Consider the following 57,671-nt stretch of genomic DNA (forward strand, 5'->3'; position numbering starts at 1 on the left):
CCAGTAGTGAAATATTCGCCATGATCGCCATGACTTTGATGGCATCACGCTCTTCAAAAGTTTCCTGAACAGCAGCATAACCCACGGCTGAAATAACCGACAAGCCAAAACCTTGTAAAAAACGCAACGTTAAAAAGCTTTCGATATTATGTGTGAGCAATATCGCTAAACAGCATAAGCTAAAGAACGCTACACCACCCAATAGGACTTTTTTACGACCTAATCGGTCTGACAATGGCCCTAATATTGCAGCGACACACGCACCTCCCAATAAGTAAAATGACATCGACGAGGGTGCCCATGCACTACTCACACCAAACTCTTGGGTAATCGCAAGCATGGCGGGTTGGACTAAGTCGTTGCCGATATAGACAGAAAATTCAAATAAAACCAGTGCCAAGGGAAACATTAAGGTGGCACGACTTAATTTTGTGGTTTGTACGTTTTGCATTGTTATCTACATATCAAATGTGTGCTGTCGAGCTTGAAATGACAAATAGGGAGAGACACTTCAGCCCAATGACGAGCACTGTAATATTAATTTTAAAAATGAATTTGCGGCATATCCGCCATATGTGCGTCGTATTCACAAGACGCTAGATAGAGATAAAATGAACTTCAAAGAACCGATCTGTCGGTTTGAGTCCGACTATTTTAACAGTGTTTGCTGGCGTTGTATTGGTCTTTTTAAACTACCGCTTTTATGGTTTTTCATTGTCTGCTTTTTGGATAAAGCGACCTTGTTTTAGGTCCTCATAGGCTTGCATGACTTCTGCAAAATGATTCATCACAAAATAACCTCGCCCATAGATGGGTTCATTTAAAGGCTGCGCCGATAAATACAATATGTGGCTATCTTCGACTGCCGTCAATTCGACATTTTCACCTTGGCTCGACATGACTGCCATATGCTGTGCAATTAACGGTTCATCTGTTTCAGTAAATTTCAGCTTGCCCGAGCGTAAATATACCAGCGTGGTATGCCCTTCTTGTGCAGGTAGTATGATGCTTTGATTGGCACTGACAAAGACATCAAATACTTGCATAGGCGTATGTGTTTCTGCAGGGCCGTCGGCTGTTAAATAATGCCCTGCAATGACCCGTACATAACCTGCATTATCTGCTAAATCCACTACAGGAATACTGGCTTTGGCTAAGCTCTGATAGCGTGCAGGATTCATTTTATCTTTGGCAGGCAGGTTGACCCAAAGTTGCAAGATTTCAAATGCGCCGCCCCGCTGTGCAAAGGCTTGGCTAAAAACTTCTTCGTGTTGTATGCCTGAAGCAGCAGTCATCCACTGCACATCGCCCTCACCAATAACACCGCCTCCACCAGTCGTATCATGATGTTCAAGTTCGCCTTTAAACACTAATGTGACGGTTTCAAAGCCTCGATGTGGATGTTCCAATACGCCTTTTTTCAGTTGGGTTGGTTTCAGCACTCCAGGCCCTAAATGGTCGAGCAATAAAAATGGCGAGACCGTATTTCCCAATTCATAATGGGAAAATACTGATGTGACCGGAGCAAAGTCACCAATGGGTGAACCTGAGTCATTGACGTGGATGAAGGCTAGGGTTTTCATCATAAATTTGAAATCTGATCATGATTTGAATTCGGTTTTATATTATTAAAAACTATACGAACTCACGAGAAAATTTTTAGGATTGAATATTCTATGTTTAGGATGAAAATTAAGATACGCGGAAACTCATCCGCAACTGTCCGAGTCAGGACACATTCAATATGTAAAGTTTCTGCGACCTACACAATTGAAGATGGTATTTGACGAGTTTTGCGGATGAAAGATGGTTTTGCTACTTTTGCCGAAACAAAAGTAGATACGAGCTCCAATCATCGAATTTAAAATGAAAGGACCCCGTCATGCTGAATATTTAATAAGAAATTTAGACCTTAACTTTTTATAATTTAAGGACACTTCGCCGATTGGAAAGTCTTGGTATTTTTACCACGTTGGCACTGATATTCCTTCTGCGTATTTACACGCTGCCAGTCACCATCCACCAATCTAAAACTATAAATGGTACGAACCGATTTCACCGAATCATCCATTAAACCCGTTTCAGTCACTTTCACCTGCCCCGCATTTGGCGACTCAACACGGTTAAAGTACTGACGAATTTCCACAGTCGACAGCTCTTTACGCAAATCAGGACGTTCTTTTAATACCTGATCGAGTGGCGTAGCAGAAGAACCGACTTTAGACACAATTTTCTGCGTTGTCGCACAACCCGCCAACATCCCCACACACAATGCAGACACAGCAATTAAACGATACATAGAACCAACTCAAATTTATTATTCAGACCTATCATGCCGAACATTTGTCCAAAACACTATTTAAGCAATGTAAAAGAAGTACCCCATTCCAAAAATCAATGTGTAGTCTCTCATCCATGCACGGCAAAAAAGGCGTTTTATAGCCATAAAAAAACGCATCCGAAGATGCGTTCTAGTACGTCTTTAAAAAATTAAAGATCGAACAATTTACCTGGGTTCATAATTGCATTTGGATCGAATACTTTTTTCAATGCTTTCATATATTCGATTTCTTCAGCTGAACGTGTGTAATCGAGATAAGGCTTTTTAGTCATACCCACGCCATGTTCTGCTGAAATTGAACCGTCATATTTTTTCACAGTCTCAAATACATATTTATTCACCACTTGGCATTTTGCAAAGAATTCATCTTTACTTAAATCCGCAGGTTTCAAAATATTTAAGTGCAAGTTACCGTCACCAATATGACCGAACCAGCAAATTTCAAAGTCTGGGTAATTCGCTTCCACAATTGCATCAATTTCTTTAATAAATGCAGGCACATGTGTAATCAGAACTGAGATGTCATTTTTGTATGGAGTGAACGGTGCGATTGACTCTGAAATGTCTTCACGTAAACGCCATAAGCTATGTACTTGGTCTAAGCTTTGGCTCATCACGCCATCCAGTACCCAGCCTTGTTCCATGCAATGTTCAAAGATTTCCATTGCCGCATCCATGATCGGTTCAAATGGTGCTTCAAACTCAAGTAAAACATAGAACGGACATGGTGTTTCAAATGGACGTTGTACATGACCATTGTCCAATACTTTTTGCATTGCAAGCTCACCAAAGAACTCAAATGCAGTCAGGTCGATTTTCTTTTGGAAGGCATGTAGAACAGGCATAATCGCATCAAAATCAGGCACACCGAGAACCAACACTTGTAAGTCATGGGGTTGACGTTCAAGTTTGATTTCAGCTTCAGTCACTAAACCTAGCGTACCTTCACCACCAATAAATAAGTGTTGAAGTGCATAACCAGTCGCATTTTTGATCATGCCTTTGTTCAAGCGCAGGATGTCACCTTTACCAGTAACCACAGTCATGCCCAACACCCAGTTACGAGTCATGCCGTATTTAATCACTTTAATACCACCCGCATTGGTACCAATGTTGCCGCCAATTTGAGATGAACCTGAAGATGCAAAATCAACTGGATAGTACATGCCTTGTTCTTCAGCATAGTTCTGAAGTTGTTCAGTCACTACACCTGCTTGTACGCGAACCATACGGTCAGCTGGAAAGAATTCCAAGATTTGGTTCATCTTGTCCATGCTTACCACGATTTCACCGTTAGCAGCCACAGCACCCGCAGACAAACCTGTACGACCGCCACTTGGTGTGATCGCTACATTAAATTGGTTCGCAAGTTTTACAATTTGTTGAACTTGTTCTGTGCTTGAAGGGAAAACGACGACCGACGGGTTTGGATCGAAGTGCTTAGTATGGTCACGACCCCAATTTTGGAGACTATCCGCATCGGTTTTAATTCGGCTTTCGCCAACAATAGCGGTCAATTGGGTCAATAACTCTGGGGTTAAAGCGACTGGAGCATTCATCGTTTTCAGACCTTGCAAGAAGTAAACAAGTTTTTTTAAAGGTCCAGACTTCATTCAGTCAAAACTGCGGTAACGCATATTTCAAGGGAAAAAGCCTGAAACAGAGCGCATCAAAATGTCAGGGAATTGGTCATGATGATTTTGAGCGGCACCATTATAAGCTATAACTGGGCTTTTTTTGACAAAACCCAAAGAAAAACGTGATTTCAAAATGTCACGAGGAATATGACCAAGTTAATTAGACCAAATCTAAAAAAATTGACTCATCATTCGCCAAAATAGCCATGACGTCGGTCATAAAGGAAATGTATATCAGGCGACTTCCTATGCTATTATATGCGCACTAAATTTGGCCTTTGTAGCGGAGCCGTAATGAGCCAACATCTTTCTTTACCTAAAGATAAAATTCGTTTCTTGTTGTTAGAAGGCGTTCACCAAAACGCAATCGACACTCTAAATGCTGCTGGATACACCAACATTGACTACCGTAAAACTGCGCTTGAGGGTGAAGCGTTGAAAGAAGCGGTTAAAGATGCTCACTTCATTGGTATTCGTTCACGTACTCAATTAACTGAAGAAGTTTTTGAAGCGGCGAACAAACTGATTGCTGTGGGTTGTTTCTGTATCGGTACAAACCAAGTGAACTTAAATGCTGCAATGATTCGCGGTATTCCAGTATTTAACGCACCATACTCAAATACGCGTTCAGTTGCTGAACTAGTACTTGCTGAAGCGATTCTATTACTTCGTGGTGTTCCTGCAAAATCTGCTTCAACTCACCGTGGTGGTTGGAACAAGTCTGCAGTTGGTTCATTTGAAACTCGTGGTAAAACTTTAGGTATTGTTGGTTACGGTTCGATTGGCTCGCAACTTTCTGTACTTGCTGAAAGTTTAGGTATGCACGTAATTTATTACGATGCTGTAACTAAACTTCCAATGGGTAATGCACGTCAAGTCGGTTCTATGGGTGAACTTCTTGCCAATGCAGACGTCGTATCTCTACACGTTCCAGACGTTCCATCAACTCGCAACTTCTTCGGCAAAGATCAATTTGCTCAAATGAAAGAAGGCGCAATCTTCCTCAATGCTGCACGTGGTACATGTGTAATCATTGAAGATCTTGCTGATGCGATCAAATCTGGTCATATTGCTGGTGCTGCGGTTGACGTATTCCCTAAAGAACCTAAAGCAAACGGTGAAGAATTCGTTTCTCCACTTCGTGGCTTAGACAACGTGATTTTGACTCCTCACGTGGGTGGTTCAACCATGGAAGCGCAAGCGAACATCGGTCTAGAAGTGGCTGAAAAATTCGTTGCTTACTCTGATAAAGGTATGACTTTATCTGCAGTGAACTTCCCAGAAATCGCGTTACCGTTGACTGAAGGTAAACACCGTTTACTTCACATCCACAAAAACGTGCCGGGCGTTCTTTCAAAAATCAACAACTTGTTTGCTGAACACGGTATCAACATTTCTGGTCAGTCTTTAATGACTAAAGGTGATGTGGGTTATCTTGTGATGGACGTTGATGCAACTGCATCTAAAGAAGCTTTGGATACTCTTCACGAAGTTGAAGGTACCATCCGCGTTCGCGTATTGTTCTAATTTAATTAGACACTGAAGCCACAGCCTTCGGGCTGTGGTTTTTTTATTGTAGTAGACTTTTAAAATCTGGCTTTTGCCAATCTCCCGCTATTCGAGTCATCGAAACAAATTTAGTCTATGCCAAATTTTAAAATTACCCCTGCTCTACAAGCACCACTGATCTTGCTTATTGCAATGATCAGTATGCAAAGCAGTGGTTCGTTCGCTAAGTACCTGTTTGGTCAGTTTCCCATCCTGACCGTGTCCGCGATGCGTTTACTGCTCGGTGCATTAATCTTGGCGATCATTTTTAAAGTTTGGCAGATCAATTTTAAACAACTCAAATGGTCGTCTATCCTCAGCTATGGCTGTGCCTTAGCAGGGATGAATGTATTATTTTACTTGTCGATTGATCGCCTGCCTCTCGGCATTGCCGTGTCTTTTGAATTTATAGGTCCGCTCAGTGTCGCACTATTTGCTGCACGCCGAAAATTTGATTTTATTTGGGTCGGACTGGCTATTTTAGGCCTTATCCTACTTTTTCCTTTTGACCAAGCTGCACAACGGCTTGACCCAATTGGGATCTTACTTGCCCTCGGGGCAGGTGCGTGTTGGGCACTCTATATCGTGGCTGGTCAAAAACCGTCAGGGGTCTCAGGCAATCATACCGTTTGCTTAGGCATGTTCGTCGGCATGTGTGTTTTGATGCCCATCGCACTCTTTGCAGGTATGCCGGCACAGGCGTTTGAGCCAAGTAGTCTACTGTATTTTATTGCACTTGCGACCCTAGCCAGTGCTTTACCTTTTACTCTAGAAATGATTGCGCTCCGCAATTTAACGGCGCTCAGTTTCGGAACGCTCATGAGCCTAGAACCTGCGATTGCAGCACTCTCTGGTTTTGTTTTCTTAAATGAACAATTGCTGTGGACCCAGTGGTTAGCCCTTGCTGTCATCATCTGTGCATCGATTGGGTGTACCTATACCACGCAAAAAGCCAAAGTCATTTAAATTCAAAATCCATCATGATTTGGTCAAATGTTAAAATTCACTCAATTGTTAGCATTAACCGCTATACTGTACTGACTCAAAAATAGGGCTCAACACCGCCCAACAACTGTGTGCCGCATGCCAAATTCACAACTTCTCGCTGTTGTTTTCATGGTGCTCTCCATGATTTCCTATCAGATCAGTGCATCATTCGCCAAACAATTATTTTTGGTGCTTGATCCACTCAGTGTGACCATTTTACGACTCTGTTTTGCTTCAATTATTATTTGTTTAATGTTTCGTTCATGGCACATTTTAAAACGGCTGTCTTTTTTAAAATGGCGGGATCTGCTCTGCTATAGCGCGGCACTCTGTTTGATGAATGTGTTGTTCTATATGTCACTGGGTAAATTGCCACAAGGCATTGCCGTGGGTTTAGAGTTTATTGGCCCTTTGGGTCTGGCATTGTTATCCATTAAAAACAGCAGTGATTATATTTGGGTCTTTTTAGCAATCTTAGGCATTACCTTGATGGTGCCTTGGGGACAAGCTCATGATGGTAATTTCTCAATACTTGGGGCAGCCTGTGCCTTAGCAGCGGGACTCTGTTGGGCATTCTATATTTTCTTTGGACAAAAAGTGGTACATCAAAATATTGGTATGCATGCGCTAACGATTGCCATCACACTGTCCGCACTGACCTTGCTCCCGATTGGACTATATAACAATGCACCCGCCCTACTCGATACCCAATATTGGCCGAAAGCCTTATTGATTGCGATTTTAGCCACGGCCATACCTTATGCACTGGATTTAAAAGCGTTGAAAATCCTCAGTAAACTTAGTTATGGGACTTTATCGAGTTTGTCGCCTGCATTAGCTGCCATTACAGGTATGGTTCTGCTTGGCGAAAATATTGGGACGTGGCAATGGGTGGCCTTAGTCTGCATTATGTTGGCGTCCGTCGGGGTGACTTTACGTTCCTCTCGCAATACTCCGAGCAGCGTATCAGACTAATTTTTTATATTTATAGTTGAAACAAAAAGACGGCCTCTGCCGTCTTTTTTTTGATTTTGCATTCGTCTTCAGGCTTCACTTGCGTTTAGCCCGTCAAACTGTCTTTATCTGCTTTCTTGTATTTCTTATATTCCGCCAAATATTGTTTGGCTAAACTTTCCTTTTGTTTTTCATCTAAGATTTTACCCGCTTGCTGAAAAAAGCCATGTTCTTCTTCCTGCAAATGATGATGTACCGTTTCAGATAACTTTTTCGCAATTGCCAACCAACCTGGATTACTAAATTCAGTTTCCGTCAGTTGCTCTAATAATTCATCCATCTCATGATGTTCCGCCAATGCATGACGGGTGATGTTTAGGCCTGAATCAGTCATCATTAACGGGATGTAAAAATAACGATCTTCGCCAACAGCATGAGCAAATAACTCATTTTTGAGCAGCTCAAATAAATCTCGACGCTCAGGTGTATCCCCTGATGTTTGAATGAGTTTTTCAGCAAGTTCACGTTGCTTTTCATGACTTTGGCGTAAAGCTTCAAATATATTCATTGTAGTGATGACCTCTGATGCTTAGCTAATTGTGTATTATGAAATTTAATTATTATCCACAACTCAAACGAGTCGCTTATTTTCATACTAATCATTTCAGCGACAGAATTCAGCAACGCACTGTTAAGATTTGTTTTAAGCTTGTCCCGTAAAGGTTTGATAACACAACCGTACAATCAAAATACTCACCAAAATCAAAAATAGAATTCGAATAAAGCCACTACCGTATTTAATTGCCGCACGTACACCAACGATCGAGCCTAAAATATTTGCTACAGCCATCATTAAGCCTATCGCAAATAACACATGGCCAGTGGGCGCAAAAAAACTCAGTGCTGCAAGGTTGGTGGTTAAGTTGGCGACTTTTGACAAAGCAGAGGCATGTAAAAAGTCTGCTTGTAGATAACGAATAAAAAAGAAAATAAAGAAACTGCCAGTGCCAGGTCCAAAGATGCCGTCATAAAAGCCAATCACCAGACTACCAATAGCGGCAAAACCGAGGATTTTAGGAGTCAGTTCTTGGCGTACATGCACCTGACCAAATTGTTTTTTGGCAAAGGTATAAATCGCAATCACGATCAACATGACCAAAACGAAAGGACGTAAGACTTCTTTTGGAATCATTGATACACAGGCTGCTCCCACAAAGGAGGCAACAAATGCACAGCTTGCAATGACCGCAAGTAATTTCCAACGGAGTTTGACTTGGCGTAAAAAAGAATAGGACGCCGAAGCCGTACCAAAGATCGAAGACAACTTATTGGTGCCAAATACGGTCGCTGGAGATAAGTGCGGCATGGCATTCATAATGGCAGGAATTTGAATCAGTCCGCCACCGCCAACAGCTGCATCAATTGCACCAGCAAAAAATGCAAAAAATAGCAGGCTTAAGATGATTTCAATTTCCATAATTTGGCTTCAGTGGCTGTTAATAACTATTCAAGATTTAATACACGTTTTGGTACTAAGCGCTTACGATCAGTAATTTCCGCTAGACCTAAGCAACGTTCCCCATCAAATACCAAAACCTGCGCTTCCGCAGCATGCTCAATATTACTTTCCATTCCACGACTAAAATATTCAGCTCGACCTTCCGGCGCTTGCACTTTGCAAAAATGATCGACAGGTGAATACACCGGCAGCAATAATGCTTCACGCTCAGCTTCGGTCAGACTCTCTAAATATTCAATGGTAAAGCTTGGGTTAAGATCAAAATGACCCGTTTGAATACGGTGTAGATAGGTTAAATGTCCGTAAGTACCCAATGCTTTGGCAATATCTTCGCCTAATACACGAATATACGTGCCTTTAGAACAGGTGATGTCGAGTGTAATACTATTCTCATTAAATGATAATAACTCGATGGCATAAATCGAAATTGGACGTGCTTCACGCTCTATTTCTATACCTTTACGCGCCAACTCGTACAGCGGGCGACCTTCTTTTTTCAGCGCAGAATACATCGGTGGAATTTGTTGAATATCCCCTACAAATTGCGCCAAGACATTTTGAATATTTTCTTCAGTCAATGTTGGAACAGCTTGCTCTAATAGTATTTCACCTTCCACATCACCCGTCGTGGTACTGTGTCCTAAAAAGACGGTGGTTTTATAACGTTTAGTCGAATCCAATAAAAAATGCGAAAACTTTGTTGCTTCACCTAAGCAAATTGGTAATAAACCTGAGGCTAATGGATCTAGCGCACCTGTATGTCCTGCTTTTTGTGCTCGATACAACCAACGCACTTTTTGTAATGCAGCATTCGAGCTAATGCCCAAAGGCTTATTTAATAAAAATACACCATGTACAGGACGACGCTGAATCTTAGGAGAAGCTTTTTTCATGACTAAAATAGGGCAAAAAGAGAACTGCGCCATGGTATCAATCCATGCTAAGCGTTTACAACTTTTCTATGTTTTTATCTGCATTTTATGTCATATTGAGTTCGCATTTAGAACTCTAGAACAATTAAAAACGGAATAAAGGTGCATTGGGATATGCAAAAAAATAAACTTTGGCTCATCATAGCCTTGGTCGTTATCGCAGTTGCTGCATTTATATTTTGGCTGGCGCCAAAAGCATCACAAAATGATCCTTCAGATCAATCGATTCAACAACAAAATACGCCTTTAGCTCAGGGCGAAACCGCTACGGCTCAAGCAACAAGCGGTTCTTCGCTGCTCAGTCCAAGTCAACAAGACACGGAAGTTAACTGTCAAATCAGTATGGATGGTTCAAACCGTTTGATCGTGAATGAACAAACACGGAATTGCTTTGAATATTTCATTACTCAGTATGGTGAAAAGTCGATAGATCAAATTAAAAAGGATTTTAAAGCCTACATTGCACAAGGTCATAAAGAACCTGCGCTGTCCCAAATTTATGATTTGTGGGATCGTTATATGAAATATCGTGAACAGTTAGGTCATTTACAGCCACCAAGCGACGATAAAGAATCACCACAATACTATCGCTCGATCTACAGCAGCACCCAGAATTTAAGAAAACAGTTCTTTTCTGATTATGAAATTGAAGGTTTATTTGGCAAGGAAAATACTTATCACGAATACACGCTGAAACGGATGGAAGTAGTAAATGACAAAAAACTGTCTGAATCAGAAAAAGCCAAAAAACTGAAAGCCCTGTTTGATGAACTCCCAGAAGATTGGAAAGAAAATCTGGAACAAATCAATAAACTTGAAGATTTACGTAAGCTCACAGCAGACATTAAAGCCCGTGGTGGTTCAAGCGAAGAAATCCATCAAATGCGGTTAAATTTAGTGGGTCCAGAAGCTACTCAGCGCCTTGAAAATCTAGACAGCCAGCGCAGCTCTTGGAAATCTAGCGTAAATCAGTACCTCACAGAGCGTGACAGCATTATGAAAAGCAATATGAGTGACAGTGCTAAACAACAAGCGGTGCAGCAACTCCGTAATCAACATTTTAAATCGAAGGAAGATCAGCTCCGCGTCAGTACCTTTGAATCTGTGCATGATCAAGGTGGAAAATTACCTTTCGCAGAATAACTGCAAACAACAATTTAAAAACAACTTCAATTTCAGGATGAAATGATGAAAAAACCACAAGCTCTTTTATGCGCAATCATCGCTGCATCAGCAGTGATCGCCAGCACACAATCCCAAGCGGCGGCAGGACTCCAACATGTCACCGCCAACAGCTCGGCAAACTATGCCAAGACCAAATATCCGATTGTGTTTACCCATGGTATGTTCGGGTTTACTCGCATTGGTTTTGACAGCTTTGGCATGGATTATTTTTATCAAATATTGCCAGATTTAGCTCGTAATGGGGCCAATACCTTTGCTGCCCAAGTTTCTCCGCTAGAGTCGACAGAAGTCCGTGGTGAGCAATTGCTCTCTCAAGTCGAAGAAGTTCTTGCTCTGACCGGCCAACCCAAAGTGAACCTCATTGGTCATTCACATGGTGGACCGACAACTCGCTACATTGCAGCGATCAAACCTGAATATGTGGCTTCGGTGACTGGGGTTGCAGGCACTTATCGTGGCTCTCTAGTCGCAGATAAAATCCAAGCGAATAAAACTATTAACTCAGTCTTTGGGGTCCTTGGCGATCAACTCTTAGCACCGATTATTACTTGGGCTGAAGGCAACTCGAGTCTACCCAACAGTGTTGATGCATCACTTACCGCGATCAGTGAAAAAGGTTCTGCTGAATTTAATGCAAAATTTCCAACCGCAGCACTGGCTGCGAACTGTAATCAGTCGGGTGCCAAAGTCGACAATGGCGTGTATTACTACTCATGGACAGGTACAGCACAAACCACGAATGTATTAGATGTACTAGATACAGTGATTAGTCAGCTAGCCCCTTTGGCCTATGGAAATCGTGACAATGACGGTTTGGTTGGACGCTGTAGCACCCACATCGGACAAGTAATCCGTGATGACTACAATCACAACCACTTAGATGAAGTGAATATGATCTTTGGCCTACGCAGCCTATTTTCACCTGACCCAGTTGCGCTCTACCGCCAACATGCCAATCGTTTAAAATTACAGGGACTTTAACTCAAAAGTTAGTTCCCTTTCAGCACTGAACAGGACGTCTTTGGACGTCCTTTTTTGTTTACAATTTTTTTATTTGTACGCATTAAACAATTTAATTCAATAAGTTCTTAAATGATAACAACTAAAATAAACGATAAAAATAAAAAACGAATGTATATAAATATACTTGTCACCTCAACGCCGTCCATGTCCTAAAATGACATGGAATTTCAAACCGAGGATGAAAAAATGACAAGGCATCTTTGTCTATTCAAACTCTCTAAAATCAAAGATATGGCTTGGCCAATCACAAAGATGTTGCTTAAAAACAGAGAGTATTTTCATTATTAAAAAGTAATAAAAACAACATCAGATCAAGGAACATTTATGCGATCTTTAGTAAACACGGCCAAGATGGCCTCTGTAGCTGCAGGCTTAGCGATGAGTATATCGGCAAGCACTCAAGCTGCGCCTAGCGTCCTCCAGGTGAAGGAAACGGCAAAATCTGACTACGCAAAAACCAAATATCCAATTTTAATGGTGCATGGTTGGCTCGGTTGGTCACGTATCGGTACCGACACCATTGGACTGGATTATTGGTACCAAATCTTGCCAGATATGGCACGAAATGGCTCAACCGTATTCGCAGCGCAATTATCTCCTGCAAATACCACAGCACATCGTGGCGAGCAGTTAATTGCACAAGTTGAAGATGTTTTGGCTATTACAGGGAAACCAAAACTTAACTTAATTGGTCACTCTCATGGTGGTCCAACTGTATTGTATGTTGCTCAAACAAAACCACAGTACATTGCGTCTATTACAGGTGTTGCAGGTACCTATCACGGCTCTAAAGTAGCGGATGATATTCAAGGCAACTCACTTTCTCGTACTGCTTTCAATATTTTAGGTGATTATATTGTCGGCCCACTGATTGCTTTAGGTCAGGCAAAACCTGAGCTTGAAATTAATTTCGATGCTTCAATGAAATCATTATCACAAACAGGTTCTGCTGCATTTAACAGTACGGTTGCAAAATCTGCTGTAGCTGACGGTGTTTTGGCATCTTCAGAAAATTGCAGTAAGAACTTAAAGCAAGTCGACAGCAAAGGCATTCAGTACTATTCATGGACTGGTGTTGCGCAAACCACAAATCTACTTGATATCGATACGATCCTGATGCAACTCGGGCCATTGTCTTATGGCAATAAAGACAATGATGGTATGGTTGCACGTTGTAGTGCTTATATCGGTAAAGTCATTAATGACAGTTACAAACTTAACCATACCGATTTAGCCAATATGATGTTCGGCTTAACAGGTCTATTTGCACAAGATCCTGTGGCGCTGTACCGTCAACATGCAAACCGTTTAAAACTGCAAGGACTTTAATTCTTATCGTTGAAATTTAAATGCAATAAGGGGGCTTCGGCCCTCTTATTTACTTTTATAGATCTGAAAATTCATGATCGTTTATTTTGTTACATTTAGCGTCACAGTTAATCTCTTTCAATTTGCAACAGGTGGTCTTTATTGCTTTATTAGAAATGACAATAAATATTGTCATAAAACAATAATACATTGAGGATCGCTCATGAAATACGGATCATTTTTAGCAGGTTTAATTGCAGCTACGTTCATCAGTAATGTATCTGCATCGCAAGCAACCCAAGTCACTGCCAAAGCTAGTTCCAGCTATGCAAAGACCAAATATCCAATCGTATTCAACCATGGTATGGGTGGTTTTATTACCGTTGGTACGGACTCATTTGGACTCGACTATTGGTATCAAATCCTTCCTGATCTTGCCCGAAATGGTGCAAATGTTTGGGCAACTCGCGTATCGCCTTTTAACTCTACCGAAGTGCGTGGCGAACAGCTTCTACAACAAGTTCTTGAAATCCAAGCACTCACAGGTGCGGATAAAGTGAATTTAATTGGACATAGTCATGGTGGGCCAACGATTCGTTATGTTGCCGGTGTTCGCCCAGATGTCGTGGCTTCATTAACCAGTGTTGCAGGACCTCATCAAGGCTCCCCTGTTGCAGACTTAATTTTAAAAGCTGAAGGCACCGCTGTCGAAGCACCCTTGGTTGGAGCTGTGAATTTTGTCTCTAAAGCCATCGTTTGGGCGCAAGGTCTAGATCCAAAGACTTACCCTCATGATGCATTGGCAGGTGGTTCAAGTTTAACGCTAGCGGGTTCTGCAAAGTACAATGCCGCATTCCCTCTGGGCTTGCCTAAATCCAATTGTGCTGATGGCAATAGCGTTGAGAAAGGCATTTATAACTATTCATTTACAGGTGTGGGCCAAATCACCAATATTTTAGATTTAGACTCAGCACTAAAAGTGACCGCATTACTGATCGATGGCGGAAAAGACAATGATGGCCTCGTATCACGCTGTAGTGCCAAATTTGGTAAAACCATTCGTGATAACTACAACTGGAACCATTTAGATGAAGTCAACCAAGTGCTTGGTCTCAAAGCGTTGTTCGCACCAGATCCTGTCGACGTTTATCGTCAACATGCCAATCGTTTAAAACTTCAAGGTTTATAATTTAGTAAAGCTATACATTAAACCCTGTAAATTCAGGGTTTAATGATATTTTTATTAATCAATTTACAAAATATCTTTCATTCTGTCGATTAGTTCTCACATTTTGCTTTCCTTTTTTTATAATCCTTAATGACAATAAAAATTGTCAAATAGACGAGTTTGTCTATTTCCAAACTGAACTAAATCACAGTTTGAATACCAAAACAAAAAGAAAGGAATGAAAAATGAAAGGAAAATTGCTCTGCGCCACGCTCCTTGCAAGTATGGCAGTGACCCAAACGCATGCTGCATTGGGTATACAACAAGCGACCACTAAAAAAGTCATCGACAATTATGCTGAAACCCAATACCCCCTAGTGTTTGTACACGGGATGTTTGGTTTTAATCGCTTAGGCGGTGCCGTTTTTGGTCTAGATTATTGGTATCAAGTTCTTCCCGATTTGGCAAGCCATAAAGCTACGGCCTTTGCTACACAAATCTCCCCGTTGGAATCCATTGAAGTTCGTGGAGAACAACTGTTAGACCAAGTTGAACAAGTAGTTGCCATTACTGGCAAACCCAAAGTGAATTTAATTGGTCACTCACATGGTGGCCCTACGGCTCGATATATTGCTGGCGTACGACCTGATTTGGTTGCCTCTGTCAGTACAGTCGCAGGCACCAATGACGGTTCACCTGTGGCAGATTTAGTACAGAGTGTGCCGATTTTAAATGGCGTATTAGCGACAGTTATGGATGCCTTAATGACCCCAGTGATTAACTTCGCACAGCAGTCGAATCTACCGTCAAATTTTAAAGCATCGATCTATAGTATGTCTCAACCGGGAGTCAAAGCCTTTAATGCAAAATTCTCACTGGGTATGCCTGCAACCAAATGTGCTGATGGCCCAAGTGTAGCCAATGGCATTAGCTTCTATTCATGGACAGGTATTTCCAACACCACCAACCTACTTGATCCAGACACGATCTTTACCGCAATGGGGCCAATTGCATTTAGCGGACAACCGAACGACGGCTTAGTGAGCCAATGCAGCAGTAAATTGGGTAAAACCATCCGTGATAATTATAAGTGGAACCATTTCGATGAAGTCAATCAAGTATTAGGCTTGAAAGGCTTATTTGCACCAGACCCTGTTTCAGTCTACCGTCAACATGCCAATCGTTTGAAACTTCAAGGGTTATAATTTTCTTTCTTGCATAAAAAAATGCGCCTAAAGGCGCATTTTTTTACAGCGTTGTAAAACAAATTATTTTGCTTTACGAGCTGGTAATTTTTCACGAATACGTGCAGCTTTACCAGACAATTCACGTAGGTAGTAAAGTTTAGCACGACGAACGTCACCACGACGTTTCACTTCGATACCAGCAACGATTGGTGAGTGAGTTTGGAATACACGCTCAACACCGAAACCGCTAGAAATTTTACGTACTGTGAACGCAGAGTTCAAACCACGGTTTTTCTTAGCAATTACAACACCTTCAAATGCCTGAAGACGTTCACGCTCACCTTCTTTTACTTTAACTTGAACAACTACTGTGTCACCAGGAGCAAAAGCAGGGATGTCTTGTTTCAACTGTGCATTTTCAACAGCTTGTACTAAAGGATGTTTACCGCTCATGGGGTATCTCCAATTATGCGAGTTAGAAGAGGTCTAATCATCGCTGGGGCTAGAGGCTAAAGCGCATAGACCCGATTGACTTTCCCTTTATGCTTGACCGCTTCAATGCATAAAGAGCCTAATATAAGATTTAAAAAATTTAAACCTGGGAATCTTTTAGCCATTTCTTTTGCTGCTTGGTCAATTCAACTTTTTCAACCAACTCAGGTCGGCGTTCTAAAGTGCGTTGATATCGCTGCAAAAACCGCCATTTCTCAATATTGGCATGATGTCCCGATTTTAATACTTCAGGAACATCTAAACCTTCAAAATGGTCTGGCTTGGTATATTGTGGGCAATCTAAAAGACCATCCACAAATGAGTCTTGCACATGTGATTGCTCATCAGACATTGCACCCGGAAGTCTCCGAATCACACTATCCAATAAAACCATCGCAGGGAGTTCACCACCAGATAAAACGTAATCGCCTATTGACCATTCCTGATCAACATATTGTTGGATCAAACGCTCATCAACTCCTTCATAACGACCACACAATACAATCAATCCATCATATTTGACGAAATCTTGTACTGCAGGTTCATTTAAGGTCTTTCCTTGCGGCGACATATACACCACAGGGACATGAACAGCACCCGCTTGCTTGGCAAGCTCTTTGGCACGATGAATTGCTTTCGCTAATGGCTCAGCCATCATCACCATACCAGGACCACCACCAAATGGACGTTCATCCACTCTTTTGTAGTTGCCCTCAGCAAATTCGCGTGGATTGATACAATGAACTTGCACAATGTCACGTTTTGCTGCGCGCCCGCTAATACCGTAGGCTGTAATCGCTTCAAACATTTCAGGAAAAAGCGTAATGACTGCAAAAAACATCGCAGACTCCTCTATTTTCCTGCTGCGTCAATCCTTAAAGGATTAATAATCTACGCCCCAATTTACGTAGATACGACCAGCTTCGAGATCAACACGCTGTACTACATCTTTATGCCATGGAATCATTCGCTCTTCGCTATCGACACTGTCAGCAGTAGCGCGAACTACCATCACGTCGTTAGCACCTGTTTCAAACAATTCGTGGATTTGACCGAGGTTGACTTCTTGTTCATCTTCTCCAAGACCTAACACTGTTAAGCCCTTCAAATCTGACCAGTAATACTCGTCCACGCCTGCTTGAGGCAGTTGCGATTTAGAAATCCAGATATTTGCGCCAACCAAGTTATCTGCTGCGGTACGATCACTCACACCTTTTAGCGAAACAACCAAGCCTTTGCCATGTGGTTTCCAACGTTTTACATCTACTGTTTGCCAACCTGCTTTGGTCTCAATGTACCAAGGGAGGTAGTCAAAAATATTGCTCATAGGTTCTGTATTGGAATAGACCCAGAGCCACCCATTTAATCCATATGCTGAACGTAGCTGTCCAATCTGAATACGATCTTCGGGAACATTCTGTGTTGGTGTCATGGGTAACCTACTACTAATTAAGCAGTAGCTGCAGCTTTCTTAGCTTCAGCAGCTAAAGAAGCAACACGTTCTGAAGGTTGAGCACCTTGTGAAACCCAGTGAGCAAAACGGTCAGCATCTAAACGAAGTTTTTCTGCTTTACCTTGAGCTGTAGGGTTGAAGAAACCGATACGTTCGATGAAACGACCGTCACGTGCATTACGGCTATCAGTCACAATGATTTGATAGAACGGACGTTTTTTAGCACCACCGCGTGCAAGACGAATAACAACCATGATAGAACCTTATAGTTTTTACGGATTATCCCTGTACCGACCATCGATACATTTCAAACCCCTTTCATAGAGGGCAATATTTTACGTGAAATTTGCCCTGAATGAAAGATCAAAAAGTGTTTATCCACAATTTTGAATTTGAGGTTATTTGCCGTCCCAGTTTGAGGTGGCAGATGGAGTACATGCTGTACCAGAATTATCTGTACCTTGGGTCCAACAACGCTCACCTTTAAAATTCAAACCAATATGGCCATCACGATATTGTGTTGCAGTCGAAATTGGTGTTGCAATCAAGACCCATCTTTCAGAACCTAAAGGTGTCGTATCTTTTACACTCCCATCTGTATCAATCCATTTTAAAGCTACTGTATAAAGAGGAGTCCCTTGTTCCGGATAGGCTGCTTTAATCCCAAAATCATTAGCAACTGCACCTTTTACCTTAAAATTTGCAATTTTATAACGCTGTATCTGGGAAGCAATCTGCAGCATACTTGCCTGCATATCCGTTCTTTTTGTTTTACGCACGTGTTGTTGATAGGAGGGATAAGCAATTGCAGCCAGAATGCCAATAATAGCAACAACTATCATTAACTCAATCAAAGTGAAGCCTGTCTGTCGGTTTCTAATCACCATTCTTCACCCCCTGTACCACAGCTGCTATAGGTAATATTTGCCTTTGCTTTATTTTTACACTTTAATCCTGTACTGGTTTGCAAGAAAGAGACATTCGTTCCATCTGCATGAATTGCTTTAATTACCCATTGCTGGCCATTAGCCTTGTATTCAGTACCATCTTTATCATCTAGTTTAAAAGCAGTATCGGTTCCATCTTTGATTTCAATAGTGTAATTTCTTATGGTTTGTGGCGTTAAATTAAATCCTTGATAACTGAAATTCCGAGACTTCCACTTAGACAATTCACTGGCTAATCTTTGAATTTCTTGTTGCACTTGGGATGCCTCTGCACGCCGAACATAATTCTGATAACTCGGGATAGCAATTGCAGCAAAAATTGCCACAATTACTACCACGACCATAAGTTCTATCAGAGTAAAACCTCGTTCAGCAAATTTATTCATTTTATTCATAAACTCACCTTAACGAAATTTTTGGTACCAGCGTTGAGGAATTAAGCACATTTGTGTTTCTTCGCTTGCACCACCTGCTCCTGTTACTGTAATTGTCATACGCCCACCAGTTGAAATACAGTAATTTGAAGCACTTGTTGGTCGCTCATCACCAGAGCCACCACCGGAACCACCGCCAGAACTACCACCGGAACCACCGCCTTTTATATTGTCGTTACCGACAGTAATGGTGTGAATGCCTGCACCAATAAATGAACGTCCCGAACCTGTAGGGTCTGAACTCTTACACTGTCCATAAGGCAAGCAGAAAGTGGTCATCAAACTTGCCCCTTTCACACCTGCACCGCAGTCGCCAGACAGACCATCTTTACTTGCATCAAATGTTGAAACAAATAATTTATTATTTAAAGCAACTGGGGTTCCAAAAACCTTTTCTGTCTGCTTGGTATAATCATCACAATCACCATGCCCTGTTAGACAGTTGGTAAACTCATAGTACCAACCGTCAGAACTAGCAGGTGCTTTGATTGTAGTGTCATTTTTACGATCATCATCAGTAAGTTTAATTAATTCTGAGACTTCAATATCTTGAGTTAACCAAGATGTCGCTCCAAATAAATCTTTGTGGGATACGTCTTTATCATAAATATTATAAATTGCATCGTATTCATAACTACTATCTGCAAATAATGGTTTACTACGGTTACCACTACCCTGAGAAATTAGTGCGAAAATATTGCCATTATTACTATAGAGTGAAAAAGCTGGCATATCATAAAAACGAGGGCTTTTGCCTCCACTTGCATGACCATTAAATAAACGAACCGGGGCTTTTACAACCTTACCGATTGTAGATTGCGTATTATCAAAATCTACACGGAAAATTTGCCCACCGAGATCACCGAAATAAATATGATCTATCAAATCATCGCCATTACGATCTACACTTCGAATTTCACTGACTACACTATATTGCATTTCTGAGTGGTGAGTACCAACTACCCCACTAGTTGTTGTATTTGCACTTGATGTAGCATTGGCACTACCCCACCACAATAAATCTCCTGCTTTGGTCGAGCCTATATCTTCAGCAGCAAACATATACACACCCGCACCCTCTTTGTTCGTTTGATTATAATCAGGGTCTTCATACCCCATATCATAGCCACCACCAACAAACATCACACGCGTACGTTTTCCAGCCCAATTCACAAAACCAATAGTGGGCTTTGACCAGCTTTGTCCCATACAACCCAAAGGATTCGAATTACTACAATTTCCAGATGGATCTATATGAAACTTGAGTTTAGGATTATTAATATTCTGAAGATTCAACGCATAGTAACTTTTGCCACCCATGCGTAAACCGCCATAGACATCCTGTACTCCCTTCTGACCGCCTTTACCCGTTCCAACTGTTAAATTACCAGAATCATCAATAACATATTCAGTATATGCAGTCCAAGGTCCATCTATACCATAAAACAGATTATTTAACCCGCCATTAGTTGCTTCAGGTACATCAAGTGCCTTTCTTTGTTTTTCTAGCATCTCATTTGGTATAAATGTAAAGACCTCTTCACCTCCACCCGCTTTACCAGACTCTCCAGCTTTCACCACATGCAACATACCCTGTGTGGTACCAAACAAGATGTAGTCTTCACGATTTGTTGAATCCATTCTCTTGTCTGTTGTATTGAAAGCAAGCTTCCCCTTATTTGTTAACATAAGTGGATATGAATGCATGACTGCACCAGTTTGACGAAATTCTGGCTCTAAAATCAAAGCATTTAAATCAGTTGGCGGATTTGCTGCATCAATGTTATATCCTAATGACCGTATTAGATATCCTCTATACTGGTCATACTTGTATACATTATCAGTCAAATCAGTAGGTTTAACTTGTCTTAAATCGCCGCTAGAAATTCCAGAAAATATAGAATCTCCAGCAGAGCCAGAAGAATATTTACGATCAGTAAAAACTTTACGCTTTATCGTTCCAGTACTTGGATTGTTTAATGGATCTGTTCTTAAAGCCAATTTAGACCAGAATCCACCACGTAAAGCAAATTTTGTACTTCCCAGAGTATTTTCATCCATATCAACATTAGCCGGTGTTATTGACTCAGCCCAATAATCAAAATTATCAAGGATCTTTCCATCATCATCGACTATTTTGTTGCCATTCTTGCCTTTTAATACCCCATTTTCATCTACTAAATATTTCTTTAAGTTACCCGTCCATAATTGGAATGTTTTATCTGGCGTTGGCTGGAACTGTTGATAATAAGCATCATCCTGTAATACAGCCGGATTTAATGCATCCTTAGGAATAGTTGGCGAACCGGTGGTAACTGAAGGAATTTCTGTGGTTAAATCATTAATAAAGTGATTGACACTATCCACAACATCTTTTGAACTTGAGCCTGAATACCATCCACCACCTCCACGGATTCCCCATTCTGCGGCTCTTTTAGTTGCCGTATTAATACTACCTAATGCAGCTAAATTCTGTTCACGTGTTTTATTACGGTCAAATGATGGAATACTATTAAAAGAATTACCAAAGCCTACAACTGCTGTTTTAATTTGTAATGATGTCGGGTTATTACTTAATAAACGATTACTAAAGTTTAAAACACAGTTAGTACCGTCTGCACTTTGAGTACAAGAGAAACTATTATCATTAAGAGCGTTTCTCATTGCTTTTTGTTCATTAGACTGGCCACTTGGCTCACCGTCCGTCAGTACATAAATTCCTTGTCCACTGCATTGCTTTTCTTCGGGAGTTTGACTTAGAGATGAAGGCATCTCGTATTTAGTAGCATTACTAACTTTAGCTGAACTGATTGAATAGTTAAAACCATTTTCAAGTGAACTATCACGAACAACTGGCCCTGTATAAATATAACAAGTACCTGTCTTATTAGAGGTGCTGCCTGTAGCACTACTTTTAACTCCTACTGTACATGATGACGCCGTATATTTAGTCAAATCAATAGGTAGGAAGTTAAAATCTCGTGCTGCTGTATTAGAGTGACTTGTTGAAGGCCAGTAATTACAAACACCGTTTGTATCCCAGCTCATACATTGAGTATATTTCAGGCCTCCATCATTATAGGTAAAGAATACTTGCTTACCGGTAGTTCCACTATATAACTCAGTATCATTAAAAGTTTTAGTGCCCATCATGTATGCAGCAGCTTCAGCATAAGCATTTGCTGTTGGAGTACCACCACGAGCATATAATTTGGTCGCTACAGCCTCTAGTAACCAAGCACGCTGTGTTTTTGTTACACCATTTATTGTGACATTTTCATCTAAACGTCGTGCTGGTACCAATATATAACCGTTACTACCTGTTCCATTGAAAGAATAAGCTGATAACCCAATAATCTTATCATCAGTTACTGCTGTAATTCCTTTACTTGTATTGCCATGTAACAAATCGAACATAGCATCTTTAATCCGAGTCAAACGATCATAATAGTGACGCTGTTCACCTTCATATCGATAGTTATACCCCCCAGAGCCATTTTCATTAGTATAACTATTATGATCCGATGGTATTGTGGTTAGTACGTCCCCCCAAGTACACCCTTCTTTAGTTTCAGCATCATTTTCACATTTTTGCCAACGGTTATGGGTACCATATCCTCCACCATTACGCCATGATCTATATTTATAAGCTCGTGCAGTCACCTGACAGTAATATCTAGTATAAGTTGGTGAACCATTTGTTGATGTTTCCGTACCAGATGACCCCATACTAATGTGACTTGGGACATCACAAGCATCTCTATTATTTGTAAGCTGTGGAGCCCCCATACTTCCTGAAATATCAAATAACATCATTAAAGTAATATTACCTGAACGGGCTTGTTGATAAATATCTATGTCACTAGCTTGCGTGGTTGTACCTGTAATCATCACAGTAGATAATGCAGCAATACTGGCAACAAGCAGCTTATGACGATAAGAAGTATGATTTTTATTTTGCATCGTTTTCATCTTTTCTTACTTCCCCTATTACACGAAATCTTGAGCAATTACATATTCAGTGACTGTCGATTCAAAAGGTACATTTAGTTCTGACAAACACTGAGTTACACTTTTATCCGCCCCTGTAGATGGAGTTACACCACTCGGAATAACAACCTCATTCATGTGAGAGTCAAGACATTCATCAATTTTTGTTTTATCTGCAGTAGTTAAGGCCGGCATGATTGAAACGGCAAAAACTTTAACTGGCTTACTTCGTTGCAATTTCACAGTATTATCATCTGTTCCTAAAATTTGCCCATAGAATGCATCTTTCTCTGCTTCTGATGAATATTTAACAGCAACTTGAGTCATGACAGCCTTACGACCACTCGTAAAAAAATTTGTTCCACTTACATTCGTTTTACAATATCCATCTTTACCAAAGCTATCATTTTTAGGTTTTACATCAGGCGCATTCCATTCAATGATGCTGGCAAGAGTAATATCGAAAAAATTAGCTTGATCCGCACCACGAAAACAAAATACAAGTTCTTTATCTTTATTCACTGCACCATCAATATACCCAAACATTCCGCTACTGCTTAATGACTGAATAATATTATTTTCTTTCTCCACATTAAAAAATGCAGCATCTGCGTTCTGGAGCATCAATTGAGTGGCCTGACTATTTGTTGCAATATTTAAAGTCACCATACTTTGACGGATTGCCAATGTTCCTATAACCGTAATAGCAACAAGTAGAATAAGAACAACAATTAAAGTTGCTCCTCGCTGACTTTTATTCATTGTCCTCTCTCCCCAAAAGTATTACGCAGTGCAACTGTTTGAGAAACCACCTGACGGACATATTTGCTTGTTGTATTAGTCGGTACTTTCACTGTTACTTTTTTATCGAGTACTTGAAACTCTTGATCATCTTTAATCATTGGTTCATTCCCCACACCTTGTACAGAACGAACTAATGCTCCTAATTGAACAGATAAGATACGTGGTCGCGGAGCACTAAGTGCCATATAATCATTAATAGAAATATATCGAAGCTTTTCACCATTCTGGATACCCAGCATGACATGAAAATAATCGACTCGCTTCATAATAACTTCGCCATTATTACCAAAAGACTCGATTTTATCTGGTAGCGGAGTACCCGATTCACTGTACCACCCAGCATCACACGCCAAGGCCAAAGCAGTATTTGGCTCCTTGCTATCTTTATTAGTATCTTCCCTTAGAAAATAACGCTGTACGATTATGCGCAATGGTGTTTCAACCCCACCGGTCATTACAGGGAACTTGATTTCTTCCCCTTCACAATCAAAACCCCCAACCCAATTACTTCCAACTCTTGTATATTGAGGTCTATATTGAATGACCAATTGATCACTACTTTCCCCTTGCACATTAGACAAACCCGTAGCTCCACTTGACAATAAGTTCGTTGCTACCGTTGTTCCTATTAAGTTTTCTGGTAAATTACTATAAGTAACATTCGGTGTAACCGTCGTGTCTTTAAAACCATTAGCACTAGAAGTAAGTACAATCCCACCTTGAATCGTCCGATCATTAATTCCAGAATTTAGACTATTAAGATTTGTATGTCTGATATCCTGTGCTATGTATCCCAATCCAAAGTTCGCATCATCCTGAATATTTGCAACCCCTTGTTGTAATGCACTGCTTTTTTGACCTGTTATAAATAACATGATCGCTGCAGCCATTATAATCAACCCTAGAGCCAGCGATATCATTAACTCAATTAAGGTAAAACCTGTCTGTTTATATGAACTTAATGGCATTTTTAATATACCTCCATAATCAAACAGGTTGATGAGGGATCATAAACTGTCCCTGTTGTACAATTTCCTGCATCTTCTTGTCCGTCTGTTGCTGCTGTATTTCCCCAAGCAACATAGATACATTTACGATCATCACTATTACCTTGACAATCTAACAAGTTGACTGTCATCCCTACCGAGTTAGCACGCTGCACAACCTGTGCTACATCATAATCTGCCATTTCACCTGTTGAACACTCTTCTGCTGAACAGTTTTTACTATATTCAGCTTGAGCATCAGCATCTGCTATTTCATCCACATAATCATCCAAAGCGCCACGATTTACCCTAATTCTTTCAGCAAAATCTCGCGATAAATTAATTGCCTGAACTCGATAACTCCCTTCAGAAGTTGCCTCAACTGCCCTATATTGCAGAGCAATAAATCCCAATACACCCAATGCGAGAATCAGAAGAGCTACTAATATTTCCATCAATCCAACACCTAATTGATGTTTTGTATAGCGCATTAGCAATCTCCCTCGCTAATTGGTTGAAGTGAACCCATTTTCGTTATTGTGATTGTTTTTGATTTATTACCATCTGCTTCATCGCAGATTACAATTGTTGTATCTGAACTTGCACCTTTCACTTTTCCAGTCATTTCAAACGTAATTGAAGTTTCTATCCCGGACAATATCGACTTTCCAGTTGGCCCCCAAAGATATAAAAGCTTACTTTCTCTCTGCTTTTTTAAGGTAGCATCCGCAGCAATTTCATCAGAACGTTCAATCAACTTTTCCTGATCTTCTACGATTTCTAACTTTACATCCTGACGAACTAAAACTGCTTGGGCACGTGCTTCCATAATTAAGCCATATAAATCACGAGTGCTTTTTGTTAAATTTTGATTCCGAATTAAACTATTGAAAGAAGGCGCAGCGATCGTTGCAATAATCCCTAGTACTGCAATCGTCACCAGTAACTCAATTAACGTAAATCCATTATTTTTCTGCATACTCCCCCCCAAGGCGCGCCAAAATTTACCCTATTAAAAATAATATCCAATTAAATTACAAAACAAACACAAATAAGGATAAAAGGCATAAAAAAACAGATAATTGCCAAAAAGCAATTATCTGTCAATTCTTAAAAAATTCAGAATGTTAAGTCATTAACACTTTATGCCTGAGTTACAGGAATACGTAACTCTTTTGGCAAACTAAATGTAATATTTTCTTCACGACCATCTAACTCTTGCGGTGCTTTCGCCCCCCAATCTTGTAGGCGCTGAATTACTTGTTTAATTAAAATTTCAGGTGCCGATGCTCCTGCAGTTACACCAATTTTTGTGTGCTCATTAAACCATTCTTGCTGCAACTGATCGGCATTGTCCACCAAATACGCACGCTTACCCATACGTTCTGCCAATTCACGTAATCGATTCGAGTTCGAAGAGTTCGGTGAACCCACAACCAAAACAACATCACATTGCTCAGCCAGATCACGTACGGCATCTTGGCGGTTTTGAGTGGCATAACAAATATCATCTTTACGCGGCCCCTGAATTTCAGGAAACTTCTGACGTAGAGCATCAATCACTTTTGCTGTGTCATCTATAGAAAGCGTAGTTTGCGTTACAAACGCTACTTTTTCCGGATGCACCACTTTTAGATCAGCAACATCTTGTTCATCTTCAACCAAATAAATCGAACCACCATTTTTAGTGTCATATTGACCCATTGTCCCTTCAACTTCTGGGTGACCTTCATGACCAATCAAAATCGCTTCCACACCTTCACGAGCGTACTTGGTCACTTCTATATGCACCTTGGTCACCAAAGGGCAGGTCGCATCAAAAACTTTTAGCCCACGGCGTTCAGCTTCTTGTTGTACCGCTTTAGATACACCATGCGCACTGAAGATCACAATATTGTCATCAGGTACTTCATCCAGTTCATCCACAAATATCGCACCGCGTTGACGTAAGTCGTCCACCACAAATTTATTGTGTACTACTTCATGACGCACATATATTGGGGGATTAAAGCATTCCAGTGCACGGTTCACAATCGCGATGGCGCGATCAACACCTGCACAGAAACCGCGTGGATTAGCTAAAACAATTTCCATAGAATCCTCAATGCCCACTCAATTTTACGGGTATCACTTGAAATAAATGTAAACAATAGACGTCTGACTATTTTGTTTGGCGCGCGTCTACTCTAAAATAGAGAAGATATTTTATCATATCAGGAAAAATATCATGTCGGGTCTCTTGTTTGTCGTTTCTGCTGCTTCGGGAACGGGCAAAACATCCCTCGTTAAAGCCCTGCTTGAACGTGTAAACAATTTACATGTCTCTGTTTCTCATACCACTCGTGGTCAGCGTCCTGGCGAATTAGACGGCGTACATTACCATTTTGCTAAAAAAGAAGATTTTCTATCTTTGGTAAATGAAGGCGGCTTCATTGAATATGCAGAAGTTTTTGGTAATTATTACGGTACTGCACAGCGCACAGTAAAAGAACAATTGGCCAAAGGTCATGACGTTTTACTTGAAATTGACTGGCAAGGTGCTGAACAGGTTCGTAAACTTTTTCCTGAATCTAGACAAATTTTTATTCTTCCTCCGAGTCAGTTCGATTTACGTCAACGTTTATCCAATCGTGGTACAGACTCTGTTGAAGTGATTGAACATCGTCTCAGCTGTGCCGTAGAAGATATGCAGCAATACGTTAATTTTGACTATATCATTATTAATGATGACTTTAATAAAGCACTGCATGACTTAGAGTCCGTTATTATTGCCAATCGTCTTGTTTTAAAACAACAAGCTATGCGCCATGAAAAACTGATTGAGAAATTAATCACCCCTACGGAACAGTGATTAAAACTTGAGTCTATAGACAAAGCACCTTATACTGCACAGTCTGTTAAAAATTTATATTCAAACGAGAATTCTTATGGCACGCGTAACCGTTGAAGATTGTTTAGACCATGTAGACAACCGCTTTGAGCTTGTACTAGTGGCAAGCAAACGCGCGCGTCAATTGGCACGTCAAGGTATCGAACCTACTGTTGAGTGGGACAATGACAAACCAACCGTTGTTGCTCTTCGTGAAATCGCAGCGGGTCACGTTTCTAAAGACATTTTGAAACAACGTGAACAAGACTACCAAACTTCAAGTTTAGACCTTGCACTTTCTGCAAATAACCTAAACTTAGACGGTTTTTCTTTCCAATAAGATAAACCTGACCTTAAAAGCCTAGTTTTTAACTAGGCTTTTTTTATGGATTCTCTTTAATATTTTACTCAGAACAGTTATAACATAAGCTTAAGAAGTGCAAAGCAGGCGAAAAAGATTTTCATTTTTTTAAACTAAAAAATTGACAAGTCATGCAATATGCATTTCATTAAAGTATTAACCGTTTCATTTGTAAATCAGTAGTAAAAGGGTGTTCTATGCCAGGCCCAATGGTCAGCCAAGCCAAGCAACAGTTAAATGTGATAATCGACGCTTACCTTTCAGTAAGTGATGTCGAACGCGTGCTTGAAGCTTGCGACTATGCGGATATTGCCCATGATGGCATTACACGTAAAAGTGGCGAACCCTACATCCTTCACCCAATTGCGGTGAGCTGTATTTTGGCGCATATGCGTCTTGATGCGGAAACTTTGATGGCCGCTTTACTACATGATGTCATCGAAGATACTGAATTTACCAAACAAGATATTACTGAAAAATTTGGTCTGACCGTTGCTGAACTCGTCGACGGCGTCACAAAACTCAGCCACTCTAGTGATAAAGAATATAATAAGGCAGCATCTTTCCGTAAAATTCTGCAAGCCACACTACAAGACCCACGTGTCATTATTATTAAACTGGCAGATCGCTATCATAATATGACCACACTAGGTGCTTTACGCCCTGACAAACGTGCTCGTATTGCCCAAGAAACTTTTGAAATTTTTGTGCCTATGGCACGCCTCGTCGGTATGAATGAAATGGCCGACAACCTTGAACATTTGTGTTATCAAAATCTCGACTTAGATATGTATAACAATGTTCAAGAAGCTTTATTACAAACCAAACCGAAACGCTGCGAATACCAAACCAAGTGGGAAAATAACCTCACCGCCTTACTAGAACAACACCATATTTCAGGTCGAATTAAAAAGAAGAATAATAATATTGAATTACTTCGCCACTTTGTAAAAAACGATATCGATCTGCAAGAGCTCACCCATAGTCATGCATTTGAAATTATTTTACAAAGCATCGCAGACTGTGACCGACTTGCAGACATCCTCAAAGAAAGCTTTAAAGTTTTAAATTACGCCGATCATATTCGTCGCCCACTCCCTGGTGGTAACCAGTCACTGATGATGCGCTTAAAAGGTGAAAAGACCATTTTATCTCTGACCATCCAAACAGAGTTGATGCGTAAAGCAGCGCGATTTGGTGTGGTCCTCGGTGAAAATGCACCACAAGCTTGTCGTTCAGCGATCCAAGCCTCTATGCAAAATTTAAACGTGTTAGTCGATGGCGCATGTGCAAAGACCACATTTAGTGAATTACTCGATTATCTACATCAAGAAAAAATTTGGGTCTACACCCCACACGGTCATTTGCATGAACTCCCTCAGGGTGCCACAGCTGTTGATTTCGCTTATTCAGCAAGCTTATTTTTGGGCAACCATGCCGTTGGTGCAAAAATTGATGGGGAAACCAAGCCCCTTTCAACACCATTACTGAGTGGTCAAGTGATTGAAATTATCACTGATGTTCTTGCAACACCAAACCCTGACTGGCTAAGCTTTATTAATACCCAAAAAGCCCGCCGCGCATTACAAAATATCCTCCGTGACCAAGACCAAGATGAACAACGTTTAGTTGGTCAGCAAGCTTTAAATCGCGCATTAAAACTTTTTAATCGTTCTATGAGTGATTTAACATTAGCTGATTGGGAAAATGTGCTGAATTGGCGGCATTTAAATGATAAAGAACAATTATTTGAACAGATTGCCGTGGGTGACTTATTACCGCAATTGGTTGCTAATCATTTATATGCTCAAGATACCATTCAGACTTCAAACTCTGCACGCTTAATCTTGGGTACTGACGGTGTCGACGTTAAATATGCGCACTGCTGTAACCCTGTTTTAGGCGATCCAATACAAGGGCATTTATCACGTCGTGGTTTGATTGTGCACCGTTCACGTTGTCATAATTTATTGCATGAACAACATTTACATCCTGAAAATATCATGCCTTTACACTGGACTACAGAAGACAGTGAGGACATTAGTTTTACAGCCTATTTATGCTTAAACATGCTGTTAAATGATGAGCAAATTTCAGAACTGATCTATCTATGCCGTAAAGAAAAAGTCGGTGTAGAAACTGTCCGTTCACATGAAGAAAAAACCTATGTGAATATTGTTGTACACAATCGTAAACAAATTGCCGAAATTATCCGTAATTTAAGAATGCATTTTGGCTTCCCACGCATCAGTCGTTTGGCACAACCTGTTGCCATTGCTGAGCCTGCGAAAGTTGCCAGCTAACCTGACACCACATATTTATATGTGATGTGTCTGTGATGATAATAGGAGAAATAGATGTCCCGCCAGGTAATCCATACTGAAAATGCACCCGCTGCAATTGGTACTTACTCACAAGCCATTTTAGTGGGCGACACTTTGTATTTATCAGGTCAAATTGGCTTAGATCCATATAGCATGGAGCTGGTAGAAGGCATTGAAGCTCAAATTCGCCGTGTATTCGACAACTTAAAAGCGGTATGTGAAGCTGCAGGTGGTTCGCTAGCAGATATCGCTAAGCTGAATATTTTCCTTACCGACCTTTCTAACTTCCAATTGGTCAACCAAATTATGGGCGAATACTTTGCTCAACCCTACCCTGCACGCGCAGCACTCGGTGTTGCTAGCCTACCAAAAGGTGCACTAGTTGAAATGGATGGCGTGGTGATTATTAATCAATAAGTTAGTAAACACCGATTAAGCCTTTCACTAAATATCATATTCCAAAAGAACAAAAAGCCTCACATGGAAATCTGAGCATTACTCAGATTTCCGCTTAAATGACAGTTTTTATTCAAAAACTCAATCACTTTAAAAGCATTTTTAAATGATTTTTATTGACAAACGATAATAATTATCAATAATATTACTTATCCCATTTATTCACTTGGTTTGATTTCATGTACGTTTGTTTGTGCCGTGGTATTACTGATCAAGACATTAAAGATGCAATTGCCAATGGCGCAGAAAGCTATCGTGAAGTTCGTGATATGCTTGATTTAGGCACCTGTTGCGGTCGCTGTGCTCCTGAAGCACGTATGATCATCAGTGATGAAGTTGCACAAATTGCAGCCCGTATCGCAATTGCCGCATAAACCAAGCTTTTAAATTTTCTCAACAATCATAATTATAAAACCAATGGTCTCAGACCATTCCTCCTCCCCCGCTTCTGACTCTAAGCGGGTTTTTATTTATTAAAGATCTAAAAATTAGCGCCTTGTTTTGATTGTGATTTTCATTTGCTGTTCTATAAAACACTCGCTAAATTACACTTTGTTGTTTAAGATATTTCTATTCTAATATCAAATTTATATTGCTTAGTTCGAGCTTTATTGCAGTTAAGGAGTCAGACATGAAAGGCAATCGTGATGTAATTAATCAGTTAAATCAGGTGCTTTATCATCATTTAACTGCAATTAACCAATATTTTCTTCATTCACGGATGTTTAACGATTGGGGCATTGAGCAACTCGGTTCTGCAGAATATAAAGAGTCAATTCGTCAAATGAAGCATGCCGATAAAATTATTGAGCGAATTTTGTTTTTAGAAGGTTTACCTAACTTACAACACCTAGGTAAGCTCTATATCGGTCAGCATACCGTTGAAGTTTTAAATTGTGATGTACGTAAAGTCAAAGAGAACATTGAAGCCATTCAAACTGCAGTTAAGCTCGCGGAAGAGCAGTTAGATTATGTCACTCGAGATCTGGTTCAAGAGATTTTAGAAAAAGAAGAAGAATATCTGGACTGGGCGACCACGCAACTGGATTTAACTGAATCTGTCGGTATTGAAAACTATATTCAGAGTCAGCTCTAAGTTCAATTAAAAAGATGAAGCGTACAAAAAAGACCGGAAATCCGGTCTTTTTTATTTCTTGGATTTCTTTAAAATCCCAAACAGCAGCCTTAAAAATCAGAAGATGATTTATGGTTCTGGTCTGATTTCTGCTCCATCCAGCAAGCTATCGTAATCTACCTCGACCTTTCGCAAGATCTTTAACAGCTCCAGCTGCTGTTTGGCTTCGGCTTCATAGCCATTAAAGGCCAGCACTCGGGCATATTTAAGCAGGTCATACTGGGTTGGATAATTCAGCACAATCTCATGAATCTGCTGTAATTGCTCTGGGCTTTGCTGGCTATACGGATTCAGACGAATCCAGGCAATGCGGCGGTTAAACTCCTCGAGCAGATAAGTCTGATCCTGATTGGTGATTTTTTCCGGTGTCTTTTCATAACGCACCGATTGATTCAGCTTTGGCACCATCACTTCATAATCACGATAAATTAGCAGCAGAACTAAGCCTAAACCGAAACTAACCCGCATGAATATTGGCGATAACTGCACGCCAGCATTTGGACGTTGCGACTGCACAATCCCCAAAATAAAACCGGCGGGCAGTAGAAAATAGGCATAGTTCTGCGGGAATTCCAGCATGGCATGAATCAGGAAGGCACCCAGCATCAACAGGCCAATCACCGAAATGGTTGAATTCACCTGCCGATGTAATTGATAGCCCCAATAGGCCAGATAAGCCAACAAAGGCAAGCCAATCAGCAGACCATTCCAGAGTAGTAGATCGAGCACCACATTGTGAGCACTACGAATCCATACTGGCCCCTGGAAAAATTCGCTAATCGTGGTGTAAGCAACACTGGTCTGATGCCAGCCATAACCAAACCAGGGCTGATGGGCAATGGCATGCAGCATTTGCTCCCAGATTGCCAGCCGTGACATATCACCGGTAGCGCGCTGTACCACATCACGAGACTGTACCGCTATATCTGCGCTTTGAGGGAGTAGCTGACTTACGGAAGGAGTAATAAAGATCAAACCAACAAAAGTGGCAAACCAGAGCTTGCTATAGCACCATTTCAGGCGGATATAGCCTTGGTACTGCTGATAACCGAGATAGGCCAAAATACACAGCGAGGCGACCCAAGAGGTACGCGATTGACTCAGCACCACCCCGCTTAAGATCACCAAACCAGCTGTAACCAAAAGTGCTGTTTTCAGTTTCTGCTTTTCATATAGATATAAACAGGCCATTAAGGACATGACCAGAAAGGTCACCATATTGTTCGGCTGGGCAAAGTTGGCATAAGGACGCTGGCCGGTACGAATATCCACCATAAACGGTAAATACTGGTCGATGGTGAGCCATTGGCAAATGGCCCTAAGACCAGTTAGGGTGCCAACGCCTAAAAAGACAAAACTGAAACCTGTAAATATTTTTTCTCGCTGCGCAGCATCTAGGGTCAGGTTATAGCCCAGTACAATCGCCAACCAAAAGCCAAAGATATACAGGCTGCTAAATAGCGCTTTATCAAAAAAGAACAGCAAATCACAGGCCCATTGGATAAATGGGACAGCGGTTAAGGCCAGTAAAGGCAGGCTGATTTTTGGGATAAGTAGTTTTTCTTTTAAGAAAATGGCAGCCAAAGCGAACAATGCAAAGAAGGCATATAGCTCACCGGTATAGGTGACCCAAGGACGGTAATGGATAGGAAGCAGCCAGGCGAGGGAGATAAAGATACTGGCTAGAAGCAAGAGGAAAAATTTCATGCTGCAACAGTTGAGAAAAAGATGAGCTATGATATTCAAAAAACAGATTAAAAGGTAATCTGCTTTTTGAATATTATTCTCGCCACGGTCTTAAATCCACTGCTTGAATAACTTTGTACTCTGAATCGAGTAACACCGTTAAGCCAACACCTGTCGCTCTTAGTGGCATCCAATATTTTGCTGTCGGATAATCTTTTAAAACGTTTTGAATATCAGTTTCTGTATTAAATTGCTGTAAAGATGCTAAGGTTTGGGCATGTTGTTTTAAACGTTGATCTGCATAACTTAAGTCATTATAAGTTGTTGGCATCAATTGTGGCGCAGCAAATAGATTATTTGGATTCTTTGCATCATCAACTGCTACCCATTTTGGCTGTAGCCAACTATTATGTTGATATGCTGGGTCTGCTTGTTTCTGATCTTTAGTATCCACAACATTTGCAGGTACAATCTCAAACAACCAACCTGCTTGCACAATCCATGCAGGTCTTGATTGTGCAATTGCATATATGCCATAACCCATGGCTACAACTTGAATGAGCACAATAATACTCAAGTCCATTTTTAGGTTTTTTTTACCTTCTTTATAAACCAATAAGCTTAATAATGGGCCAAGAATTACATCAATAACAAGTAGCATTAAAAAAATAGTCGTTACGCCCTCTGCCGAAGCCAAAGGTGCTGGATACCAAACCAAGAATACAAGTGTAAGTAATGCAACACCAACCAGTAATGAACAGGCTAAATGTACGAAAAAATATCGTATCCTCTTAGATAACTTCATAAATACTCCTCTGAAATTAAGGGTTTGATACTGTGAAATTTAGAATAAGGACATTATTTCCATCAAAAATTTCCTCTTTTTCACTTTGGTTTAAAATTGCTGGGGTATGATCCCCCACAACAATTACATCTACACCTCGCATTTGAGGTTGTTTCAAAACTTTTGCTAAATGAAAGAAAAATTGCGCTTGAAGTTTTAAATTACGACAACTTTCTAAATTGGGTTTTATATTAAATTTAATACAATCAAATTGATCTATTTTGATATCCCTTGAATCATAAATTGCATGACTATTTAAAGTTAACCAATAAAAAAACTGCGGTTTAGTTCTTGAAAACTGTTTAGGTATTTCTAGTATTAATTCTTCATCACATACACCAGGAAACGAATAGCACCGTGTTTTCCATAGCTTAGTTTCTTGAAATATAATATTGTCAAAACCTGCCCTAGGATACCAATATTTTCGATCATACATCAGCCCTAAAGCACCATGCATGGCCGTAGTTTCATACCCTAATTTTTTAAATTTATGTGGCAAGCATTGTTCAAAACCATTTTCTAATTTTTTTAGATTTAAGTTCTGTGCTTGTACTTTACATAGTTCACGTAATTCAGCATGAACAGTAGGTGCGACATAGGTCTGAGAATTAATTTTAAAGTTTCTTAATTCTGTATGGTTTATTAATGGAGCAATAATTTCTTTCAGCACTGATTTATTTTTTGGTACACCTAGTGATTCCACAATAATAACTAAGACATCATTTTTTGGCTGTGAATACCCAGCCAAATTTACTCTTAATTGCTCTGTGGCTTTAGGAGACTGCGAAAACGGTACTAAAGATTTTCTTTCATCCCTTAAGGATTGCTGAAAGCTATAAAACTGAAAATTAATAAACTCTAATGTTTGGCTTGATATAAAATTAATTTTTTTTAAAGGATATATGGTCAAATATATCGTTTGCGAAATATAAAAAAAACTCGTTAAAATAAATATACTTAAATAAGCCTGCTTATTTATTTTGATTTTTTCCTGCAATACGCAATGCAATATTGCATAACCTAAAAATCCAATACATGCGATCTGATAATAAATTGAAGAAATCCAAATAAATTTAGAAATATAGAGAATATCCTCCAAACGAAAAAATGGAAAAATTTGATGGATGCATAGCAAGACATCAGATATAAAAACTAAGCACCACAAAGCATGTGCCATTTTTTTGTAATGGAATAATATTAACCCTGCAACAAACAGATAATCTATATTTAAAATAGTTCTATCTAAATTGAAAATCAGACAGAACATATAAATTAAAAAGTTTGTCAGAAAAATTAACAGTAATGTTTTCAATATTTTCATTTCCATAAAAAAAGCCCTCATAAAGAGAGCTTTTTTTATTTAGCAATTAGCTAGAAGCTGTACAGCCATTTGGACGGAATTTAGATGGAACAGTTGTAGTACAAGTCCAAGTACCTTCAGCTGAACGAGTCCAAATTAGCTCATTAGTACCAGCAGTAGAAATAGTTGCAGCAGCACCACTACCAAAAGTACCAGTAATAGTTGCAACACCGGCATCGAACTCTACTTCAGGATAACCATTTTGACCAGTTACTGCAGCTACAGCTGGAGTTTGACCAGCACCTACTAGAAGTGTAGAAGCTGTTGCGCCAAGTTCACAGTCATCCGCAGCTACTGTACCAGTAGCAGCAATGTTTGTAATAAAGGCAGCCGTACGGCCTTCATTTACACAGTTTTCAACAACAGTTTTTAAACCACCAGTTTCAGACATTACACGGCTAACTTGTGACTTAGCAATATAGTTTTGGTATTGCGGAATCGCAATTGCAGCCAAAATACCAATGATCGCAACAACGATCATTAATTCAATAAGGGTAAAACCTTTTTGAGCGTTCATAACATTCTCCACAAATGTTTTTTAATTTAATTATTTAATAAAGCTATGTAGCTTGTTTTATAAATAGCACAGAGCGTGCCAAGATTTATTATAGTGAAAATGACAGAAAAAACAGCACTTTAAAAAAATATTTTTATTTTTTGTAATCATTACGTCTCTTTTTGTGTTTAAAAGTGACGATTTGTGTCACTTTATCACCGTTTTTTAGCGCAAAATAATGGGCTCATTTGCAATTTCATTCGTTCTATCTACTGACTTCCCTGCATAAAAGTGATCCATCACTTCACCAATCTCTTTTACACCTGCCGTCAAAGCTGTTCGGTATTGTTTATTTTGCATGTTTTGGATAATTCGCGCGCAAATAGCCTGCCACACTTGGGCATTGGTTGCCTGTCTCATCCCACGATCAATGACAATTTCCACCTGACGTTCACATAAGTTTAAATAAAGCAAAACACCACTATTAAATTCTGTATCCCACACACCCAGTTCCGCAAAGAGCTGTTCAGCACGTGCGCGGGTATTTTGATAATAAGCTTGGTTTGACGGAATATGCCCTTCAATCACCACTTGTATTTCACCCACATGGCCATGTTCAGCTTCTGTCACCGCTTGTGCAATAGCCTGCTGATCTTGCTTATTAAAAAAACGGTTTGCTGCAGGCATATAAAAGAAGTGCTTCAACCAGCGTTTAAAACTTGGTTGCTGTATTTCCTGTGTTTTAGGACAGGTGACAATTTCTGTTGTTTCTGTTTTCGTTACCATGAACCTGATGCTCCCCCACCGCCAAAGCCACCACCGCCTCCGCTATAGCCTCCGCCACCAAAGCCACCACCTCCGCTACGGCCTCCACCGCCCCCACCACCGGCAAGGAACATTTGAAAAATGGTTTGAGCAATCGCAGTGATCAGTAAAAAGAAAATTGCTCCACCCATCAACAAACTGGTGAGTAGACCTGCACCATTGACCAAACCCGCAACGATACCCGCAACAGCAGCAGTTGAGGCACTTAAGCGCTTACCCACTATAAAAGACGCAAATATACCAATCACCAAAATGATGAGAACCGTTGTAAACGTTTTCTCTTTGGCTTGTTGCTCGTGTAAGGCTTGTTCCTGACGTTCTTTTAGCTCTTGGGCTGCTTGAGCTGCAACTTCAGGGTCTTGATTTAAAATATTGGTTATTTCTGTTAAGCCAGCATCAATGCCTTGAGCATACTGAGCTTGCTTAAAATACGGTGTGATTTGATTTCGAATAATGCGACTCACGATGATATCGGGCATGATTCCTTCCAGCCCATAACCCGTCAGGATTTGAATTCTGTGATCATTCACAGCAATCGCCATCAATATCCCATTGTCACGTTTTGCTGAACCGAGTTGCCATTTTTCTGCAACACGCATGGCGTAATCAAAAATATCTTCTTGACCTGTGGTTGGCACAATCACGACGCCAATTTGTGCCTTGCCTTGTTCGTGTAACTGTAAAATTTTCTGGCTAATGGCTTGCTTTTCAGCAGCAGAAAGTAAGTTTGCCTCATCAACTACAGGTTCATTGAGCGTCGGCAAGCCACGAATCGACTCGCCATCTGCCATATCATTGGCGATATTCGGCTGCTGAATTTTGATTTCAGGCTGTGTTGTTGTTTCTTTTTGCGTAGCTGACTGCTGATCTTTTAATATTTTACCGACAACAACAGTTTCAGCATCTACATCTGTAGCGGTGGCAGTTTCTGCATGTGTGAAACCCACCACACACAATAAGCATGCTAAAACCATGCGCTGCAACCACAACAAACCTGTATGTTTTAGCTCAAAATCCACCATCAGCCCACCTCACAATGCAGTGACGCCAATTAATTAAAATCAACTTTCGGTGCAGTTTGTGCACTTTGCTCTGCGCTAAAGTTAGGCTTTGTATCCATACCAATGACTTTAGCCGTCATCACTTGCGGGAACTGGCGTGCATAGCCGTTAAAGTCTTGTACCGTAGTAATGTAGCGATTACGTGCGACAGCGATCCGGTTTTCAGTGCCTTCTAACTGAACTTGTAAATCACGGAATTGCTCATTGGCCTTTAAGTCTGGATAATTTTCCGAGACTGCAATTAAACGTGAAAGTGCGCTGGTCATCTGCGCTTGAGCTTCTTGATATTTTTGGAACAGTGCTGGATCTTCCAAAACTTCCTTATCCACTTTTAAGCCCGCAACATTGGCACGTGCTTGAGTCACTTCGGTCAGTACTTGTTCCTCATGTTTCGCGTAACCTTTAACCACATTGACAAGGTTAGGTACCAAATCTGCACGGCGTTGATATTGGTTTTGCACCTCAGACCATGCTGCTGTAACGGCCTCGTCTTTGACTTGTAATGTGTTATAGCCACAACCACTCAGGGTCAACGTACTGACTAATGCGATTGCGAGCATGCTTTTTTTCATTGAATTCATAACCCTTAACCTCAAGTATTTATTTGTAATTGTTTAAATAAATTCATTCTAACCTTATTTTTCGAATGAATTATGTATTTTCTTTGTGATTAAACTGATCTACTCGAAAAATATTTAACATAAAAAAAGCCCACGACTCGGGCTTTTTTAACATTTTGAATTAACTATACAATTGCGGTGTAATTTCAGTCTGAAAACTTTCCATTTGATATTCATCAGCAAGGCGTTCTTTCCAATATTTCACGATCTGACTGTAATCAATTTCGCTCGGATGGAATTCTGCTTTGTAATATGACAAATATTCTGGCGTCAATTGAATAAACATTTTTGCCAATAAATACGCCCCGAATATATTTCCACCAACCTTCGGCAAACTTTTTTTCTTATCCTGCATAAATAGCTTCGTTGCAGAATAAAACGTAAGACTTGCAAAACCCGTGGTCACACTGCGCATAATCATGCGGCGTATTTTGTCATCACCATACACATGTTGATATACATCAAATGCCACTGCGCGATGCTCAATTTCTTCAATCGCATGCCAAACCCAAAGTTTCACTGCATCATCATCTAAAGTACTCAGTACTTCAGGATGTCTTAAAATATAGCCACCAAGCAAAGCGGTAAAATGTTCAAATGCACAGGTGATTGCAAGTTGAATCTTTGGATGTAAGTTTTTTACATAACTGTCTTTACGTGCCAACCATGCCTGGAAACGATCTAAATTATAGGTTTCACTGCGCCAAGCATCGTTAAATTCAGCATGGGCTTTGGAATGCATCGCTTCTTGCCCAATGAATGCTGCGATCTCAGCTTGTAATTTTTCATCACTGACTTTATCGCGTACATTACGCACGCTATGCACAAAGAATTGCTCACCAATGGGAAAGGTCGATGACAATGCCGTCAACAAATGCGACATCACCGGTGAGTTGGCAAAATAATGCCGGCGAATCGCTTTAGGATTGAATTGTGCTCGACGTACCGTAATGCCAATGGCTTTAGGACGATTTAGATATGTTTTTTGTGTCGTCACTTGCGTCATGGTCGCTTCCTAAAATTTAGATCATGATCGCAGTATGTAATTCCTAAGCTCTTTCACACATGGCAAAATGTGCTAGCACACTTGCATAATTCACCATTCTAAAGCGCTGTCTGACAACTTTTCAGCGTATTTATCTGCAAAATCCATTTACTTGTCATTTGAGGTAAATTCCAAAAAATAAAAACCCGCCGAAGCGAGTTTTTTGAATAAATCCAATGCAATCACTGGCATGTCATGACTTAAACATCTAAGTAGTCAAGAATACCTTCTGCAGCTTGGCGACCTTCCCAGATTGCGGTTACCACAAGGTCAGATCCACGGACCATATCACCGCCGGCAAAAATTTTCGGATTCGATGTTTGAAACTTAAATTCTTGCTGTTCAGCAGCAATGACGCGACCTGAACCATCCATACTAATGTTTGATGTAGTAAACCAATCTGCAGGGCTGGTACGGAAACCGAAGGCAAGCAATACTGCATCTGCTGGTAAAATTTCTTCTGAACCCGGAACTGGTTCAGGGCTACGACGACCGCGACTATCAGGTGCACCTAGCTGTGTAGTCACAACTTTAACACCCGTCACTTTGCCATTTTCACCTACAATTTCAATCGGCTGACGATTAAATTGGAAATCCACGCCTTCTTCACGCGCATTTTTCACTTCACGACGTGAACCCGGCATGTTTTCTTCATCACGACGGTAGGCACAGACAACGGATTCGGCACCTTGACGGATCGAGGTACGGTTACAGTCCATCGCGGTATCCCCACCACCCAGAACAATCACTTTTTTACCTTCCATGCTGATGTATTCAGATGGATCTTTTTCCCAACCTTGCGTACGGTTCACATTGGCAATCAAGAAATCCAGTGCATCATGCACACCAACAAGGTCTTCACCCGCGAAACCGCCCTTCATGTAGGTATAAGTTCCCATACCCATGAATACAGCGTCGTAATCAGCCAATAGCTGATCAATGGTCACATCTGTACCAATTTCAGTATTGAGACGGAATTCAACGCCCATGCCAGAGAAAATCTCACGGCGACGTTTCATTACGTCTTTTTCCATTTTGAATTCTGGAATACCGAAAGTCAGCAAACCACCAATTTCAGGGCGTTTGTCAAATACAACTGGTTTCACACCATTACGTACAAGAATATCGGCACAGCCAAGGCCAGCAGGGCCTGCACCAATAATCGCAACTTTTTTGTCTGTCCACTTAACGTGTGACATATCTGGACGCCAGCCCAATGCAAAGGCTGTATCGTTAATGTATTTTTCAGCATTACCAATGGTGACTGCACCAAAGCCGTCATTTAGCGTACACGCGCCTTCACATAAACGGTCTTGTGGGCACACACGACCACAAACTTCAGGCAAGGTGTTGGTTTGATGACACAATTCTGCCGCTTGGAAAATGCGACCTTCTGCAATTAGTTTTAACCAGTTTGGAATGTAGTTATGTACTGGACATTTCCATTCACAATACGGGTTACCGCAACCTAAGCAGCGGTGCGTTTGGTTTTTTGCAACTTCAGCTGTAAACGGTTTATAGATTTCCACAAATTCTGCTTTGCGGACAACTAGATCTTTTTTCTCTGGATCTTGGCGTGCTACATCCAGGAACTGAAAGTCATTATTTAGGCGCTCTGCCATGTCTCTCTCCGTGGGTAGGTGTAAGCATGTTTGGACTTACACCTGCCTATCAAATCTGCAGTAGTGGAATTATTGTGGATCAGCTTGAGTTGTTTTCAACAAAGTCTGCAAATTAGCAGCTTTTGGTTTCACAAGCCAGAATTTGCGGCTATAGAAGTCAAACTCGTTGCGGATCTTATACGCCCAAGCACTACCTGTTTCTTTAATATGTTCATCTAAGATACGGCACAAGAACTCTTTATGTTCTTCCATCGACTCTGTAGAGATACGGTTCAATTCAATCAGTTCGTGGTTGTAATGGTCTACAAAGTCATTATCAAGGTCGAGCACGTAAGCGAAACCGCCTGTCATACCCGCACCAAAGTTATGACCCACTTTACCCAATACAGTCACGATACCACCTGTCATGTATTCACAGCAGTGGTCGCCTGCACCTTCAATCACGGCAAACGCACCTGAGTTACGTACAGCAAAACGCTCGCCTGCTGTACCTGCAGCAAACAATTTACCGCCTGTTGCACCATACAAACAGGTGTTACCAATAATCGCAGTATTTTGCGTTTGGAACGGTGAACCTTTCGGTGGGAAGATCGAGATACGACCACCAGCCATACCTTTACCCACGTAGTCATTCGCATCGCCTTCTAGGCTGATGTGTAAACCACCGGCGTTCCAAACACCCAATGACTGACCTGCAGTCCCTGTTAATTTAACTTTAACAGGGTGCGCTTCCATACTGAGGTTGCCATAACGTTTTGCAATCTCACCCGAAATACGCGCGCCAATTGAACGGTCACAGTTACCGATAGTGAAGCTATATTCACCGCCTGTGCCTGCTTCAATCGCTGGCAGCATTTCAGCTACCATTTTCTCAGCCAATAAGCCTTTATCGAATGGTGCATTGCCTTGTACTTCACAGTACTGAGCTTTACCTTCAGCCGCAGGATGCGATTGGAGCAATGCGCTCAAATCAAGGTGTGCATGTTTTTCAGTTTCACCCGGAAGCATTTCCAGTAAATCTGTACGACCAATCAAATCTTTCAGACTTGAAACGCCTAGCGCTGCTAACCATTCACGTGTTTCTTCCGCAATAAAGTGGAAGAAGTTGATCAGCATTTCAGGCTCACCGATATAGTGTTCCTGACGTAAATGGTCTTGCTGAGTTGCAACACCGGTCGCACAGTTGTTTAAATGGCAAATACGCAGGTATTTACAACCCAATGCGATCATCGGTGTAGAACCAAAACCGAAACTTTCAGCCCCAAGAATCGCTGCTTTCACAACGTCTAGACCTGTTTTCAAGCCACCATCAGTTTGTACACGGACTTTGCCACGCAGATCGTTCACACGTAGCGCCTGATGCGCCTCAGATAGACCAAGCTCCCATGGAGAACCTGCATGGTGAATTGAAGAAAGTGGAGAAGCCGCTGTACCGCCGTCATAACCAGAAATGGTAATGAAGTCTGCGTATGCTTTTGCTACACCTGCCGCAATCGTACCGACACCCGGCTCAGAAACCAGCTTAACGGACACCATCGCCTGTGGGTTAACCTGTTTTAAATCGAAAATTAACTGTGATAAATCTTCGATTGAGTAGATGTCGTGATGCGGTGGCGGAGAAATTAATGTCACACCCGGTACTGAGTAACGTAAACGTGCAATTAAGCCATTCACTTTACCGCCCGGCAACTGACCACCTTCACCTGGTTTTGCACCTTGAGCCACTTTAATTTGAAGGACTTCTGCAGAAGTTAGATATGCAGGGGTCACACCAAAACGGCCAGATGCAATTTGTTTGATTTTCGAGTTACGGATTGTGCCATAACGCGCTGGATCTTCGCCGCCCTCACCCGAGTTCGAACGACCACCAATAGTGTTCATTGCAATTGCAATAGCTTCGTGTGCTTCAGGTGACAAAGCACCTAAAGACATCCCTGCCGAGTCAAAACGTGGCAGAATTTCTTCTACGGATTCAACTTGATCGAGTGCAATCGATTGATCTGTTTTCAGCTTGAATAAGTCACGAATCGTCGCGATTGGACGGTTATTCACTAGTTCTGCGTATTCTTTAAAGTCCGCATAATTACCAGAACGCACAGATTTATGCAGCGCATTGATCACGTCTGGGTTAAATGCGTGATATTCCTTACCGAATACAAATTTCAGCATACCGCCTTGATCGATTGGCTTACGTGATTTCCATGCCAAATCTGCCAATTTTTTCAAGTCATTTTCTAGATCAGAGAATGTTGCGCCTTTAATACGGCTTGGTACGCCAGTAAAGCATTTTGCAACCACTTCATCAGAAAGGCCGACTGCTTCAAACAACTGACCGCCACGGTAAGAGGCAACAGTAGAAATACCCATCTTAGAAAGTACTTTCAATAAGCCTTTCTCAATACCTTTACGGAAGTTCGCTTGCGCATGGATTGGGTCACCCAACAACTCGCCTTTCGCGATTAAGTCATTGATCACGTCATAAGCTAGGTACGGATAAATCGCTGTCGCACCGAAACCAAGAATCACCGCAAACTGGTGTGCATCACGTGCCAAACCAGTTTCGACAATAATGTTGGCATCAGTACGAAGACCCACATTGATTAAATAGTGGTGAACCGCGCCAGTTGCCATTAAGGCATTGGCAGGTAAGAAACCTTGACGGATTTTCTTATCAGACAATACAAGTAATGTTTTTCCATCGCGAATCGCTTGTGCTGATTCTTCACAAATACGCGCGATAGCAGCTTCTAAGCCTTCATCTTCTGCATAGTTCAGGTCGATGTCTGCAATTTCGTAACCTTTACGGCCAAGGGTACGGATTTGATGCATTTTCGAATTTGACAATACTGGGCTTGAAATGATCAGACGATCTGCATGCTCTGGACCTTGTTCAAATACATTTTGTTCACGGCCGAGGCATGTCTCTAACGACATTACGATCGATTCACGTAATGGATCGATTGGCGGATTCGTAACCTGAGCGAACTGCTGACGGAAGTAGTCAGACACATGGCGGACTTGACGAGACAATACTGCCATTGGCGTATCATCACCCATTGAGCCCACGGCTTCCTGACCACTTTCAGCGATTGGACGAAGCAATTGGTCACGTTCTTCAAATGTCACCATGAACATTTTTTGTGAAGCTTTCAGGTCATCGCCTTTTAAGCCTTGGTCACATAAATATTCTTCGAGCTCTGGACTGCCTTGCACACGTACTGAGTTTTCACGTAACCACTGACGGTACGGACGCATACGTTTGAGGTGATTACTCACATCTTGAGTATCGAGCATTTTGCCGGTAAAGGTATCAATCACCAAGATTTGACCCGGACCGACACGACCTTTAGACACAACGTCTTCAGGTTCATAACCCCAAACACCAATTTCTGATGCCAAGGTGATGTAACCATTTTTGGTAATCACCCAACGTGCTGGACGTAAACCATTACGGTCAAGCATACAAATCGCATGACGACCATCTTGAATTACCAGACCTGCTGGACCATCCCATGCTTCCATATGCTTCGAGTTGAATTCGTAGAATGCACGTAAGTCCGCATCTAAAGTTTCAACGTTTTGCCAAGCAGGTGGAACCAACATGCGTAGCGCACGGAACAAGTCCATACCACCACCGACAAGGATTTCCAGCATATTATCTAAGCTTGAAGAATCCGAACCTGTACGGTTTACGATTGGATTCAGCTCAGTTAAACCCGGCAGCAATGGGTTTTCAAATTTTGGTGTACGTGCCATCGCCCAGTTACGGTTGGCGGTAATGGTATTGATCTCACCATTGTGTGCTAAGTAACGGAACGGCTGAGCCAATGGCCAACGAGGCAAGGTATTAGTTGAGAAACGCTGATGGAACACAACAATGTGTGACTTTAAACGCTCATCAGCAAGATCGGTATAGAAATCAGCAATGGCTGCTGGCATCATCAAACCTTTATAGCTGATCACAGTTGAGCATAAAGTGGTTACATAGAAGTATGGGTCAGCAGTCAGCTGTTGTTCTGCACGACGACGTGCCATCACCAACTTACGGTTGAATTCAACCTCTGAAACACCCATTGGGCAATTCACGATAATTTGTTCAAATGCAGGCAATGACTGCATCGCGATTGAACCCAATGCATCGTTATTGGTTGGCACAACACGCCAAGCGATGACTTTACAACCTTCGTCTTCGATTTCTTTGGTTAAAATTTGTTTTGCATGTGCGGCTAATGCAGGGTCTAGGTTTAGAAATACCGTACCCACAGCAAAGATTTCACTCAATGTAATGTCACTGAGTTTTTTCGCTTCTTCACGGAAAAATTCTTTGGGCATAGCAAGGAGTAGACCGCAGCCGTCACCGGTTTTACCATCTGCGGCAATACCACCACGGTGGGTCATACAACTTAAACTATGCATTGCGGTTTTGACGAGATCATGGCTTGCATCACCCTGCATATGGGCGATTAAACCGAAACCACAGTTATCTTTAAACTCATCCGGTTGGTATAAACCTTGAGCGGGAGCTACAGTATTAGGCGATGGCATGTGCATAGCGTACCCTTCTTTTCTTTACAGCTCTTTCGAGCACTTAACAAACTAATTTCTTGTTGCGATTCGTCTTAACTTACTCACATGAATTGTTCTGTCGAGCAAAATTATTTCTTATTCACACCCTTAAGATAAACCGAATTCACCTTAGATGCATGAATAAAAGTCAAATTTTCTGCTTTTGCAGTTCAGATCAGGGATAACGACTGGATTAATGACTTCGCACTTTTATCGAATCATTTTCGCGCCAAAACAGGGAGAAAAGTTCAATTTACGCACCAATTAAGCAATTTACATGCCAACTTGATGCGTTTTCTCCTAAGATGGCTGATTACAAACATTTTTTGGTTATAACAAATAATTTAAATTGTTCTTTTATAATTTTATGCACTTTTTCTGTGCAGTTTAGACTTTCCCTAAGACATCTTGCGCTATTTTAGAACTAATTGAATGGATCGGTTACTTCTTGCTCTACCGGTGCAGGTTTTGGACGTGGTGCATCTACACTACTTTGTGATTTTTGCACATCAATCACATTCCCTTCAGAATCACGGCGAGTCACCGTAGTACTTGTTGTTGCATTAGCTGGAGTTGTTACTGTCGCTGCAGCCGCTGCTTTTCGTGCTGCGATTTGAGCTTCATCAATTTTCGGTAAAGGCACAGACTTTAATTTAACAGCATATAACTTTTGACTCGACGACATTTCTTCCGCGCCTAAGTCATTCACATATGCTTGATATTGTTTAAATTCCACAACCTTAGGTTTAATTGATGCAGGCAAAGCAATATTGAGGCTCGACATTGCAGTTTTCGCATCATTTTGAGACGAATATGGTCCTGTTAAAATGACGTATTGCTCAGGATGATCTTCACCAGAAAGACGTAGATAAATAAATTTGTGACGCTCAGGCTGCTTGCGTAAGAAGCTTTTTAAAATATCTTCTTCAGAAACCCTAAACAATTCAATACCATAAAGCTTGACAGAATCATTGATAAATTTAGTGCCGCGAAATTCTGGTTCATGTTGAGCCGTAGCAACCACACGGGTCGTCATATCAAGCGGACGCACTTCGTCATTTAATGCACCAAGATGGGACATTGCTGCCACTTTCTCTGGCTGAATTTGTAAATCGACTTCGGTTTCCGCTTGTTTTTCAACTTCAACCAATTCTTTGGTATCTGTAATCGCCCAAAAAACCAATGCAGCGAACAGACACACAGCTCCACCCACCAACCATGTGTAGTGATGAACTTTTTGCCATTGAGACTGCCGCGCTGCCATGATGTACCTACTCTGCCTGATTTGCCAAAATTGCCTGTTTCATTAATTCGACATCAAACTCTTTGGTGATGATGGCCTGACCTAATGATTTCAGTAAAATAAGTCGTAATTGCCCATTCAATACTTTTTTATCATGGGACATATACGCCAAAAATTCCTCTAGCGGAATTTTAGGACAAACTATCGGTAATTGTGCACGTAAAATGATTTTTTTTGTACGCTCTAAATCTTCAACTGTGATCCAGCCCATACGATGGGACAAATCTGCAGCCATCACCATCCCTGTTGCAACGGCTTCGCCATGTAACCATTCACCATACCCCAAGTACGATTCAATCGCATGGCCAAAGGTATGACCCAAGTTTAATAACGCACGCTCACCTTGTTCTTTTTCATCATTGGCCACAATACGCGCTTTATGGGCACATGAACGATAAACCGCTTCAGCCAACAAAGTTGCATCACCTGCAACTAAAGCATCCATATGCTGTTCAAGCCAAGTTAAGAATTCAACATCACCCAACAACGCATATTTGATCACTTCAGCCAAACCTGCAGAAAGTTCACGCGCTGGCAAAGTTTTTAATTGCGCCATATCCGCAAGGACCACTTGGGGTTGCTGAAAGGCACCAATCATGTTTTTACCTAGTGGATGGTTAATCCCTGTTTTGCCACCAACACTTGAATCCACTTGAGAAAGTAAAGTCGTCGGCACTTGAATAAAATATACACCACGTTGATAGCATGCAGAGGCAAAACCGGTCATATCTCCAATAACACCACCACCTAATGCCAAAACCGTACAATCGCGGTTAAAGCCTGCTTCAAGCAAGGCATCAAAAATTAAATTCAAATGGTCTAAATTTTTATACTTTTCACCATCAGGCAAAATACATGTCGCAACAGTTTTCCCTAATGCCTCAATTGCTTCTACATAATGTTTTAAATAGAGCGGTGCAACTGTGGTATTAGAGACAATCATCACTTGTTTACCCTGAACATAAGGCTCAAGTAAAGTTTGTGGATTAAGGTCACTCCCAATAAAAATAGGGTAGCGACGATCACCGAGTTCAACATGTAAGGTTTGCATGAATTTAACCTTTTCTAACGAGATATATTTTGTGAAACAATTAAATTAAAAATTTTTTGCGCAAGATCTCTCGCAGCACCTTGATTGGTTTCAATAATATAGTGCGCGACTTCACGATAAAGAGGATCACGGGCAGCCAATAAATCTCGTAGCTTTTGCTCTGGATTTTCCACTTGAAGAAGTGGGCGATTTTTGTCGCGGTAGGTTCGTTGTAACTGAATTTCCACCGGAGTATATAGATAAACAACAATACCACGTTGTTTTAAAAATTCACGATTTGGGGGCTGAGTCACAGCACCACCGCCAGTCGCCAAGACCAGTTGTTTCTTTGCAGTTAACTCATCAATGACATTCGTTTCACGACTTCTAAAGCCTTTTTCCCCTTCCTTTTCAAAAATCCAAGGAATAGTCGCACCTGTTTTACGTTCAATTTCATGATCACTGTCTAGAAATTCACGTCCTAACAATTCTGCTAAATGTCGCCCTACGGTTGTTTTTCCTGCCCCCATCGGCCCTACCAAATAGATATTTGGTAGGGTTTCAAACTCTTTGCTTGGCAAGGAGTCACCTATTTCTTTTGTTAAATTGAAAATATATTAATGATTTCTGGTAACACTGTCATTAACAATTCGCGGAGTAACAAAAATCAGTAACTCATTTTTTGCATCGCTTTTCAAATCTTTACGGAATAAGCGACCTACATAAGGAATATCACCTAAGAACGGTACTTTAATTTGCTTACTTTGTGTTTCCTGATTAAAAATACCGCCGAGCACAACAGTTTCACCATTGTTGACTAAGACATCGGTATTAATTTCATTTTTATTCAGGATAATTTCACCATTTTGTGCATATCCTGCTGGTGAGTCGCTCTTGATATTCAGCTTCATTTGCACTTTACCATCTGGAGTAATGCTAGGCGTGACATCCAAACTTAATAAAGCTTCTTTAAACTCGGTAGAAGAAGTTGCATTTGAACCTGTACCCGTTGTGGTTTGATACGGAATTTCTTGACCTGATGCAACTTTGGCAGGTTGTTTATCCGCTGTCAGTACCTTAGGTGTAGAAATGACTTCACCATAACCATCCGCTTGTAAAGCAGAAAGCTCTAAATCCAACATAAAATCAGAAAGACTAATTAAGCCGAACGCAATTCGACTGGCACCTGCAGTAGTCACACCTAAGTCCACGTTTAAGTTACTTGGACGTTGAATCGTATATTTACCATCATCATCCGGTGTTTTTAAGTCCCAAAGCGTAGTATCACTACCACCCACCAATAAATGGTCATTTTGGTTAATCCCTTGAGACAAGAGACCCCATTTCACACCCATTTCTTTGGTAAAGTCGGTAGAAGCTTTTACAATACGTGCTTCGACCATGACCTGCTTGACTGATACATCAAGCAAATCCACCATCTTACGAATCTGATCAATGTTTTGCGCGGTATCATTAATAATCAGTGTATTTGTACGCGTATCTGCAGAAATCGTTCCGCGTGGACTTAACAAATTACCCCGATCATCATCAGCATTATTACTATTATTTGACGAACCGCTATTACCCGCAGTTTTAGACTGCGTAATCAGCTTCTCTATCTCAGCAGCTTTTGCATAGCTTAACGTTAAATATTCAGTCTGTAATGGTGCCAACTTCATACTTTGACGTAAGGCTTTTGCTTCTTCTTCTTCCGCTTTAATCAACTCAGACACAGGCGCAATCCAAATCACATTACCATTACGACGTTTGTCCAAATTCTTGGTTTTCAATACGATATCTAGTGCTTGATCCCAAGGCACATCTTTTAAGCGAAGTGTAATATTTCCTTGAACCGTATCAGCAGCAACCATATTGATTTCAGTGAAATCAGCCAAAAGTTGCAGCACACGACGTACTTCAATATCTTGGAAGTCTAATGAAATCTTCTTACCGGTATAATGATTGGCAGCTTTAGGACGTAATGGATTCTTATCTTCCGGACGTTTCAAACTTACCGTTAATTTATTATCAGTTTGGTACGCCATATATTCATAGCTGCCCGTCGACTGAATGGTAATCACACCATTACCGCCATCATTATGTGCATCTACCGTTGCAACAGGTGTTGCAAAATCATTGACATTTAAACGGCGAGTCAAATGTGCAGGTACTTTATTGCCTAAAGTACGGATCACCACTTTACTGCCTTGCTGTTGAACATCAACGGGAGTATTTCCACCGAGTAAATCAACAACAACTTGACCTTCACCATTAGAACCACGGTGGAAACCAATATTTGAGATGCCCTGTTGCTGACGTTGTGCTACAGGCTGTACATAATTTGCAGCTTGTGCAGAGTTGATTTTTAAAATAAAGGTATTACCTTCAACACGCGTGGTAAAAGCGCCAGCATTGGCTAAATTCACAGTTAAGCGCGCACGTTGTGCATCCGAACTCACATCCACAGTGCTCGCTTCAGCCGTTGCAACAGGAATTGAACTTTGTTTTAAATTTTGTTGTGCTTTATCAAAGTCTAAAACCAATCGTGATGGTTGATCGAGTTGATAAGCTTGTGGTTGCGGCGGCAAGCCATTAAACATCACGCGAATTTCAGTCCCTTGACCTGGAATTTGCATTGGTACCACATTGGTTACACTCACCTGAGCATTGGCAACTTGCATCATCGCCATTGCAACAGCCCCCATCGAAAACTGACGAAACACATGATTCATTGTATTGCCATCCCCAAAAATAAAATCTTGTACACTATTCTTCATTTTTATTCCTTTAAGCTTAAGGTGCTGGTCCAATTAATATGAGACTTCTAGGACGCTCTACATATCCTTCTCGCCCATCCGGAATAATCTCAATCAAATCAATTTGAGTCGGGGTAATATTTACCACTCGACCATGATTGAGCCCCATATAACTTCCACGTTGAATACGCTCAACTTCACCATCAGGTGTCTGAATCAAGGCTAATATTTGCCCAGATTGGTTACGCATACTACCCTTCATATTCAGGGTTTCGAGTGCATAACTCTCCAAAGGTTGAGGCTGACGACTCAAGTTTGGATAAACACGCTTGCCTGCCATGATTTTAAGTTCTGCTGCCAAGGAACTTGGCAAGAACGGACTTTTTAAAGAATGCGCCGCATAATTAAAAGTTTCGACAGGTACAAAATCTGGCGCAGGTTCAATCGCTAGTGGCGCTTGATTGCGTATATTTGCCATCTCTTGATTGACTACATCGATACGTGATTCACAACCTGCTAAAAAGAAAACAGCAAGAGAAGCAAATGTAAACTTAGTTATTTTCATTACTTAGCCCCCTTACTTTTCTTTGAATTATTCATAGATTTATTTTTACTATTCTGAGTGCCTTTCCCATCGGTGCTATTTGCTTCAGTATTAGATGACTGCTCAGCATTCCCTTCATAACGATATGTTTTTGCAGAAATCACATAGTCAATTTTTGGAATATCTGAGTTCTTTTCTTTATTTTCAGTTGCTGTAATCGTTAAATTATGCAATGTCACAATCCGTGAAAGCCCTGCAATACCACTTACAAATGAACCAAAGGCATGGTAATCACCTGTTGCTTCAATACGAATTGGCTGTTCCGTAAAGAATTCTTGCTTCACTTCAGGCTCAAGACGAATAATTTTAAATTTCAATCCAGAATTCACGCCTGTTAAGTTGATATCTTCAACCAAACCTGGAATTTCAGTTTCTTTCGGCAATTGTTCTAACTGTTGATTAAAACGTGCTTCCATATCCTGCAACTGCAATTGATATTGTTGCAAATTACGTAGTTTTGAATCTTTTTCACGAAACTCATTTAACAAATTTTGTTCTTGTGCATTGGCACTTGAAATAGCTTCAATCTTGCCTTTAATCGCCAAGAAATAGCCCAAAATTGCCACAAGGATAATGATAAAAATCCAACATGTAATTTTGACTGAAATTGGCCAACTACCATAGTTATTCGGATCTAGCGTATTGAACTGCTGTACAAACTTATCAAAAGTCATTTTCTTTTTCGGAATGACCACAGCATCTTGATTCAATTGTTCAAATTCATCACGACTCATTTTGCAGCCTCCGGAGTTGGTGTTGCTGCAGTTTGTGCGTCAGATGTTTGCGCCGATGAAGCTAACTGTCCTGCATTTGCTGCTGGATCATTAATGGTCGGCTGCGCAATTTGCTCCAAATCAGCAGTCACAGTAAATGCACCATAAGATTCTTCTACGCGAGGAACCACTGACGTCGGCGCTTTGTCTTTTTTCTCTTCCGCCACGAGGAATGAGCTCATGAAGGCATTACGATACCAAGGTGATGCTTCCAAATTACGCAGTAGATCTGCAACAGTGTTTGGACTTTCCGCACGCCCTTCGATCATAAATTTGTCGCCATTACGTTCAAATTTTGTGATGTACATATTGGCAGGTGTCACACGAACCAATTCATCTACAAGATGTACAGCGATTGGACGTTGACCTTGTAAGCCTTGAATCAACTTCATTCGTTCAATAATGGCATTACGCTGTTCTTGTAAACCATCCAAAGACTTTAATTGAACATCTAAGTTTTGGTTATGACTGATAATCAATTGGTTCGCTTGTTCTTGATCTTTTAATTTGTGATCAAAGTACAACCATGTTAAACCAACTCCAATTACCCCAATTAAGAAAGCCCCAATACAAAGTGCAATAAATTCTTTTTTTCGTTTCTCTCTTAGCTCATCACGCCAAGGGAGCAAGTTAATTTTTGCCATTAATCAAAACTCCTCAATGCTAGACCGCATGCCACCATGAGTGATGAGGCATCATTTTCAATTTTTTTAATATCAATTTGAGGTGAAAAACCCATTTGTAAGAATGGATTGGCAATCGTGACGCGGTAACCCAATTTTTGTTGAAGTAATTTTGCAAGCCCCGGAATATTGGCATTCCCCCCTGCCAATAAAATATGGTCAATTTCGTTGAACTGTGAAGATGAGAAAAAGAACTGTAAAGAACGTGCTGCTTGTTGAACGACAGCTTCTAAGAAGGGTTCTAAGACTTCGATATCATAATCATCTGGCAAGGCACGTGTTTTTTTCGCACGACCTGCTTCTTCGAAAGACAATGCATAGCGATTTTGAATTTCCTGTGTCAACTGTTTGCCACCAAACACTTGCTCACGGGTATAAATCACTTTGTTATTCTGCATGACAGATAAGGTCGTCATACTATGACCAATATCTAAAATACCCACGGTATTCACACCCATTGGCAAAGTATCTGAGAAAACTTTAAATGCATTTTCAATTGCAAAGCTTTCTACATCACCAATTTTTGGTGTAAGACCAGCAAGCTGAATGACTTCCGCACGCGCTTCAACATTTTCAATACGCGTAGCGACAAGCAAAACATTGACACGATTTGGGTTGGACAGACGATCTGGCAAGACCTCAAAATCAAGGCTCGCTTCATCAAGTGGGAACGGAATATATTGCTCAGCATCATCACGAATCTGAATTTCACGTTCATCATCGTTCATATCTGCGTCCATTTCGATGATTTTTGTAATCACCATCGACGTTGGAACCGCCAAAGCTGCATTAGTGGTCTGCGTATTGGCCAAATTAATTGCGCGCTCTAAACAGTCACCGACAGCTTCCGGATTCAATATGTTCTTTTCAACAACACTTCCTTCTGGTAATGGCACCAAAGCATAGCTTTCTACCCAATACCGCCCACTCTTTACAGAAAGTTCCAAAACCTTAACAGAAGTCGAACTAATATCTACTCCTATTAACCCCTTATTTGGCTTACGATATAACCTGAGCACAATATAATTCCTATTATTTTTTTATCCCCAAAAAAATTAACCCACTAATTAGCATTGGTCTATAATTTTATACAGATACAATAACTCATCTAACAATCCGTATATCGAAAGGATATACTGACCACCAATTAGTTTGCCATTAGCTCTTATTAAAACTTACTTGTTATGAAAAAGCTATCTTGTTCAGGCCTTGTTCATCCATTTTTTTTGGCCATTATTATTGTTTTGGTCGCAATTCCAATGGGTTTCTATGGCATGTATCTCTATATTGCCCCGTCTTTGCCTGAAATGTCCATCTTAAAAAAGGCTCCATTATTAAAACCATTGCAAGTTTATAGTGCTGATAATGAGCTGATTGCAGAATATGGTGGCAAACTTTCGGTTCCTGTAGAGTACGACCAAATCCCGTCTCATTTCATTCATGGCTTTTTAGCTGCGGAAGATTCTTCGTTCTTTGAACACAGCGGAATTAGTTTCAAAGGATTGGGGCGTGCCGTCAGTGAAAGTATTACGGGCTCAGATGTGCAAACGGGTGGTTCAACCATTACCATGCAGGTTGCAAAAAACTATTATCTGACTCCAGAGCGTACTTTAAAACGTAAACTAACCGAAGTTTTCCTTGCTCGAAAAATTGAACAAAATCTAAGTAAGGAAGAAATTTTAACGCTGTATGTTAACAAAATCTTTTTGGGCAAAAATGCATACGGGATCGCAGCAGCAGCAAAAATTTATTATAACAAGAGCTTGCAAGATTTGAGCTTGGCTCAAATGGCAATGATTTCAGGCTTACCCAAAGCACCATCAAAATATAATCCTGTAGCCAATCCAAAACGTGCTTTAGAGCGTCGTAATTGGATTTTAGGACGTATGTTGCAATTGGGTTATATCAATCAATCGGAATATCAAAAAGCAATTGCTGAACCGATTAATCTCGATATGCTTGACCGCGGAGTCAGCAACAAATTCCCCTATGTCGGGGAAATGGTTCGCTCTGAGCTTGTAGAAAAGTTTGGCGAACAAGCGACAGATTCTGGCTATAAAGTCTATACCACCATCAACAGCCAACGCCAAGCCTATGCTGAGCAAGCTGTGCAAGATGGTCTTGAAGCTTACGATAGACGACATGGTTGGCGTGGTGCAGAAGCACATGATGAGCCATTAAAAAACTTTATCCCATATGCTAACACTTATCCTGCCGAAGTCACTAAAGTCAACAACACCAGTATCGAAGTGTTGATGCAAGACGGCAGTAGTGTGACTGTTCCATGGTCAGGTCTGTCTTGGGCACGTCCCTATCGCAATGCCAATAGTGTAGGCAATGCGCCAAGCAAAGCCTCACAAATTGTTAAAGTAAAAGATATTATTCGCCTACGTCCGAATGCTGATAAAAGCTCATGGGCTTTGGTGCAAATTCCAAAAGCGCAAGGTCAATTAATCGCACTCAACCCCAATAATGGTGGCATTGAAGCCATTGTCGGTGGTTATAATTTTTATCAATCTAAATTTAACCGTGCTCTACAAGGCTGGCGTCAGCCGGGTTCAACCATTAAACCCTTTGTTTATGCTTTAGCACTTGAACGCGGTATGACTCCATACTCCATGGTCAATGACAATCCAATTACGATTGGCAAGTGGACGCCTAAAAATTCTGACGGTCGGTATTTAGGGATGATTCCTCTACGCCGTGCCCTATATTTATCACGTAACACGGTCTCTGTTCGCTTATTACAAGTCGTCGGAATTGAACGTACTCGCCAATTATTTATGGATTTTGGCTTACAAGAAAACCAAATTCCACGTAACTACACCATTGCTTTAGGTACCCCACAGGTGTTGCCGATTCAAATGGCGACAGGTTATGCGACTTTTGCCAACGGTGGATATCGTATTCAACCGCACTTTATTAGTCGTATTGAAGATGCTTATGGCAAAGTGATCTATCAAGCCAATCCTGAATATGCATGTATTCAATGTATCAATCAAAAGGACGAAGTTGAATCTGCAGATCCGACCACGCCGGATGATGAAGTGATTGAAGTCACTAATCAGGATAATAAACCTGCTGAATCGAAAATTTCAGATACTGAAGCAGCAAACTATAAACAAGCTCAGCGAATTTTGAAGTCAAGTTCGGCCTTTGATATGGCGAACATCTTGCGTGACGTGATCCAACACGGTACAGGTCGTGCGGCATTAAAAATTGGTCGCGGTGATTTAGGTGGTAAAACCGGTACAACCAATGATGCAAAAGACGCGTGGTTTGCTGGATTTAATGGAAAATTAGTCACTGTGGCTTGGGTCGGTTTTGACCAACCCTCTACCTTAGGTCGTCGTGAATATGGTGGTGTTGCAGCTCTGCCGATTTGGTCAGATTTTATGGCGAAATCACTTAAAGGCACACCTGAAGCTTGGGTGCGTTTAGACACTCATGCCAAAAATCCAATCAATCGCAATTCAGCTAAAGCGACTCAAGGTCAACCTGAACAAGATCGTGCAGCAACGCCGCCGATGGCTCAACCGCTGTATCGTCCTGCTCCTGTTGTACCAAAACCACAGGCTACGCAAAATGATTTTGAAGATCTTCCAGGGGCTGCTGAAACCAATCTTGCACCTACTCGGACTGCGCCACCACCAATGCAGCCTAAACCACAAGGTACAGAGCATAAAACTGACGCACTTGATCATCTCATCGATCAAGTTCAGTAAATAAGCTGCATAAAAAAAGCCCTCAAACGAGGGCTTTTTTTATCACTTCCAATGCATTATTTCTTTTTAAAGAGATAAATTTGATACTGCGCTTGCAACTCAAATTGTTCATTTTTTTCTAGAGCTTCTCGACGCTCAGCTTTCACTTTATAGGCATAAGGCGTCATTGCAATTAAGTTTTTGAGATCCTGCTGAGAAAGTGACATTTTCGCTTGTACCACTTGCTCACTTTCCAATTCAAAATCATTCGCCAGTTGTTCCACAAATTTATGCGGTTCATGTAGTTTTACTTCTTCAAACAGGGCTTCACGCATTGCATAAAGATGCTCTGGCGCAGGTGTAACCACCATCAAGTGCCCCTCAGGCTTTAACACACGAAGGATTTCTTCTTGAGGAATAGGACTAAATAAACTCGTACACAAGTCAATCGAATGATCTAATACAGGTAAGGTTGCCCCTGTCCCAACCACCCAAGTCACCTCTTTATTCAGTTTAGCGGCCACTTGTACTGCATTTTTAGCGATATCGACACCCACACACTGTAATACTTCAGCTTGCATCGCATTGGTGTAATAGCCTTCACCACAGCCAATATCCAATAAGTTTTCAACACGTAACTTTTGAATCAAAGC

Annotated in this window: 53 protein-coding genes (2 of these 53 running past the window's edge); 15 read left to right on the top strand and 38 right to left on the bottom strand. The window is 41.0% G+C overall.

The genetic code is table 11. From position 1 onward, the window contains the following. From FTU75_RS11565 to FTU75_RS11580, 4 genes are all read right to left on the bottom strand, one after another. Positions 1-451, bottom strand: partial view of an MFS transporter gene (locus FTU75_RS11565; RefSeq protein WP_180116004.1) — the 5' portion only. The gene continues 779 nt to the left of window position 1, outside the view; the window shows 451 of its 1,230 coding nt (coding positions 1-451); the start codon lies at positions 449-451; its stop codon lies beyond the left edge, outside the window. Between the two features lie 250 nt (positions 452-701). Next, positions 702-1,583 (bottom strand): pirin family protein, encoded by an 882-nt coding sequence (locus tag FTU75_RS11570; RefSeq protein WP_180116085.1) that lies wholly within the window; start codon positions 1,581-1,583, stop codon positions 702-704. A 344-nt stretch (positions 1,584-1,927) separates the two neighbouring features. Next, positions 1,928-2,299 carry a hypothetical protein gene (locus tag FTU75_RS11575; RefSeq protein ID WP_180004761.1) on the bottom strand — a complete coding sequence of 124 codons (372 nt, stop codon included), beginning with the start codon at positions 2,297-2,299 and terminating at the stop codon, positions 1,928-1,930. Between the two features lie 191 nt (positions 2,300-2,490). Beyond that, positions 2,491-3,900: an FAD-binding oxidoreductase gene (locus tag FTU75_RS11580; protein WP_078189543.1), complete on the bottom strand. Its 1,410-nt coding sequence runs from the start codon at positions 3,898-3,900 to the stop codon at positions 2,491-2,493. 372 nt (positions 3,901-4,272) lie between these two features. Here FTU75_RS11580 and serA point away from each other — a divergent pair, with 372 nt between their 5' ends. From serA to FTU75_RS11595, 3 genes are all read left to right on the top strand, one after another. Beyond that, on the top strand, positions 4,273-5,505 hold the full coding sequence (serA, locus tag FTU75_RS11585; protein WP_078192852.1) for a phosphoglycerate dehydrogenase: 1,233 nt from the start codon (positions 4,273-4,275) through the stop codon (positions 5,503-5,505). A gap of 117 nt (positions 5,506-5,622) precedes the next feature. After that, positions 5,623-6,492 carry an EamA family transporter gene (locus tag FTU75_RS11590; protein WP_180116005.1) on the top strand — a complete coding sequence of 290 codons (870 nt, stop codon included), beginning with the start codon at positions 5,623-5,625 and terminating at the stop codon, positions 6,490-6,492. A 117-nt stretch (positions 6,493-6,609) separates the two neighbouring features. Next, a complete protein-coding gene (locus tag FTU75_RS11595; RefSeq protein WP_180093053.1) occupies positions 6,610-7,488 on the top strand; it encodes a DMT family transporter in 879 nt (292 codons plus the stop codon). 85 nt (positions 7,489-7,573) lie between these two features. Here the strand turns inward: FTU75_RS11595 and FTU75_RS11600 are convergent, their stop codons facing one another. The 3 genes from FTU75_RS11600 to truB form a co-directional block, all read right to left on the bottom strand. Then, positions 7,574-8,035 (bottom strand): hemerythrin domain-containing protein, encoded by a 462-nt coding sequence (locus FTU75_RS11600; protein ID WP_078192502.1) that lies wholly within the window; start codon positions 8,033-8,035, stop codon positions 7,574-7,576. 135 nt (positions 8,036-8,170) lie between these two features. Continuing rightward, a complete protein-coding gene (locus FTU75_RS11605) occupies positions 8,171-8,944 on the bottom strand; it encodes a TSUP family transporter (protein WP_180024314.1) in 774 nt (257 codons plus the stop codon). A 26-nt stretch (positions 8,945-8,970) separates the two neighbouring features. Further along, positions 8,971-9,879, bottom strand: coding sequence for a tRNA pseudouridine(55) synthase TruB (truB, locus tag FTU75_RS11610; RefSeq protein WP_180116086.1), 909 nt, complete (start codon positions 9,877-9,879; stop codon positions 8,971-8,973). Between the two features lie 153 nt (positions 9,880-10,032). On the opposite strand from truB, the gene FTU75_RS11615 reads away from it, so the two are divergent. The 5 genes from FTU75_RS11615 to FTU75_RS11635 all read left to right on the top strand — a co-directional run bounded on the left by FTU75_RS11615 (position 10,033) and on the right by FTU75_RS11635 (position 15,807). Then, the gene (locus FTU75_RS11615) at positions 10,033-11,061 is read left to right on the top strand and encodes a lipase secretion chaperone (RefSeq protein WP_180116006.1); all 1,029 of its coding nucleotides are present in this window, start codon (positions 10,033-10,035) and stop codon (positions 11,059-11,061) included. A 42-nt stretch (positions 11,062-11,103) separates the two neighbouring features. Continuing rightward, the gene (locus FTU75_RS11620) at positions 11,104-12,084 is read left to right on the top strand and encodes a lipase family alpha/beta hydrolase (protein WP_373685868.1); all 981 of its coding nucleotides are present in this window, start codon (positions 11,104-11,106) and stop codon (positions 12,082-12,084) included. A 366-nt stretch (positions 12,085-12,450) separates the two neighbouring features. Further along, complete coding sequence (locus tag FTU75_RS11625) at positions 12,451-13,455, top strand: triacylglycerol lipase (protein ID WP_180116008.1); 1,005 nt, start codon at positions 12,451-12,453, stop codon at positions 13,453-13,455. Between the two features lie 202 nt (positions 13,456-13,657). Beyond that, entirely contained in the window at positions 13,658-14,623 is a 966-nt protein-coding gene (locus FTU75_RS11630) for a triacylglycerol lipase (protein WP_078192507.1), read from the top strand. Between the two features lie 224 nt (positions 14,624-14,847). Further along, a complete protein-coding gene (locus tag FTU75_RS11635; RefSeq protein WP_180024308.1) occupies positions 14,848-15,807 on the top strand; it encodes a triacylglycerol lipase in 960 nt (319 codons plus the stop codon). 63 nt (positions 15,808-15,870) lie between these two features. Here FTU75_RS11635 and rplS read toward each other — a convergent pair whose 3' ends face one another. The 12 genes from rplS to ispH all read right to left on the bottom strand — a co-directional run bounded on the left by rplS (position 15,871) and on the right by ispH (position 26,989). Continuing rightward, positions 15,871-16,242 carry a 50S ribosomal protein L19 gene (gene rplS, locus FTU75_RS11640; RefSeq protein ID WP_078189351.1) on the bottom strand — a complete coding sequence of 124 codons (372 nt, stop codon included), beginning with the start codon at positions 16,240-16,242 and terminating at the stop codon, positions 15,871-15,873. A 139-nt stretch (positions 16,243-16,381) separates the two neighbouring features. After that, positions 16,382-17,122, bottom strand: a complete 741-nt coding sequence (gene trmD, locus FTU75_RS11645; protein ID WP_180024307.1) for a tRNA (guanosine(37)-N1)-methyltransferase TrmD — start codon at positions 17,120-17,122, stop codon at positions 16,382-16,384. A 42-nt stretch (positions 17,123-17,164) separates the two neighbouring features. Continuing rightward, a complete protein-coding gene (gene rimM, locus FTU75_RS11650) occupies positions 17,165-17,713 on the bottom strand; it encodes a ribosome maturation factor RimM (protein ID WP_078189353.1) in 549 nt (182 codons plus the stop codon). Between the two features lie 17 nt (positions 17,714-17,730). Further along, a complete protein-coding gene (gene rpsP, locus FTU75_RS11655; RefSeq protein WP_078189354.1) occupies positions 17,731-17,988 on the bottom strand; it encodes a 30S ribosomal protein S16 in 258 nt (85 codons plus the stop codon). A gap of 144 nt (positions 17,989-18,132) precedes the next feature. After that, on the bottom strand, positions 18,133-18,621 hold the full coding sequence (locus FTU75_RS11660) for a type IV pilin protein (protein WP_180116009.1): 489 nt from the start codon (positions 18,619-18,621) through the stop codon (positions 18,133-18,135). Further along, positions 18,615-19,076 (bottom strand): type IV pilin protein, encoded by a 462-nt coding sequence (locus FTU75_RS11665; RefSeq protein WP_286396274.1) that lies wholly within the window; start codon positions 19,074-19,076, stop codon positions 18,615-18,617. Before FTU75_RS11665 ends, FTU75_RS11660 begins: the two co-directional genes overlap by 7 nt. A gap of 9 nt (positions 19,077-19,085) precedes the next feature. After that, positions 19,086-23,087 (bottom strand): pilus assembly protein PilY, encoded by a 4,002-nt coding sequence (locus FTU75_RS11670; RefSeq protein WP_257223772.1) that lies wholly within the window; start codon positions 23,085-23,087, stop codon positions 19,086-19,088. 18 nt (positions 23,088-23,105) lie between these two features. Further along, the gene (locus FTU75_RS11675) at positions 23,106-23,867 is read right to left on the bottom strand and encodes a pilus assembly protein PilX (RefSeq protein ID WP_180102362.1); all 762 of its coding nucleotides are present in this window, start codon (positions 23,865-23,867) and stop codon (positions 23,106-23,108) included. Next, positions 23,864-24,877 (bottom strand): PilW family protein, encoded by a 1,014-nt coding sequence (locus FTU75_RS11680; RefSeq protein WP_180116010.1) that lies wholly within the window; start codon positions 24,875-24,877, stop codon positions 23,864-23,866. The genes FTU75_RS11675 and FTU75_RS11680 overlap by 4 nt, the downstream gene beginning before the upstream one ends. Before the next feature lie 2 nt (positions 24,878-24,879). Continuing rightward, entirely contained in the window at positions 24,880-25,386 is a 507-nt protein-coding gene (gene pilV / locus FTU75_RS11685) for a type IV pilus modification protein PilV (RefSeq protein WP_180116011.1), read from the bottom strand. Continuing rightward, positions 25,386-25,874: a GspH/FimT family pseudopilin gene (locus FTU75_RS11690; RefSeq protein ID WP_180116012.1), complete on the bottom strand. Its 489-nt coding sequence runs from the start codon at positions 25,872-25,874 to the stop codon at positions 25,386-25,388. Before FTU75_RS11690 ends, pilV begins: the two co-directional genes overlap by 1 nt. 164 nt (positions 25,875-26,038) lie before the next feature. Next, entirely contained in the window at positions 26,039-26,989 is a 951-nt protein-coding gene (gene ispH, locus FTU75_RS11695; protein ID WP_180116013.1) for a 4-hydroxy-3-methylbut-2-enyl diphosphate reductase, read from the bottom strand. A gap of 133 nt (positions 26,990-27,122) precedes the next feature. Here ispH and gmk point away from each other — a divergent pair, with 133 nt between their 5' ends. The 6 genes from gmk (at position 27,123) to bfr (ending at position 32,001) form a co-directional block, all read left to right on the top strand. Then, the gene (gene gmk, locus FTU75_RS11700; protein WP_078192517.1) at positions 27,123-27,746 is read left to right on the top strand and encodes a guanylate kinase; all 624 of its coding nucleotides are present in this window, start codon (positions 27,123-27,125) and stop codon (positions 27,744-27,746) included. 76 nt (positions 27,747-27,822) lie between these two features. Next, positions 27,823-28,104, top strand: a complete 282-nt coding sequence (gene rpoZ, locus FTU75_RS11705) for a DNA-directed RNA polymerase subunit omega (protein WP_067762989.1) — start codon at positions 27,823-27,825, stop codon at positions 28,102-28,104. Between the two features lie 218 nt (positions 28,105-28,322). Next, complete coding sequence (locus tag FTU75_RS11710) at positions 28,323-30,428, top strand: bifunctional (p)ppGpp synthetase/guanosine-3',5'-bis(diphosphate) 3'-pyrophosphohydrolase (RefSeq protein ID WP_180116014.1); 2,106 nt, start codon at positions 28,323-28,325, stop codon at positions 30,426-30,428. A 54-nt stretch (positions 30,429-30,482) separates the two neighbouring features. Then, positions 30,483-30,866: a RidA family protein gene (locus FTU75_RS11715; protein WP_180024298.1), complete on the top strand. Its 384-nt coding sequence runs from the start codon at positions 30,483-30,485 to the stop codon at positions 30,864-30,866. 218 nt (positions 30,867-31,084) lie between these two features. Then, complete coding sequence (locus FTU75_RS11720) at positions 31,085-31,279, top strand: bacterioferritin-associated ferredoxin (RefSeq protein WP_078192519.1); 195 nt, start codon at positions 31,085-31,087, stop codon at positions 31,277-31,279. Between the two features lie 257 nt (positions 31,280-31,536). Beyond that, on the top strand, positions 31,537-32,001 hold the full coding sequence (gene bfr / locus FTU75_RS11725; protein ID WP_180116015.1) for a bacterioferritin: 465 nt from the start codon (positions 31,537-31,539) through the stop codon (positions 31,999-32,001). A gap of 108 nt (positions 32,002-32,109) precedes the next feature. On the opposite strand, the gene FTU75_RS11730 is transcribed toward bfr, so the two are convergent. The 18 genes from FTU75_RS11730 to FTU75_RS11815 form a co-directional block, all read right to left on the bottom strand. After that, complete coding sequence (locus FTU75_RS11730; protein WP_180116016.1) at positions 32,110-33,747, bottom strand: PglL family O-oligosaccharyltransferase; 1,638 nt, start codon at positions 33,745-33,747, stop codon at positions 32,110-32,112. A 73-nt stretch (positions 33,748-33,820) separates the two neighbouring features. Then, positions 33,821-34,531 (bottom strand): TfpX/TfpZ family type IV pilin accessory protein, encoded by a 711-nt coding sequence (gene tfpZ, locus FTU75_RS11735; RefSeq protein WP_180116017.1) that lies wholly within the window; start codon positions 34,529-34,531, stop codon positions 33,821-33,823. A 16-nt stretch (positions 34,532-34,547) separates the two neighbouring features. Further along, positions 34,548-35,897: a sulfatase-like hydrolase/transferase gene (locus tag FTU75_RS11740; RefSeq protein WP_180116018.1), complete on the bottom strand. Its 1,350-nt coding sequence runs from the start codon at positions 35,895-35,897 to the stop codon at positions 34,548-34,550. A gap of 40 nt (positions 35,898-35,937) precedes the next feature. Next, positions 35,938-36,447, bottom strand: a complete 510-nt coding sequence (locus tag FTU75_RS11745) for a pilin (protein ID WP_180116019.1) — start codon at positions 36,445-36,447, stop codon at positions 35,938-35,940. A 204-nt stretch (positions 36,448-36,651) separates the two neighbouring features. After that, entirely contained in the window at positions 36,652-37,212 is a 561-nt protein-coding gene (locus FTU75_RS11750; RefSeq protein ID WP_180116020.1) for a TPM domain-containing protein, read from the bottom strand. Then, positions 37,206-38,225, bottom strand: coding sequence for a YgcG family protein (locus tag FTU75_RS11755; protein ID WP_257223773.1), 1,020 nt, complete (start codon positions 38,223-38,225; stop codon positions 37,206-37,208). The genes FTU75_RS11750 and FTU75_RS11755 overlap by 7 nt, the downstream gene beginning before the upstream one ends. Before the next feature lie 77 nt (positions 38,226-38,302). After that, a complete protein-coding gene (locus FTU75_RS11760) occupies positions 38,303-38,893 on the bottom strand; it encodes a LemA family protein (protein WP_078189372.1) in 591 nt (196 codons plus the stop codon). A gap of 160 nt (positions 38,894-39,053) precedes the next feature. Then, positions 39,054-39,938 carry a metal-dependent hydrolase gene (locus tag FTU75_RS11765; RefSeq protein WP_180116022.1) on the bottom strand — a complete coding sequence of 295 codons (885 nt, stop codon included), beginning with the start codon at positions 39,936-39,938 and terminating at the stop codon, positions 39,054-39,056. A 239-nt stretch (positions 39,939-40,177) separates the two neighbouring features. Then, the gene (locus FTU75_RS11770) at positions 40,178-41,599 is read right to left on the bottom strand and encodes an FAD-dependent oxidoreductase (protein WP_078189374.1); all 1,422 of its coding nucleotides are present in this window, start codon (positions 41,597-41,599) and stop codon (positions 40,178-40,180) included. A gap of 69 nt (positions 41,600-41,668) precedes the next feature. Then, positions 41,669-46,144: a glutamate synthase large subunit gene (gene gltB, locus FTU75_RS11775; protein ID WP_180024288.1), complete on the bottom strand. Its 4,476-nt coding sequence runs from the start codon at positions 46,142-46,144 to the stop codon at positions 41,669-41,671. Between the two features lie 445 nt (positions 46,145-46,589). Continuing rightward, positions 46,590-47,429, bottom strand: a complete 840-nt coding sequence (locus FTU75_RS11780) for a hypothetical protein (RefSeq protein WP_180116023.1) — start codon at positions 47,427-47,429, stop codon at positions 46,590-46,592. A gap of 7 nt (positions 47,430-47,436) precedes the next feature. Beyond that, positions 47,437-48,519, bottom strand: a complete 1,083-nt coding sequence (aroB, locus tag FTU75_RS11785) for a 3-dehydroquinate synthase (protein WP_078192528.1) — start codon at positions 48,517-48,519, stop codon at positions 47,437-47,439. A 14-nt stretch (positions 48,520-48,533) separates the two neighbouring features. After that, entirely contained in the window at positions 48,534-49,079 is a 546-nt protein-coding gene (aroK, locus tag FTU75_RS11790) for a shikimate kinase AroK (protein ID WP_078189378.1), read from the bottom strand. 36 nt (positions 49,080-49,115) lie between these two features. Continuing rightward, positions 49,116-51,230 (bottom strand): type IV pilus secretin PilQ, encoded by a 2,115-nt coding sequence (gene pilQ / locus FTU75_RS11795; RefSeq protein ID WP_180116088.1) that lies wholly within the window; start codon positions 51,228-51,230, stop codon positions 49,116-49,118. A 61-nt stretch (positions 51,231-51,291) separates the two neighbouring features. Beyond that, positions 51,292-51,819 (bottom strand): pilus assembly protein PilP, encoded by a 528-nt coding sequence (locus FTU75_RS11800; RefSeq protein WP_111884140.1) that lies wholly within the window; start codon positions 51,817-51,819, stop codon positions 51,292-51,294. Beyond that, positions 51,819-52,592: a type 4a pilus biogenesis protein PilO gene (locus tag FTU75_RS11805; RefSeq protein WP_180116024.1), complete on the bottom strand. Its 774-nt coding sequence runs from the start codon at positions 52,590-52,592 to the stop codon at positions 51,819-51,821. The genes FTU75_RS11800 and FTU75_RS11805 overlap by 1 nt, the downstream gene beginning before the upstream one ends. After that, entirely contained in the window at positions 52,589-53,275 is a 687-nt protein-coding gene (locus FTU75_RS11810) for a PilN domain-containing protein (RefSeq protein WP_180093087.1), read from the bottom strand. Before FTU75_RS11810 ends, FTU75_RS11805 begins: the two co-directional genes overlap by 4 nt. After that, positions 53,275-54,333 carry a pilus assembly protein PilM gene (locus FTU75_RS11815; protein WP_078192532.1) on the bottom strand — a complete coding sequence of 353 codons (1,059 nt, stop codon included), beginning with the start codon at positions 54,331-54,333 and terminating at the stop codon, positions 53,275-53,277. The genes FTU75_RS11810 and FTU75_RS11815 overlap by 1 nt, the downstream gene beginning before the upstream one ends. A 165-nt stretch (positions 54,334-54,498) precedes the next feature. Between FTU75_RS11815 and ponA the strand changes: the two genes are divergently transcribed. After that, complete coding sequence (ponA, locus tag FTU75_RS11820) at positions 54,499-57,039, top strand: penicillin-binding protein PBP1a (RefSeq protein ID WP_180116025.1); 2,541 nt, start codon at positions 54,499-54,501, stop codon at positions 57,037-57,039. A gap of 56 nt (positions 57,040-57,095) precedes the next feature. On the opposite strand, the gene FTU75_RS11825 is transcribed toward ponA, so the two are convergent. After that, a protein-coding gene (locus FTU75_RS11825) for a putative RNA methyltransferase (protein ID WP_180106972.1) crosses the window boundary here: on the bottom strand, positions 57,096-57,671 show its 3' portion. It continues 228 nt past the right edge of the window; 576 of the gene's 804 nt are visible here — the last part of the coding sequence; the start codon falls outside the window, past its right edge — the gene reads right to left on this strand; it ends in the stop codon at positions 57,096-57,098.

The organism is Acinetobacter sp. YH12140 (assembly GCF_013418475.1).
Lineage (GTDB): Bacteria > Pseudomonadota > Gammaproteobacteria > Pseudomonadales > Moraxellaceae > Acinetobacter > Acinetobacter amyesii.

Bases quoted from the DNA above. Each gene is read 5' to 3' on its own strand.
- FTU75_RS11580 (WP_078189543.1), bottom strand. From the start codon at position 3,900: ATGAATGCTCCAGTCGCTTTAACCCCAGAGTTATTGACCCAATTGACC.
- FTU75_RS11660 (WP_180116009.1), bottom strand. From the start codon at position 18,621: ATGGTGATTAGAAACCGACAGACAGGCTTCACTTTGATTGAGTTAATG.
- FTU75_RS11635 (WP_180024308.1), top strand. From the start codon at position 14,848: ATGAAAGGAAAATTGCTCTGCGCCACGCTCCTTGCAAGTATGGCAGTG.
- FTU75_RS11745 (WP_180116019.1), bottom strand. From the start codon at position 36,447: ATGAACGCTCAAAAAGGTTTTACCCTTATTGAATTAATGATCGTTGTT.
- tfpZ (WP_180116017.1), bottom strand. From the start codon at position 34,531: ATGAAGTTATCTAAGAGGATACGATATTTTTTCGTACATTTAGCCTGT.
- FTU75_RS11780 (WP_180116023.1), bottom strand. From the start codon at position 47,429: ATGGCAGCGCGGCAGTCTCAATGGCAAAAAGTTCATCACTACACATGG.
- FTU75_RS11675 (WP_180102362.1), bottom strand. From the start codon at position 23,867: ATGAATAAAAGTCAGCGAGGAGCAACTTTAATTGTTGTTCTTATTCTA.
- FTU75_RS11590 (WP_180116005.1), top strand. From the start codon at position 5,623: ATGCCAAATTTTAAAATTACCCCTGCTCTACAAGCACCACTGATCTTG.
- trmD (WP_180024307.1), bottom strand. From the start codon at position 17,122: ATGTTTTTTGCAGTCATTACGCTTTTTCCTGAAATGTTTGAAGCGATT.
- FTU75_RS11770 (WP_078189374.1), bottom strand. From the start codon at position 41,599: ATGGCAGAGCGCCTAAATAATGACTTTCAGTTCCTGGATGTAGCACGC.
- FTU75_RS11760 (WP_078189372.1), bottom strand. From the start codon at position 38,893: ATGAATTCAATGAAAAAAAGCATGCTCGCAATCGCATTAGTCAGTACG.
- FTU75_RS11595 (WP_180093053.1), top strand. From the start codon at position 6,610: ATGCCAAATTCACAACTTCTCGCTGTTGTTTTCATGGTGCTCTCCATG.
- FTU75_RS11690 (WP_180116012.1), bottom strand. From the start codon at position 25,874: ATGCAGAAAAATAATGGATTTACGTTAATTGAGTTACTGGTGACGATT.
- pilQ (WP_180116088.1), bottom strand. From the start codon at position 51,230: ATGAATCATGTGTTTCGTCAGTTTTCGATGGGGGCTGTTGCAATGGCG.
- FTU75_RS11805 (WP_180116024.1), bottom strand. From the start codon at position 52,592: ATGAGTCGTGATGAATTTGAACAATTGAATCAAGATGCTGTGGTCATT.
- FTU75_RS11710 (WP_180116014.1), top strand. From the start codon at position 28,323: ATGCCAGGCCCAATGGTCAGCCAAGCCAAGCAACAGTTAAATGTGATA.
- FTU75_RS11750 (WP_180116020.1), bottom strand. From the start codon at position 37,212: ATGGTAACGAAAACAGAAACAACAGAAATTGTCACCTGTCCTAAAACA.
- pilV (WP_180116011.1), bottom strand. From the start codon at position 25,386: ATGCGCTATACAAAACATCAATTAGGTGTTGGATTGATGGAAATATTA.
- rpsP (WP_078189354.1), bottom strand. From the start codon at position 17,988: ATGGTTGTTATTCGTCTTGCACGCGGTGGTGCTAAAAAACGTCCGTTC.
- rimM (WP_078189353.1), bottom strand. From the start codon at position 17,713: ATGACACCAACACAGAATGTTCCCGAAGATCGTATTCAGATTGGACAG.
- FTU75_RS11615 (WP_180116006.1), top strand. From the start codon at position 10,033: ATGCAAAAAAATAAACTTTGGCTCATCATAGCCTTGGTCGTTATCGCA.
- FTU75_RS11800 (WP_111884140.1), bottom strand. From the start codon at position 51,819: ATGAAAATAACTAAGTTTACATTTGCTTCTCTTGCTGTTTTCTTTTTA.
- rpoZ (WP_067762989.1), top strand. From the start codon at position 27,823: ATGGCACGCGTAACCGTTGAAGATTGTTTAGACCATGTAGACAACCGC.
- FTU75_RS11630 (WP_078192507.1), top strand. From the start codon at position 13,658: ATGAAATACGGATCATTTTTAGCAGGTTTAATTGCAGCTACGTTCATC.
- FTU75_RS11715 (WP_180024298.1), top strand. From the start codon at position 30,483: ATGTCCCGCCAGGTAATCCATACTGAAAATGCACCCGCTGCAATTGGT.
- FTU75_RS11570 (WP_180116085.1), bottom strand. From the start codon at position 1,583: ATGAAAACCCTAGCCTTCATCCACGTCAATGACTCAGGTTCACCCATT.
- FTU75_RS11665 (WP_286396274.1), bottom strand. From the start codon at position 19,076: ATGAATAAAATGAATAAATTTGCTGAACGAGGTTTTACTCTGATAGAA.
- truB (WP_180116086.1), bottom strand. From the start codon at position 9,879: ATGAAAAAAGCTTCTCCTAAGATTCAGCGTCGTCCTGTACATGGTGTA.
- aroB (WP_078192528.1), bottom strand. From the start codon at position 48,519: ATGCAAACCTTACATGTTGAACTCGGTGATCGTCGCTACCCTATTTTT.
- gmk (WP_078192517.1), top strand. From the start codon at position 27,123: ATGTCGGGTCTCTTGTTTGTCGTTTCTGCTGCTTCGGGAACGGGCAAA.
- ponA (WP_180116025.1), top strand. From the start codon at position 54,499: ATGAAAAAGCTATCTTGTTCAGGCCTTGTTCATCCATTTTTTTTGGCC.
- FTU75_RS11605 (WP_180024314.1), bottom strand. From the start codon at position 8,944: ATGGAAATTGAAATCATCTTAAGCCTGCTATTTTTTGCATTTTTTGCT.
- FTU75_RS11670 (WP_257223772.1), bottom strand. From the start codon at position 23,087: ATGAAAACGATGCAAAATAAAAATCATACTTCTTATCGTCATAAGCTG.
- FTU75_RS11740 (WP_180116018.1), bottom strand. From the start codon at position 35,897: ATGGAAATGAAAATATTGAAAACATTACTGTTAATTTTTCTGACAAAC.
- FTU75_RS11575 (WP_180004761.1), bottom strand. From the start codon at position 2,299: ATGTATCGTTTAATTGCTGTGTCTGCATTGTGTGTGGGGATGTTGGCG.
- FTU75_RS11625 (WP_180116008.1), top strand. From the start codon at position 12,451: ATGCGATCTTTAGTAAACACGGCCAAGATGGCCTCTGTAGCTGCAGGC.
- FTU75_RS11755 (WP_257223773.1), bottom strand. From the start codon at position 38,225: ATGGTTTTAGCATGCTTATTGTGTGTGGTGGGTTTCACACATGCAGAA.
- FTU75_RS11730 (WP_180116016.1), bottom strand. From the start codon at position 33,747: ATGAAATTTTTCCTCTTGCTTCTAGCCAGTATCTTTATCTCCCTCGCC.
- FTU75_RS11620 (WP_373685868.1), top strand. From the start codon at position 11,104: ATGATGAAAAAACCACAAGCTCTTTTATGCGCAATCATCGCTGCATCA.
- FTU75_RS11600 (WP_078192502.1), bottom strand. From the start codon at position 8,035: ATGAATATATTTGAAGCTTTACGCCAAAGTCATGAAAAGCAACGTGAA.
- gltB (WP_180024288.1), bottom strand. From the start codon at position 46,144: ATGCCATCGCCTAATACTGTAGCTCCCGCTCAAGGTTTATACCAACCG.
- FTU75_RS11765 (WP_180116022.1), bottom strand. From the start codon at position 39,938: ATGACGCAAGTGACGACACAAAAAACATATCTAAATCGTCCTAAAGCC.
- rplS (WP_078189351.1), bottom strand. From the start codon at position 16,242: ATGAGCGGTAAACATCCTTTAGTACAAGCTGTTGAAAATGCACAGTTG.
- serA (WP_078192852.1), top strand. From the start codon at position 4,273: ATGAGCCAACATCTTTCTTTACCTAAAGATAAAATTCGTTTCTTGTTG.
- FTU75_RS11680 (WP_180116010.1), bottom strand. From the start codon at position 24,877: ATGCCATTAAGTTCATATAAACAGACAGGTTTTACCTTAATTGAGTTA.
- ispH (WP_180116013.1), bottom strand. From the start codon at position 26,989: ATGGAAATTGTTTTAGCTAATCCACGCGGTTTCTGTGCAGGTGTTGAT.
- bfr (WP_180116015.1), top strand. From the start codon at position 31,537: ATGAAAGGCAATCGTGATGTAATTAATCAGTTAAATCAGGTGCTTTAT.
- FTU75_RS11810 (WP_180093087.1), bottom strand. From the start codon at position 53,275: ATGGCAAAAATTAACTTGCTCCCTTGGCGTGATGAGCTAAGAGAGAAA.
- FTU75_RS11720 (WP_078192519.1), top strand. From the start codon at position 31,085: ATGTACGTTTGTTTGTGCCGTGGTATTACTGATCAAGACATTAAAGAT.